The organism is Microbacterium sp. MDV22-iso44, from assembly GCF_058629135.1.
Genome location: NZ_JBZVWS010000001.1, coordinates 1125420 through 1183090, shown reverse-complemented (window position 1 = coordinate 1183090; position 57671 = coordinate 1125420). Strand labels below are relative to the sequence as shown.

Annotated in this window: 48 protein-coding genes and 1 pseudogene (1 of these 49 only partly in view); 35 read left to right on the top strand and 14 right to left on the bottom strand. The window is 70.4% G+C overall.

Features of this window, described 5'->3' with window-relative positions:
* The 4 genes in view from AC4NN1_RS05830 to AC4NN1_RS05815 are tightly spaced (at most 16 nt apart) and all read left to right on the top strand, a layout consistent with a single transcriptional unit that may run on beyond the window.
* Positions 1-254, top strand: partial view of a class I SAM-dependent RNA methyltransferase gene (locus AC4NN1_RS05830; protein ID WP_491954784.1) — the end only. The gene continues 1027 nt to the left of window position 1, outside the view; only the last 254 of its 1281 coding nucleotides appear in the window; the start codon falls outside the window, past its left edge; the stop codon is at positions 252-254.
* Positions 255-270: 16 nt separating this feature from the next.
* The gene (locus AC4NN1_RS05825; RefSeq protein WP_491954783.1) at positions 271-927 is read left to right on the top strand and encodes a response regulator; all 657 of its coding nucleotides are present in this window, start codon (positions 271-273) and stop codon (positions 925-927) included.
* Positions 917-2131 (top strand): ATP-binding protein, encoded by a 1215-nt coding sequence (locus AC4NN1_RS05820; protein WP_018188758.1) that lies wholly within the window; start codon positions 917-919, stop codon positions 2129-2131. The genes AC4NN1_RS05825 and AC4NN1_RS05820 overlap by 11 nt, the downstream gene beginning before the upstream one ends.
* Positions 2128-3204: a hypothetical protein gene (locus AC4NN1_RS05815; RefSeq protein ID WP_018188757.1), complete on the top strand. Its 1077-nt coding sequence runs from the start codon at positions 2128-2130 to the stop codon at positions 3202-3204. Before AC4NN1_RS05820 ends, AC4NN1_RS05815 begins: the two co-directional genes overlap by 4 nt.
* Before the next feature lie 241 nt (positions 3205-3445).
* Here the strand turns inward: AC4NN1_RS05815 and AC4NN1_RS05810 are convergent, their stop codons facing one another.
* Positions 3446-3673, bottom strand: a complete 228-nt coding sequence (locus tag AC4NN1_RS05810) for an acyl-CoA carboxylase subunit epsilon (protein WP_020096736.1) — start codon at positions 3671-3673, stop codon at positions 3446-3448.
* Positions 3670-5268: an acyl-CoA carboxylase subunit beta gene (locus tag AC4NN1_RS05805; protein WP_116228596.1), complete on the bottom strand. Its 1599-nt coding sequence runs from the start codon at positions 5266-5268 to the stop codon at positions 3670-3672. The genes AC4NN1_RS05810 and AC4NN1_RS05805 overlap by 4 nt, the downstream gene beginning before the upstream one ends.
* Before the next feature lie 129 nt (positions 5269-5397).
* Here AC4NN1_RS05805 and AC4NN1_RS05800 point away from each other — a divergent pair, with 129 nt between their 5' ends.
* The 9 genes from AC4NN1_RS05800 (at position 5398) to AC4NN1_RS05760 (ending at position 15688) form a co-directional block, all read left to right on the top strand.
* Positions 5398-6180, top strand: coding sequence for a biotin--[acetyl-CoA-carboxylase] ligase (locus tag AC4NN1_RS05800; RefSeq protein ID WP_491954782.1), 783 nt, complete (start codon positions 5398-5400; stop codon positions 6178-6180).
* A 66-nt stretch (positions 6181-6246) separates the two neighbouring features.
* Positions 6247-6801 (top strand): PH domain-containing protein, encoded by a 555-nt coding sequence (locus AC4NN1_RS05795; protein ID WP_116228597.1) that lies wholly within the window; start codon positions 6247-6249, stop codon positions 6799-6801.
* A 55-nt stretch (positions 6802-6856) separates the two neighbouring features.
* On the top strand, positions 6857-7984 hold the full coding sequence (locus tag AC4NN1_RS05790) for a 5-(carboxyamino)imidazole ribonucleotide synthase (RefSeq protein ID WP_018188752.1): 1128 nt from the start codon (positions 6857-6859) through the stop codon (positions 7982-7984).
* 96 nt (positions 7985-8080) lie between these two features.
* Entirely contained in the window at positions 8081-8548 is a 468-nt protein-coding gene (purE, locus tag AC4NN1_RS05785) for a 5-(carboxyamino)imidazole ribonucleotide mutase (protein WP_018188751.1), read from the top strand.
* 25 nt (positions 8549-8573) lie between these two features.
* Positions 8574-10034 (top strand): LCP family protein, encoded by a 1461-nt coding sequence (locus tag AC4NN1_RS05780; RefSeq protein ID WP_018188750.1) that lies wholly within the window; start codon positions 8574-8576, stop codon positions 10032-10034.
* A gap of 19 nt (positions 10035-10053) precedes the next feature.
* Positions 10054-11163: a glycosyltransferase gene (locus tag AC4NN1_RS05775; RefSeq protein WP_491954781.1), complete on the top strand. Its 1110-nt coding sequence runs from the start codon at positions 10054-10056 to the stop codon at positions 11161-11163.
* 92 nt (positions 11164-11255) lie between these two features.
* Positions 11256-13955, top strand: a complete 2700-nt coding sequence (locus tag AC4NN1_RS05770) for an SH3 domain-containing protein (protein ID WP_491954780.1) — start codon at positions 11256-11258, stop codon at positions 13953-13955.
* 93 nt (positions 13956-14048) lie between these two features.
* A complete protein-coding gene (locus AC4NN1_RS05765) occupies positions 14049-14939 on the top strand; it encodes an ABC transporter permease (protein WP_026303043.1) in 891 nt (296 codons plus the stop codon).
* Positions 14939-15688, top strand: coding sequence for an ABC transporter ATP-binding protein (locus AC4NN1_RS05760; protein WP_018188746.1), 750 nt, complete (start codon positions 14939-14941; stop codon positions 15686-15688). Before AC4NN1_RS05765 ends, AC4NN1_RS05760 begins: the two co-directional genes overlap by 1 nt.
* 21 nt (positions 15689-15709) lie before the next feature.
* Here the strand turns inward: AC4NN1_RS05760 and AC4NN1_RS05755 are convergent, their stop codons facing one another.
* Genes AC4NN1_RS05755 through rfbA form a run of 3 tightly spaced genes read right to left on the bottom strand, consistent with a single transcriptional unit; the run spans position 15710 to position 18980 of the window.
* Positions 15710-17113: a sugar nucleotide-binding protein gene (locus AC4NN1_RS05755; protein WP_491954779.1), complete on the bottom strand. Its 1404-nt coding sequence runs from the start codon at positions 17111-17113 to the stop codon at positions 15710-15712.
* On the bottom strand, positions 17110-18108 hold the full coding sequence (gene rfbB, locus AC4NN1_RS05750) for a dTDP-glucose 4,6-dehydratase (RefSeq protein ID WP_018188744.1): 999 nt from the start codon (positions 18106-18108) through the stop codon (positions 17110-17112). Before rfbB ends, AC4NN1_RS05755 begins: the two co-directional genes overlap by 4 nt.
* A gap of 2 nt (positions 18109-18110) precedes the next feature.
* Positions 18111-18980, bottom strand: coding sequence for a glucose-1-phosphate thymidylyltransferase RfbA (rfbA, locus tag AC4NN1_RS05745; protein ID WP_018188743.1), 870 nt, complete (start codon positions 18978-18980; stop codon positions 18111-18113).
* A gap of 81 nt (positions 18981-19061) precedes the next feature.
* Here rfbA and AC4NN1_RS05740 point away from each other — a divergent pair, with 81 nt between their 5' ends.
* Genes AC4NN1_RS05740 through AC4NN1_RS05725 form a run of 4 tightly spaced genes read left to right on the top strand, consistent with a single transcriptional unit; the run spans position 19062 to position 24690 of the window.
* The gene (locus AC4NN1_RS05740; protein WP_491954778.1) at positions 19062-20999 is read left to right on the top strand and encodes a glycosyltransferase family 2 protein; all 1938 of its coding nucleotides are present in this window, start codon (positions 19062-19064) and stop codon (positions 20997-20999) included.
* Positions 21000-21050: 51 nt separating this feature from the next.
* On the top strand, positions 21051-22172 hold the full coding sequence (locus AC4NN1_RS05735; RefSeq protein ID WP_491954777.1) for an NAD-dependent epimerase/dehydratase family protein: 1122 nt from the start codon (positions 21051-21053) through the stop codon (positions 22170-22172).
* Entirely contained in the window at positions 22169-23980 is a 1812-nt protein-coding gene (locus tag AC4NN1_RS05730; protein ID WP_491954776.1) for a CDP-glycerol glycerophosphotransferase family protein, read from the top strand. Before AC4NN1_RS05735 ends, AC4NN1_RS05730 begins: the two co-directional genes overlap by 4 nt.
* Entirely contained in the window at positions 23977-24690 is a 714-nt protein-coding gene (locus tag AC4NN1_RS05725; RefSeq protein ID WP_018188739.1) for an IspD/TarI family cytidylyltransferase, read from the top strand. Before AC4NN1_RS05730 ends, AC4NN1_RS05725 begins: the two co-directional genes overlap by 4 nt.
* A gap of 21 nt (positions 24691-24711) precedes the next feature.
* On the opposite strand, the gene AC4NN1_RS05720 is transcribed toward AC4NN1_RS05725, so the two are convergent.
* The 4 genes from AC4NN1_RS05720 to AC4NN1_RS05705 form a co-directional block, all read right to left on the bottom strand.
* Positions 24712-26106, bottom strand: coding sequence for a bifunctional cytidylyltransferase/SDR family oxidoreductase (locus tag AC4NN1_RS05720; RefSeq protein ID WP_018188738.1), 1395 nt, complete (start codon positions 26104-26106; stop codon positions 24712-24714).
* 74 nt (positions 26107-26180) lie between these two features.
* Positions 26181-28565 carry a CDP-glycerol glycerophosphotransferase family protein gene (locus AC4NN1_RS05715; RefSeq protein ID WP_491954775.1) on the bottom strand — a complete coding sequence of 795 codons (2385 nt, stop codon included), beginning with the start codon at positions 28563-28565 and terminating at the stop codon, positions 26181-26183.
* 38 nt (positions 28566-28603) lie between these two features.
* Complete coding sequence (locus AC4NN1_RS05710) at positions 28604-29923, bottom strand: hypothetical protein (RefSeq protein ID WP_491954774.1); 1320 nt, start codon at positions 29921-29923, stop codon at positions 28604-28606.
* Positions 29920-31320 carry an O-antigen ligase family protein gene (locus AC4NN1_RS05705; RefSeq protein WP_491954773.1) on the bottom strand — a complete coding sequence of 467 codons (1401 nt, stop codon included), beginning with the start codon at positions 31318-31320 and terminating at the stop codon, positions 29920-29922. The genes AC4NN1_RS05710 and AC4NN1_RS05705 overlap by 4 nt, the downstream gene beginning before the upstream one ends.
* 59 nt (positions 31321-31379) lie before the next feature.
* Between AC4NN1_RS05705 and manA the strand changes: the two genes are divergently transcribed.
* From manA to AC4NN1_RS05685, 4 genes are all read left to right on the top strand, one after another.
* Complete coding sequence (gene manA / locus AC4NN1_RS05700; protein ID WP_491954772.1) at positions 31380-32522, top strand: mannose-6-phosphate isomerase, class I; 1143 nt, start codon at positions 31380-31382, stop codon at positions 32520-32522.
* A gap of 141 nt (positions 32523-32663) precedes the next feature.
* Positions 32664-32984: a WhiB family transcriptional regulator gene (locus tag AC4NN1_RS05695; RefSeq protein WP_018188733.1), complete on the top strand. Its 321-nt coding sequence runs from the start codon at positions 32664-32666 to the stop codon at positions 32982-32984.
* A gap of 66 nt (positions 32985-33050) precedes the next feature.
* Positions 33051-35909, top strand: coding sequence for a glycosyltransferase family 2 protein (locus AC4NN1_RS05690; RefSeq protein ID WP_491954771.1), 2859 nt, complete (start codon positions 33051-33053; stop codon positions 35907-35909).
* Positions 35906-37294 carry a DUF5719 family protein gene (locus AC4NN1_RS05685; RefSeq protein ID WP_491954770.1) on the top strand — a complete coding sequence of 463 codons (1389 nt, stop codon included), beginning with the start codon at positions 35906-35908 and terminating at the stop codon, positions 37292-37294. Before AC4NN1_RS05690 ends, AC4NN1_RS05685 begins: the two co-directional genes overlap by 4 nt.
* A gap of 50 nt (positions 37295-37344) precedes the next feature.
* Here the strand turns inward: AC4NN1_RS05685 and AC4NN1_RS05680 are convergent, their stop codons facing one another.
* Together AC4NN1_RS05680 and AC4NN1_RS05675 are read right to left on the bottom strand one after the other, a co-directional pair.
* Positions 37345-37767, bottom strand: a complete 423-nt coding sequence (locus AC4NN1_RS05680; RefSeq protein WP_491954769.1) for a metallopeptidase family protein — start codon at positions 37765-37767, stop codon at positions 37345-37347.
* A gap of 29 nt (positions 37768-37796) precedes the next feature.
* Complete coding sequence (locus AC4NN1_RS05675; protein WP_020096754.1) at positions 37797-38423, bottom strand: TetR/AcrR family transcriptional regulator; 627 nt, start codon at positions 38421-38423, stop codon at positions 37797-37799.
* A 52-nt stretch (positions 38424-38475) separates the two neighbouring features.
* Between AC4NN1_RS05675 and AC4NN1_RS05670 the strand changes: the two genes are divergently transcribed.
* The 12 genes and pseudogenes from AC4NN1_RS05670 to hpf all read left to right on the top strand — a co-directional run bounded on the left by AC4NN1_RS05670 (position 38476) and on the right by hpf (position 50723).
* On the top strand, positions 38476-39090 hold the full coding sequence (locus AC4NN1_RS05670) for a biotin transporter BioY (RefSeq protein ID WP_491954768.1): 615 nt from the start codon (positions 38476-38478) through the stop codon (positions 39088-39090).
* The gene (locus AC4NN1_RS05665) at positions 39087-39776 is read left to right on the top strand and encodes an energy-coupling factor ABC transporter ATP-binding protein (RefSeq protein ID WP_491954767.1); all 690 of its coding nucleotides are present in this window, start codon (positions 39087-39089) and stop codon (positions 39774-39776) included. Before AC4NN1_RS05670 ends, AC4NN1_RS05665 begins: the two co-directional genes overlap by 4 nt.
* Positions 39770-40363 (top strand): CbiQ family ECF transporter T component, encoded by a 594-nt coding sequence (locus AC4NN1_RS05660; protein ID WP_491954766.1) that lies wholly within the window; start codon positions 39770-39772, stop codon positions 40361-40363. The genes AC4NN1_RS05665 and AC4NN1_RS05660 overlap by 7 nt, the downstream gene beginning before the upstream one ends.
* A gap of 51 nt (positions 40364-40414) precedes the next feature.
* On the top strand, positions 40415-40621 hold the full coding sequence (locus tag AC4NN1_RS05655; RefSeq protein ID WP_026303039.1) for a DUF3499 family protein: 207 nt from the start codon (positions 40415-40417) through the stop codon (positions 40619-40621).
* 22 nt (positions 40622-40643) lie between these two features.
* Entirely contained in the window at positions 40644-42101 is a 1458-nt protein-coding gene (ahcY, locus tag AC4NN1_RS05650; protein ID WP_491954765.1) for an adenosylhomocysteinase, read from the top strand.
* Positions 42102-42162: 61 nt separating this feature from the next.
* Positions 42163-42597, top strand: coding sequence for a Fur family transcriptional regulator (locus AC4NN1_RS05645; protein WP_018188723.1), 435 nt, complete (start codon positions 42163-42165; stop codon positions 42595-42597).
* A gap of 42 nt (positions 42598-42639) precedes the next feature.
* A complete protein-coding gene (katG, locus tag AC4NN1_RS05640) occupies positions 42640-44979 on the top strand; it encodes a catalase/peroxidase HPI (protein ID WP_491954764.1) in 2340 nt (779 codons plus the stop codon).
* 147 nt (positions 44980-45126) lie between these two features.
* Positions 45127-45807, top strand: a complete 681-nt coding sequence (gene mtrA / locus AC4NN1_RS05635) for an MtrAB system response regulator MtrA (RefSeq protein ID WP_018188721.1) — start codon at positions 45127-45129, stop codon at positions 45805-45807.
* A gap of 19 nt (positions 45808-45826) precedes the next feature.
* Positions 45827-47507 (top strand): annotated as a pseudogene (gene mtrB, locus AC4NN1_RS05630) (MtrAB system histidine kinase MtrB).
* Positions 47504-49177: an LpqB family beta-propeller domain-containing protein gene (locus tag AC4NN1_RS05625; protein ID WP_491954763.1), complete on the top strand. Its 1674-nt coding sequence runs from the start codon at positions 47504-47506 to the stop codon at positions 49175-49177. The pseudogene mtrB and the gene AC4NN1_RS05625 overlap by 4 nt, the downstream one beginning before the upstream one ends.
* Positions 49178-49272: 95 nt before the next feature.
* Positions 49273-49947 (top strand): ComF family protein, encoded by a 675-nt coding sequence (locus AC4NN1_RS05620; protein WP_491954762.1) that lies wholly within the window; start codon positions 49273-49275, stop codon positions 49945-49947.
* A 116-nt stretch (positions 49948-50063) separates the two neighbouring features.
* A complete protein-coding gene (gene hpf / locus AC4NN1_RS05615; protein ID WP_026303037.1) occupies positions 50064-50723 on the top strand; it encodes a ribosome hibernation-promoting factor, HPF/YfiA family in 660 nt (219 codons plus the stop codon).
* Between the two features lie 74 nt (positions 50724-50797).
* Here hpf and AC4NN1_RS05610 read toward each other — a convergent pair whose 3' ends face one another.
* Both AC4NN1_RS05610 and AC4NN1_RS05605 read right to left on the bottom strand, forming a co-directional pair.
* Complete coding sequence (locus AC4NN1_RS05610) at positions 50798-51628, bottom strand: serine hydrolase domain-containing protein (RefSeq protein ID WP_491954761.1); 831 nt, start codon at positions 51626-51628, stop codon at positions 50798-50800.
* Complete coding sequence (locus tag AC4NN1_RS05605; RefSeq protein WP_491954760.1) at positions 51628-52956, bottom strand: hypothetical protein; 1329 nt, start codon at positions 52954-52956, stop codon at positions 51628-51630. The genes AC4NN1_RS05610 and AC4NN1_RS05605 overlap by 1 nt, the downstream gene beginning before the upstream one ends.
* Positions 52957-53132: 176 nt before the next feature.
* Here AC4NN1_RS05605 and secA point away from each other — a divergent pair, with 176 nt between their 5' ends.
* Positions 53133-55916 (top strand): preprotein translocase subunit SecA, encoded by a 2784-nt coding sequence (gene secA / locus AC4NN1_RS05600; protein ID WP_018188714.1) that lies wholly within the window; start codon positions 53133-53135, stop codon positions 55914-55916.
* A 72-nt stretch (positions 55917-55988) separates the two neighbouring features.
* Complete coding sequence (locus AC4NN1_RS05595) at positions 55989-57212, top strand: pyridoxal phosphate-dependent aminotransferase (RefSeq protein WP_491954759.1); 1224 nt, start codon at positions 55989-55991, stop codon at positions 57210-57212.
* A 6-nt stretch (positions 57213-57218) separates the two neighbouring features.
* Here the strand turns inward: AC4NN1_RS05595 and AC4NN1_RS05590 are convergent, their stop codons facing one another.
* Positions 57219-57656, bottom strand: coding sequence for an Rv3235 family protein (locus AC4NN1_RS05590; RefSeq protein ID WP_018188712.1), 438 nt, complete (start codon positions 57654-57656; stop codon positions 57219-57221).
* Positions 57657-57671: the final 15 nt, after the last annotated feature.

The window sequence follows — 57671 nt, the reverse complement described above, 5'->3', positions numbered from 1 at the left end:
CCGCTCAGCGCGCACGTCTCGCGCGCGGCACCGTCGTCCTCGACCCGCCGCGCGCCGGCGCGGGCAAGGACGTCGTCGAACGGCTCGTGGCCCTCTCGCCGGAGCGGATCGTCTATGTCGCCTGCGACCCGGTCGCGCTCGCCCGAGACCTCGGCACCTTCGCTGAGCACGGCTACACGACGCCGTCGGTGCGGGCCTTCGATCTGTTCCCGCACTCGCATCACGTCGAGGCGATCGTCGTGCTGACGCGCTGACGGATAGGGTGAGCGCATGATCCGCGTCGCCTTGATCGACGACCACGAATCCGTGCGACTCGGCCTCGAGGCCGCCTGCAGTCGTACGGAGACGACGCGCGTCGTCTTCTCCGGAGAGAGCGTCGCGGCATACCTCGACTGGCGGACCCTCACGCAGCAGCATCCCGCCGATGTCGTCGTGCTCGATCTCACCCTCGGCGACGGCGCCACCGTGACCGAGAACGTCAGGCGCCTCGTCCACGACGGGTCACCGGTCATCATCCACAGCGTGGCCGACCGCCCCGCCGCGGTGCGCGAGGCGCTGGTCGCCGGGGCAGCCGGCGTGGTGAGCAAGGCTTCGCGGATCGACGAGGTCATCTCCGCCGTCGACACGGTCGCCCGTGGCGAGTCGCTCGACAACGTCGAATGGGCGTCGGCGATCGACGGCGACCGGGCGTTCGCCGATGCGCAGCTGTCGTCACGCGAGCGCGACGTGTTGCGTCTCTACGCCGCAGGTCTGCCGCTGAAGTCCGTCGCGGAACGGCTCGGGGTCGCCTATTCGACGGCGAAGGAGAACATCACCCGCGTGCGGGTCAAGTACGTCGAGGTGGGCCGTCCCGCCCCGACGAAGGTGGATCTTCTCCGCCGAGCGATGGAGGACGGCCTGGTCGACGAGGACTCCGGTGGCAGCTGAGGTCGCGACGACCGGGATGCTGACGATCCCGCCCGATTCGACCTTCTTCTCCCGCGAGCGCGTCGAGCGCATCCTCGCGTTCGTCATCGCCGTCGGGTGCGCCGTGCTCGGGCTCCAGTCCCTGTTCCACGCGATCGGGTCGACCCAGGAGGACCACGGCTGGAACCTGGTCCTCACGTTCGTCACGTTCGGACCCCTCGTGCTCATGATCGCCGCCGGTGTCGCGGGGCGGTTCTACCGGCCGCTCGCCGCGGCGTTCGCGATCATCTTCCCCCTCGTGCTGATCTGCTGGCCGATCGCGACGGCGGGCCGCGAGGCATCCGCCACCGCCGAACCGTGGATCTGGTACCTGCTGAACGTGGCGACCGTGGCGACGGCCCTGGCGTTCCCGCTGCTGCTGCAGTACCTCTGGTGCGCGCTGGTGCCGGTGCTCTACGGCGTCGTGCGGCTGATCCAGATCGGCGCCGACGTCACGAGCGTCATCCAGGTGTCGCGTCAGGTCGTGTACGCCATCATCCTCGCCGTCGTCATGATCATGATCGGCTGGATGCTGCGGCTGCTGGCGGAGCGGTTGGATCGCACCCGCGAGGATGCCGTCCGCTCCTACGCCGCGGCGGCGGCGGCCGACGCCGTCGAGCAGGAACGGATCTCCGTCGCCGCTCTCATGCACGACAGCGTGCTGGCCGCCCTCATCGCCGCCGAGCGTGCCTCGACCCCCCGCGAGCGCGACCTGGCCGTCGGGATGGCGCGAGACGCCCTCACGAGGCTGGCGAACGCCGATCGCGAGGCCGAAGAGGGGCCCGACGAACCCGTCGAGCCGACGTTCATCGTCGATGGGATCCGCGCCGCCGCCGCCGAGCACGACGTCGACATCGACGTGCGGATCGCGGTCGACCAACGCGCGCAGCCGCTCCCCGGTCGTGTCGCGCGCGCCCTCGCTCTGGCCGCGGCGCAGGCCGTCGTCAACGCGATCGAGCACGCGGGCGGCGCCGGCCTCCACGCCGAAGTGACGGCGGACGACCGCCGCGTCGTCGTGCGGATCGTCGATGCCGGCGACGGGTTCGACGTGCAGGCGGTGCCTGAGGATCGCCTCGGGATCAGCGGGTCGATCGTCGCCCGCGTCGCCGCCGTCGGAGGGCAGGCGCGCGTGCGCAGCACCCGCCGCGGCACCGCGGTCGAGCTGCGATGGGAGTACACGCGATGAACGTGCGCGTCCAGACCGGATTGTCGATCGTGGCGGTCGTCTTCACCGCCTACCTGGCGGTGGGCGGGCTCGTCTGGACCGCCCCGGTGCCGCAGCCCGCCCTGTTCATCGCAGCCCTGTCGCTGTACCTCGTGACCACGTGGCTCTGCGTGTTCTGGGGGTTCACCCCACGGCCGGGCGGTGACGCGCCGCAGGTGGAGCCCGCCCCCGGCGGCGCCGCGCCGCGCGTGGGCGGGCTCCCGCTGTGGCTGTGTGCGCTTGTTCTCGCCACGACGATCCTCGTCCCGCTTGCGACGTGGTCCGCCGTCGCCGAGAGCGCACGCCAGGAGCCGTTCGCCACCTGGAGTCTCGGCGGCATCGGTGCGCTGCTCACGATCGTCACCGTGCGCCGGCGACCCCTCATCGCCTGGATCGGCGTCGTGCTCCTCGGCGTGTCCTCGTCCCTGTGGATCGGCGTCCTCGCCTCGCTCGCGCTGGGCCTCGTGGGGGCGGCCGTCTGGGTCGTCGCCGCGCAGCTGCTGACGGCACTCGTCGATCGGGCGGCGGTCGACACCGCCGAACTCACCGGCATCCAACGCCGTTCCTTCGAGTGGCTCGCGAGCCAGGAGGGCAGGCGCCGTGAGCGCCGTGTCCGGGTGCAGCAGGCCCTCGCCGTCGCGGGGCCGCTCCTCATCCGCACGATCGAATCCGAAGGCGACCTCGAGCCGGAGGAGCGCGAACGCGCGCGCCTGGCCGAGGGATCGCTCCGAGACGAACTCCGCGGTCCCCGCCTTCTCGACGAGGCGGTCCGGGGGCGGCTCCAGGAGGCGCGTCTGCGCGGCAGCACCGTGACGGTGCTCGACGAGGGCGGGCTGGATGCCGTGTCCCCGGGCGCGCTCGACCGCATCCGCGCCGACCTGGCCGAGGCGCTCAAGGGGGCGTCGTCGGAGCGCATCTACATCCGCACGTCACCGCACCCGCGCGTGGCGGTCACGGTCGTCGGCCGCTCGCGTCGTCGCGACGATCCCGACGGGGACGAGGTCGTCGATCTCTGGCACGAGATCGCCCACCCGCGTTCGCCCATCGAGCGCTGACGCCCGACGCGGCGTCATGCGCTGACGCGCCGATATCCCGGTGAGGGAAGAGGCGAGGGGCGGCGAAGCCGCCCGCCCCTCGCCATGCAGGTGGTTACCCGAAAACCGACCTGCACATGCCGATCCGCGCTCTGAGGGATACGGATCGACAGAACGCAGAAGCGTTCCAGCGGTATTAGTCTTCCTGGTCGCGAAAAGCGTGTCTGTAGGTACTTTGGGGGACAAAGCCGGCCGCAGCCGCTCAGCCCGCCCAGCGACCCCAGGGCACGTCGCGGCGGAGGCCGCTTCGCACGCCGCGAGCCGACACCTGCCATGCCGAGACGGTCGGTTCGTCCACGACGGCCGTCTGCTCCTCGCGGGCGAGCGACTCGCTGACGACGGCGATCACCGCGGCGAGTTCCTCAGGGCTCGCGTCGCCGCGCCGCACCTGCAGGGGCGCGGCGGTCGCGGCGTCGTCCGGCAGGCTCACAGCGGGATGTTCCCGTGCTTCTTGGCCGGCTGGCTCGCGCGCTTGCCGCGGAGGGCGCGGAGCGCCTTCGCGACGGCGACGCGGGTCTGCGCCGGCTCGATGATGCCGTCGAGTTCGCCGCGCTCGGCGGCGAGGAACGGCGAGGCGACGTTGTAGGTGTACTCGTTCGCGAGGCGGGTGCGGACGGCGGCGACGTCCTCGCCGGCCTCCTCCGCGCGCTTGATCTCGCCGCGGTAGAGGATGTTGACCGCGCCCTGGCCGCCCATGACGGCGATCTCCGCCGTGGGCCAGGCGAGGTTGATGTCCGCACCGAGCTGCTTGGACCCCATGACGATGTAAGCGCCGCCGTAGGCCTTCCGGAGGATCACCGTCACGAGGGGGACGGTCGCCTCGGCGTAGGCGTAGAGCAGCTTCGCCCCGCGGCGGATGACGCCGGTCCACTCCTGGTCGGTTCCGGGCAGGTAGCCGGGGACGTCGACGAGGGTGAGGATCGGGATCGAGAACGCGTCGCAGAAGCGCACGAACCGGCTGGCCTTCTCGCCCGCGTCGATGTTCAGCGTGCCGGCCATCTGCGACGGCTGGTTGGCGATGATGCCGACCGTCCGTCCCTCGATGCGACCGAAGCCGATGACGATGTTCGGGGCGAACAGGGGCTGCACCTCGAGGAAGTCGCCGGCGTCGACGATGTGCGAGATGACCTCGTGGATGTCGTACGGCTGGTTCGCCGAATCCGGGATGACCGTGTTCAGCACCCGGTCGGAGTCGGTGGTCTCGAACTCGAAGCCCGATTCGTAACCGGGGGCATCCGACATGTTGTTGTCGGGCAGGTAGCCGATGAGGGTGCGCGCGTAATCGATCGCGTCGTCCTCGTCCTCGGCGAGGTAGTGGGCGACTCCCGAGCGGGTGTTGTGCGTGTGCGCACCGCCGAGCTCCTCCATGCCGACGTCCTCGCCGGTGACCGTCTTGATGACGTCGGGGCCGGTGACGAACATCTGGCTGGTCTTGTCGACCATGATGACGAAGTCGGTGAGGGCGGGGGAGTAGACGGCGCCGCCCGCGGCCGGGCCCATGATGAGGGAGATCTGCGGGATGACGCCCGAGGCCGCGGTGTTCAGGCGGAAGATCTCGCCGTACTTGCCGAGGGCGACCACACCCTCCTGGATGCGGGCGCCGCCCGAGTCCAGGATGCCGATGATCGGGATGCCGCTGCGCAGCGCCAGCTCCATGACCTTGATGATCTTCTCGCCGGCGACCTCGCCGAGAGAGCCGCCGAAGGTCGTGAAGTCCTGCGAGTACACCGCGACGGTGCGACCGTGGATCGTGCCCGTGCCGGTCACGACGGAGTCGCCGTAGGGACGGGAGCGGTCCATGCCGAACGCGGTGGTGCGGTGCCGCACGTATTCGTCGAGCTCGACGAACGAACCGGGGTCGACGAGCAGCTCGATCCGCTGGCGGGCGGTGAGCTTCCCCTTCGCGCCCTGCTTGGTGCGGGCGGTCTCCTCGGCGGAGACGACGGCTTCTTCATAGCGTGCACGCAGGTCGGCGATCTTGCCGGCGGTCGTGAACAGGTCGGGCTGATCGGTCACGGGTTCCACCCTAGCGAGCGCGCCCGCGGCGGCGTTGGATACCGGCGACAACGGCACGGCGGATCCGCTGTGGCATCCCTCAGAGCCCCGCGTGTCAACCCGCGGGGCCTGACCGTCGCCGCACTCTAGGGTGGCGGCATGTCGATCCCCGAGAACGGTTACCCCCGCGCCGCCGCGGTCAGCCCGCGCCTCCACATCGCCCCGAGCGTCGACTCGACGAACAAGAAGCTCCTGACCGATGCGTTCGACGATCCCGAGGGGCATCCCCACCTCTCGGTCGTCCTCACCCGTGATCAGCGCGCGGGACGCGGTCGCCTCGACCGCACCTGGGTGACCCCGCCGGACTCCGCGCTCGCCGTCTCGGTGCTCGTCCGCGTCGAGGCGGTTCCGACGTCCGCCCGCGGATGGATCCCGCTCGTGGCGGGCGCGGCCATGACCTCCGCCGTCCGCGACCAGTTGGAGGGCCGCGATGTCGGACTGAAGTGGCCGAACGACGTCCTCGTCGGAGGGCTCAAGATCTGCGGCATCCTCGCCGAGGTCATGCCCGGAGACCCCCACACGGTCGTCGTGGGTGCGGGTGTCAACACGCGGATGACCGCCGCCGAGCTCCCCGTCCCCACCGCGACGTCCTTCGCCGCCCTCGCCCGCCCGGCCGACGAGGATCGCCTGCTGGCCGACTACCTGACGGGCCTCCGCGACGCCGTCGCGGCGCTCGCCGTCGGGGGGACGGTCGCGGATGCCGCGATGCAGGCGGTGCGCGAGGTGTGCACCACGCTCGGCTCGGACGTCTCGGTCTCGCTCCCGGACGGCTCGACCCTCATCGGCACGGCGCAGCGGATCGACGACGAGGGGCGCCTCGTCGTCGAGGCCGCCGGCGTGACGCACGTCGTCTCCGCAGGCGATGTCGTGCACGTCCGATGACCTCCGTCCGATGCGCTCCGGGCGCGTCGGCGCGGACCGGTGCGCCGGGCGCGTCATGATGGTGCCGTGAGCCAGCCGACCGCGTATCCGGGACGTCCCCGGACGCCTGCGCCCGGCACCGCCGCGCCCGAACTCGTCATCGCCCGGCTGCACCGCCACGCCCGTCGACTGGCCTGGTCCGCGCTCGTCCTCATCGCCACTGCCGGGGCGACCGGGTACTTGAGCGGGAACCTCCCCGAACCGTGGGAGGACTGGATGCTGTGGGGCGCCGCATCCGCCGTCATCCTCCTCTTCGTGGTCCTCCCGTACCTCCGCTGGCTCGCCCACACCTATACGGTCACGACCCGGCGCGTCATCGAGCGGGCCGGACTCCTCAACCGGCGTCGCACCGACATCCCCCACGCCCGGGGCTACACGATCTCGGAGCGCCGTGGTCCGTTGCAGCGGATGTGGGGGAGCGGCACGCTGACCCTCGCCAACGGCGTGGACGAGCCGCTCCGACTGATCGACATCCCCTCGGTCCGTCTCGTGCACGAGACGCTGTCGGACCAGGTCGAGGTCAGCCAGATCCTCGCCCACCGCGACTCCCACAGCATCCCGATCGCGGGTCTCGAAGACTGACCGTCTGCGACCGGGCACCGGTATGCGCGAGGATGGAGACGACAGGAGGAGCGGCATGGCACTGCAGGTCGGAATCGTCGGAGGCGGACAGCTCGCGCGGATGATGATCGCGCCCGCCGTGGAGATGGGCATCGACGTCCGGGTGCTCGCGGAGGAGCCCGGGATGTCGGCGGGACTCGCAGCCTCTGCCGTCGGCGACTACCGCGACCTCGAGACGGTCCTCGCCTTCGCGAAGGACGTCGACGTCATCACCTTCGATCACGAGCATGTGCCGCAGGACGTGCTCCGCGGTCTCGTCGCCGCCGGCGTCGCCGTGCACCCCGGCCCCGATGCGCTCGCCTTCGCGCAGGACAAGATCGACATGCGCACGAAGCTCGCCGAGCTGGGCATGCCGCAGCCCGAGTGGGCCGCGGTGGCGGATGCCGCATCCCTCGACGCCTTCATCGCCGAGCACGGCGGGCGCGCCGTCGTCAAGACCCCGCGCGGCGGGTACGACGGCAAGGGCGTGCGCGTCGTCGCCGACGCGGCCGACGCGGCCGATTGGCTGGATGCGCTGGAGGAGGGCGGGGCGCTCCTCGCCGAGGAGCTCGTCTCCTTCAGCCGTGAGCTCGCCCAGCAGGTCGCGCGGCGCCCGTCGGGCGACCTCATCGTCTACCCGGTCGTCGAGACCGTTCAGGAGGGCGGGGTGTGCGCCGAGGCGATCGCGCCGGCCCCCCACTCGGCGGGCCGACTCGCCGACGTCGCCGCCGAGATCGGCGAGGCGATTGCGACGGGCCTCGGGGTGACCGGGATGCTCGCGGTCGAGCTCTTCCAGACGGGCGACGAGCGGCTCCTCGTCAACGAACTCGCGATGCGTCCGCACAACAGCGGCCACTGGACGCAGGACGGATCCGTGACGAGCCAGTTCGAGCAGCACCTGCGCGCCGTCCTCGATCTGCCCCTGGGCGACACCGCGCTGCGCGCGCCGCACGCCGTGATGGTGAACATCCTCGGCGGGCCGGCCGAGGGGACGCTCGGTGAGCGCCTGCCCGCCGCCCTCGAGGCGCATCCTGCCGCCAAGATCCACACCTACGGCAAGGACCCCCGTCCGGGCCGCAAGGTGGGGCACGTCAACGTCGCCGGCGACGATCTCGACACCGTCGTCTACGAGGCCCGAGCGGCAGCGGCCTACTTCCTCGATTGACCCGTGCCGTTCCGGGCTTCTCCAAGCTCTCCCGCCTAGCCTGGTCGAGTGAATCGCCCCCTCCACTCATCCTCCGCCCCTCTGATCGGCGTCGTGATGGGGTCCGACTCGGACTGGCGCATCATGTCCGACGCCTCGCAGATCCTGACGGACTTCGGCATCGCGCACGAAGTCGAGGTCGTCTCCGCCCACCGCACCCCCGACAAGCTGCTCCGCTACGGGCGTGAGGCGCGCGAGCGGGGTCTGCGGGCCATCATCGCGGGTGCGGGCGGCGCCGCTCACCTGCCCGGCATGCTCGCCTCGGTCACGACGCTCCCGGTGATCGGCGTCCCGGTGCAGCTCTCGACACTCGACGGCCTGGACTCGCTTCTCAGCATCGTCCAGATGCCCGCGGGCATCCCGGTGGCCACCGTCTCCATCAACGGCGCGAAGAACGCCGGACTTCTCGCTGTGCGGCTGCTGGGCGCCACGGACGCGGAGGTCGGCGACCGCGTCGCCGCCTACGCCCGGGACCTGGAGTCGCAGGTCGAGGAGAAGAACCGACGACTCAAGGACTCCCTGTGAGCCGGACCGCGGCGGAGGTACTCCGATGAGTGTCATGAGCCCGCCGCGATCGACCTCGGGTCCGACGCGCGGACGCTCCGTCGTCGAGGAGCGGCCGCTCCGTCACCCCGACGACTCGGCGCCCGCGATGATGTCGCGGCGCGCGTGGTGGCTCGTGGCCTCCAATTTCCTGCTTCCCGGCTCGGCGCAGACCCTCGCCGGCAACCGACGCCTCGGTCGCGTCGGCCTCGTGGCGACGATCGTGATGTGGGGGCTGCTCGCGGCGGCCGTGCTGCTGGGGCTGATGTGGCGGTCGCTGCTGACGTCGATCGTGGCCTCGGCGTGGACGCTCACCGGAGCGCAGATCCTGCTCTGGATCTATGCGGCGCTGTGGGTCGTGCTCACGATCGACACGCTCCGCCTCGTCCGGCTGTCCCGTGTCCCCGGTCGGACCCGCGCTGCGGCGACGGTCGTGGCGCTCGTCCTGGCCCTCGTGCCCGCTTCCGCAGCCGCGTACACGGCGCAGTCGGTGATCGCGCCGCTGCGATCGGGCCTGTCGATCTTCGCGTCGGGCCCCAGCGTCCCCCCGTCGGACGGCTACTACAACTTCCTCCTCCTCGGCGCCGACAGCGGTCAGGGACGCGACTCCATGCGCTTCGACAGCATCTCGGTCGTCTCCGTGAACGCCGAATCGGGAGCCGTCACGATCTTCGGCATCCCGCGCGACCTGCGCCACGTGCCGTTCTCCGACGGCCCGATGCACGACCTCTACCCGAACGGGTTCGAGGGGCACGCGGGGCAGACCTGCGGATGGTCCTCGGGCATCAACCAGCTCATGAACGCCGTCGAGACATGCCGCGATGATCGCGGGAAGAGCCTCTACCCGGATGCCGCGGCGCAGAACTCCACCCCAGCCGTCGAGGCGACGAAGGACGCCGCCGAGGGGATCCTCGGCATCAAGATCCCGTACCACGTCTTCATCGACATGCACGGCTTCGCCGACCTGGTCGACGCGCTCGGCGGAGTGACGATCACGGTCAAGGAACGCCTTCCCGAGGGGCCGGGTCCCCGGTACCACGACCAGCCCGCCGAGGAGTGGGCGACGGGCTGGATCGAGAAGGGGAAGCAGCACATGGACGGGCAGACGGCGCAGTGGTACGCACGCTCCCGTTACACGACGAGCGACTGGGACCGCATGCGCCGTCAGCGCGAACTTCAGACCGCGATCCTCGCCCAGGCCACCCCGTCGACCGTCGTGACCCGGTTCAGTGAGATCGTCGCGGCGGGCAAGAACCTCGTGCAGACCGACATTCCCGACTCGTTGCTGCCGTTCCTCGTCGACCTCGGCGCGAAGGCGAAGGATCAGAAGGTCCAGGACCTCGAGCTCACCCCGAAGGGCGTCAACATCGACCCCGACAACCCCACCTCCGCGGACTGGCAGAAGATCCGGGGGATGGCCGACGGACTCCTGCACCCGCCGACACCGGCACCGAGCACCGCGCCGTGACGGCCGAGAGGGATCACCGATGACGACCACGCTCCGCGTCGTGTTCGACCCGTCCGCCCCGGCGACGGGGCCGGACCTCGTCGTCGCCTCCCGTGAGCTCGCGGGGGGGCTCGTCGCCACAGCCCCCAGCGGGTGCGAGGTGCGCGCCATCGTCCCGAGCGACGCCGGCGACGACACGCTGGCGGATCAGGGGGTCGCCGCCGCCGACCGACTGCCCGTCGGATCGGCCGCGGCATCCGCTCTCTGGCGCCGCGGACTCCGGGCGGGAGCCGGTGACGGGCTCATCCACTCGGCGACCCTCGCGGCCCCGCTCGTCCGACACGACCGCGTCCACGATCACGATCAGACCGTCGTGACCCTCTGGGACGTGCGGCCGTGGGACGAGCCCGACGAGCTTCCGCGAGCGGATGCCGCCTGGTCCCGGGCCATGCTGCGCCGAGCTGTCCGCCACGCGGACGCCGTCGTGGTCCCCACGCACGAGCTCGCCCGTCGAGTGGCCGAGCTCGCCCCGCTCGGTGATCGCCTGCGGGTGATCGCGGGCGCGCCCTCGGACGATCTACGCGTCCCCACGGATGAGGTCGGGCGTCGCCGCGAGCTGGACCTCCCCGACGGCTACGTCCTGCTCGCCGGCTCGGCAGCGGCATCCGATCGGCTCCGGACGGGGCTCGAGGCGGTCGTGCGGTCCGGACGGGACACCGCCGTCGTCGTCATCGACGCGCCCGAAGGGGCGGAGCCCGCGATCGTCGAGCTCGCCGCTGCGGCCGGATTGCCCGAACGACGCCTGCACGTGCGAGGTCACCTCGGAGCGCCCGACCGTGCCGCCGTGATGGCCGGCGCCGTCGCATACCTCGCCCCCGCGGATTCGCGCGCGTTCCCGTGGCGGACGCTCGACGCCCTCCGACTGGGTCTCCCGATCGTCGCGGCCGAGAGTGCGACCCACCGAGAGCTTCTGCTCGACGGGGCTACCTTCGCCGCCGGCGATCCGGGCTCGCTGGGGGACGAACTCGCCGCCACGCTGTCGTCCACGTCGACGGTCGAGCGGCTCGCCGTCCTGGCAGCCGATCGGGGTCGCGCGTTCAGCTGGGCGGGCGCGGCGGAACGCGTCTGGCAACTCCACGCCGAACTCTGACGTCGGCTGTGAACGCCGTGGCAGCGGCGTGTCGCACGAGGCATCTTCCGTCTCGACTGGTATCACGGCGTGACTTCAGTAACACTGTTCACATGCGCCTCACATCTTCCGTGCCCCGACACCCCCTTCGGCGCATGGCGATGGTGTTGGCGACCGTGCTGTCGCTCAGCGTCCTCATGGCCGTCGTCCCCACGACGGCGGCTCAGGCGGCCGATCCCCGCCTCCCCTCGTCGATCACCGACGGCGGCTTCATCATCAGCGACGGGGAGTTCTTCAACGGAGGATCGATGACCGCCGCGCAGGCGCAGTCGTTCCTCGAGAAGCGCGTCCCCTCGTGCAAGGCGACCTCAGGGCCGACCTGCCTGCGGAACTTCACCGCCGACCTGCAGCCGAAGTCGAAGGACGCCTACTGCAACGCGGTCGCGGCGAAGACGAAGGTCCGCGCCTCGGAGATCATCGCCACCATCGGCAAGGCGTGCAACATCAGCCCGAAGGTGATCCTGGTGATGCTCCAGAAGGAGCAGGGCCTCGTCACCTCCACCAAGCCCACCGAGTGGAGCTACCGCGCCGCGATGGGCATGAACTGCCCCGACACGGCGCCGTGCAGCGCGGCATCCGCCGGGTTCGTCAACCAGGTCTACCTCGGTGCCCGCCAGCAGCAGGTCTACGCGAAGAACCCCGGGTCGTACAGCTACCGCAAGGGGCAGGTGAACTCGATCAAGTGGCACCCCAACAGTGCGTGCGGCAGCTCCAAGGTGCTCATCAAGAACCAGGCCACGGCGAACCTGTACATCTACACGCCGTACCGCCCCAACATGGCGGCGCTCGCCGCCGGGTACGCGCAGGGCGACTCGTGCTCGAGCTACGGCAACCGCAACTTCTACAACTACTACGTGCAGTGGTTCGCCCCCGAGGTGTCGAAGAACCCCGGCGGAGCCGCGGCACTCGTCAAGGCGTGCACCGCGCCGGCGGCCGCCGACGTCCTCCCGGCATCGGGCCCCGCCACGGTCACGACCGCGACCACGGGGCGCACTGCCCCGGTCAGCGGCTGCACCACCGGCGCGACCTCGCTCAAGGCGTCAGCGAAGGTGACCCTCACGGGCACCTACGGCTCGTGGGCGCGGGTGACGAGCGGATCCACCTCCCTGTGGGTCGCGAAGTCCGCCCTGTCGACGCCGGCGCCCGCCGGAGGCGCGTGTGCGGTCCCCGCCGAGTCGAGCGTGACGAAGGCGACCGGCACGATCACGGTCGTCACCGACAGCCTCAATGCCCGTAAGGCCCCCTCGACGCAGTGCCAGACCGGCGTGCGTGCGATCACCCGGGGGCAGACTTACCAGCGCACCGGTGTGTACGGCGTCTGGTGGCGCATCCAGGTCTCGGGAGCCACCTACTGGTCCCACAGCGACTACATGACCGTCAAGAACGATGCCCCTCCGGCGTCGACGATGTATCTGGCGACGACGACGAACATGACGCCGTCGGTCTCGTCGACGGCGATCCAGGCGACGCTCCGCAAGGGCACGACCGTCAAGGCGCTGACGGTGTCGGGTGACCGTACCCAGGTCACCGTCGACGGCATGACGGGCTGGGTGTACTCGTCGAAGCTCTCGGTCGGGAACCCCGGCGGGGCGTCCGGCCAGGATCGGCAGAGCATCGCGGCGACGCCGCTTCGTGCGACGGCATCCGCCTCGGGGAAGGTCCTGACGACGCTGAAGGCGGGCACGAAGGTCACCGTCTACGACACCTTCGGTGCGTGGCGCGCGGTGACCGCCGGCACGGCGAAGGGCTGGATGCGGGACTCCGAGCTCGGCGCGGTCACGCCGGTCGTGACCACGAAGTACCTCTCGGCGCCCGACAATGTGGCCTCGACGGCCACGTCGACGGTGATCGTGGCGACACTCCGAAAGGGCGCGGCGGTCAAGGCTTCGTCGGTCTCGGGGAACCGCACGCGGGTGACGGTCGACGGGATCACGGGCTGGGTCACCTCGTCGAAGCTGGTGGCGAAGAACCCGGGCGCCGCGGCCGCTCAGAGCAAGCAGAGCATCGCGGCCACGCCGCTTCGTGCGACGGCATCCGCCTCGGGCAAGGTCCTGACGACGCTGAAGGCGGGCACGAAGGTCTCCGTCTACGACGCGTACGGGCAGTGGCGTGCCGTCACCGCAGGCACGACCAAGGGGTGGATGCGGGACTCCGAGCTCGGCGCGATCGCTCCGGCAGTGAAGACGATGTACCTGGCGACCACGACGAACATGACGCCGTCGGTGTCGTCGGCGACGATCCAGGCGACGCTCCGCAAGGGGACGACCGTCAAGGCGCTGTCTGCCTCGGGTGATCGCACGAAGATCACCGTCGACGGGTTGACGGGCTGGGTGTTCACGTCGAAGCTGTCGGCGAAAAACCCGGGGGCGGTCTCCGTTCAGAGCAAGCAGAGCATCGCGGCCACGCCGCTTCGGGCGACGGCGTCCGCCTCGGGCAAGGTCCTTACGACGCTGAAGGCGGGCACGAAGGTCACCGTCTACGACACCTTCGGTGCGTGGCGCGCGGTCACCGCCGGCACGACGAAGGGCTGGATGCGGGACTCCGAGCTGAAGGCGGTGTCGTCGACGCCGGCGGCGGTCGTGAAGACGACCACGGCCGCTCTCAACTTCCGGGCTACCCCGTCGGCGTCCGGAACCAAGATCAGCGTCATCCCGAAGGGGACGAAACTGACCGTGACCGGCACCTCGGGTGTCTGGCGCAAGGTCACCTACCAGGGCAGGACGGGCTGGGTGAGCGGCGACTTCCTGCGCTGATGATCCGAGGGTGCTCAGGAACCGTCGGATAGGATGATCGACGGCCTGAACGGCATCCGCCGCTCCGCGGTACCCGCCTTCGCAAGGAACCCCGTGACACAGATCGATTACAGCGCCTTCGACACGCCCGGACGTGGTCGCGGACTCCTCGACGTCTTCGAGTACCGCTACCTGCTTCGGCTGCTGATCGGGAAGAGCACGGCGCTCCGCTACCGCAACTCCGTCCTCGGATGGTTCTGGTCGTATGTCCGACCGACGGTGCAGTTCCTCGTCTACTACATCGTCATCGGCGAGATCCTCCAGGTCCACAAGAACGTCCCTGCCTTCCCGCTGTACCTGTTCAGCGGGCTCGTGCTCGTGAACCTGTTCAACGAGACCCTCGGGGCCGCGACGCAGTCGATCGTGAGCAATCGCGCCCTGGTGCGCAAGATCTACCTCCCGCGCGAGCTCTTCCCGCTGGCGGCGATCATCGGCGCCTTCACGCACTTCCTTCCGCAGCTGGCCGTGCTCATCATCGTGAGCCTCCTGTTCGGATGGCTGCCGAGCTTCGCCGCCGTCGGGCTGGTCCTGCTCGGCATGCTGCTCGTCCTCCTCTTCGTGACCGGTCTCGGCCTCTTCTTCGCGGCGGTGAACGTCCGCTTCCGCGATGCGAGCAACACGGTCGACATCATCCGGACGATCGCGACGTGGTCCGTGCCCGTCCTCTACACGTGGGCGATGGTCTACCACCGGACCGAGAACTTCCGCTGGCTCTTCCACGTCTGGCTGTCCAACCCGCTCGCCGTCGCGGTGGAGATGTTCCACCACGCGTTCTGGGGGGCGCTCCCCGTCGTGAACGCCGCATCGCCGGTGCCCGACAACCTCGGGTGGCCGCCGCAGTTCGAGTGGCATGTCGTGGCCTCCGTCGGTGTCATCCTCGTGACGCTGTTCGCCGGTCAGTTCGTCTTCCGTCGCGCCGAGCGCACTTTCGCCCAGGACCTGTGATGTCGACTCGTAACGCCACCGAAGCCCAGCCCCGCATCATCGTCGAGCACGTCTCGAAGTGGTTCAACAAGCGCTCCGCGCGGTCGCTGAAGGACGCTTTCATCGGCGTCGTCAAGCGGCAGTCGACGCGCTCGCGCCAGTTCCAGGCACTGAACGACATCTCCTTCCAGATCGGGGAGGGCGAGTCCGTCGCGATCATGGGCCTCAACGGCTCGGGCAAGTCCACGACTCTGAAGCTCGTCTCCGGAGTCCTCGAGCCCGACGAAGGCCGCGTGTTCACGCGCGGACGTGTCGCCGGTCTCATCGAGGTCGGCGCCGGCTTCCACCCCGACCTCACGGGCCGCGAGAACGTCTTCCTGAACGCCGCCATCCTCGGGATGACCGAGAAGGAGACGAAGGAGCGCTACGACGAGATCGTCGAGTTCAGCGGCATCGGCGACTTCATCGAGCAGGAGGTCAAGCACTACTCCTCCGGCATGTTCATGCGCCTGGCCTTCAGCGTCGCGATCCACGTGGAGCTCGACGTCCTCCTCGTCGATGAGGTGCTGTCCGTCGGTGACGCGCCCTTCCGGGCGAAGTGCGAGGCGAAGCTGCGCGAACTGGCCGACCAGGGCGTCACGATGATGATCGTCAGTCACAGCAAGAACATCGTGAAGAACCTGTGCTCGCGCGGCGTCGTCATCCGCAAGGGCAACGTCGTGTTCGACGGTCCCATCGACGACGCCTTCGCCGAACTCGAACGGGGCTGATCCGCCGCGCGACCGTCCGGCTCAGCCGAGGAGGTCGCGCAGCGAGTCGCGCCATTCGCGGGGCGCGAAACCGGTGGCCTCGATCTTGGCGAGATCGAGCACCGACCAGCGCGGCCGCGGCGCCACGGGCCCCGTCGCCGAGGCGAAGTACTCGTCGGTGCTGACACCGGTGACCCGGTCGCGGTCGTGTCCCGTGAGCTCGAACACCTCGCCCGCGATCTCGGCCCACGAGGCGGGGTCTCCCGCGCCCGTCAGGTTGTAGGTGCCGAACGGGGCGCCGGTCTCGACCAGGTGGCGGATGCCGCGGGCGATCTCGTCGGTGAAGGTCAGACGTCCGATCTGGTCGTCGACGACCGAGGGGGCGACGCCTCGCTCGGCGAGGGTCGCCATCGTGCGCACGAAGTTCTTGCCTTCGCCGATGACCCAGGACGTCCGGATGACGTAGTGGCGGGGGACGGTCGCGACGATGGCATCGGCTGCGGCCTTGGTCTGCCCGTACACGCCCAGGGGAGCGACCGGCGCGTCCTCGGCATAGGGGGCATCCGCTGCGCCGTCGAAGACGTAGTCGCTCGAGACGTGCATGAGCGTGATGCCGTTGTCGGTCGCGATCCGCGCGAGCTGCGAAACGGCGGAGACATTGCCCGCCCAGGCGCCGGCGCGATCGGTCTCGGCGGCGTCGACGGCCGTATAGGCGGCGGCGTTGACGATCGTGCCGTAGTCGCGCCACCGGCGTGCGTGGGAGAGGTCGCCCGTCAGGTCGAGCTCGGCTCGACCGGCGAAGTCGACGCTCGGGTCGCCGTCGTACGCGGCGCGCAGCGCGAGTCCGAGCTGGCCGTTGGCGCCGACGACGAGTGTCTTCTTCGGCGGGATCGGGACGACGTCGGACAGCCGCGGGTGGGCCAGGTCCTTCGCGGAGATCTCCACCTCGGCCAGGGGGATCGGCCAGTCGATCGCCGCGGTCTCGTCGGCGAGGTTGAGGAACGAGTAGGACGCCTCCGGAGACCAGTGGTCGTTCACGAGGTACGTGTAGGCGGTGTCGGGCTCGAGGGTCTGGTACGAGTTGCCGACGCCGCGGGGGACGAAGATCGCCCGCGAGGGGTCGAGCTCGGCCGTGAACACGGTGCCGAAGGTGGGTCCCTCGCGCAGATCGACCCATGCTCCGAAGACGCGGCCGGTCGCGACGGAGACCCACTTGTCCCACGGTTCGGCATGGATGCCGCGGGTCGTCCCCACGGCGTCGTTGAACGAGATGTTGTTCTGCACTGGACCGAAGTCGGCGAGGCCGGCGGCGGTCATCTTCTCGCGCTGCCAGTTCTCCTTGAACCACCCGCGGCTGTCGCCGTGCACGGGAAGATCCCACAGGACGAGCCCGGGGATGCCGGTCTCGACGGGCGCGAGCGCTTTACCGAAATCCGTCACGCTCACTGACCCTTGCTGGCGTAGAAGGCCTCGACGCCGTCCTTGGCGGGCGCCCACCACGCCTCGTTCGCCCGGTACCAGTCGATCGTGGCGGCAAGACCCGCCTCGAAGTCGCGGTAGGTGGGCGACCAGCCGAGCTCGGTGCGGAGCTTGGTGGAGTCGATCGCGTAGCGGAGGTCGTGGCCGGCGCGGTCGGTGACGTGGTCGTACGCGTCGGGGGAGTGCCCCATGAGCTGGAGGATGAGCTCCACGACCGTCTTGTTGTCCTTCTCACCGTCGGCGCCGATGAGGTAGGTCTCGCCGATCTCACCCTTGTCGAGGATGGTCAGCACGGCGGAGGAGTGATCGTCGGCATGGATCCAGTCGCGGACGTTCTCGCCCTTGCCGTAGAGCTTGGGACGGATGCCGCGCAGCACATTCGTGATCTGTCGCGGGATGAACTTCTCGACGTGCTGGTACGGCCCGTAGTTGTTCGAGCAGTTGCTGATCGTCGCCCGGACCCCGAACGAGCGGACCCAGGCGCGCACGAGAAGGTCGCTGCCGGCCTTTGTGGACGAGTACGGCGACGACGGGTTGTACGGGGTGTGCTCCGTGAACCGCGCCGGGTCGTCGAGCTCGAGGTCGCCGTAGACCTCGTCGGTGGAGATGTGGTGCAGCCGGGTGTCGTGGCGACGAGCGGCCTCGAGCAGCGTGTACGTGCCGATGATGTTGGTGTCCAGGAACGGACGGGGATCGTGCAGCGAATTGTCGTTGTGGGACTCCGCGGCGTAGTGGACGACGGCATCCGCCTTCTCGAACAGTCCGTCCACGAGCTCGGCGTCGGCGATGTCGCCGACGACCAGGTCGACCCGATCCTCGGGGAGCCCGGCCAGCGACGCCTCATTGCCGGCGTAGGTGAGCTTGTCGAGCACCGTCACGGTGTGATCGGTGTGCGCGACGACGTGGTGGACGAAGTTGGACCCGATGAAACCGGCGCCCCCGGTCACGAGAAGGTGTGCCATGGTCAGAAGCCCCTGTTCAGGATGTCGAGGAGATACGTGCCGTATCCGGATTTGACGAGTTTCTCGGCACGGGCGCGGAGCTCGTCGTCGGTGAGGAATCCCTGCCGCCACGCGACCTCTTCGGGCACCCCGATCTTCAGCCCCGTGCGGCGCTCCATCGTGCGGACGTACTCACCGGCATCCAGCATCTGATCGAACGTCCCCGTGTCGAGCCAGGCCGTGCCTCGCGGGAGCACCTGGACCTGCAGCTTGCCCGCGGCCAGGTAGGCGCTGTTGATGTCGGTGATCTCGTACTCGCCGCGCGGCGAGGGCTTCAGGTCCCTCGCGATCTGCACCACGTCGTTGTCGTAGAAGTAGAGCCCGGGCACCGCGTAGTTCGACTTCGGCTCCGCCGGCTTCTCCTCCAGTGAGATCGCGCGGCCGTCCTCGTCGAACTCGACCACGCCGTACGCCTGGGGCTCGCCCACGTAGTACGCGAACACCGCACCTCCGTCGACGTCGTCGAACCGGGCCAACTGCGATCCGAGGCCCGGACCGTAGAGCAGGTTGTCGCCCAGCACGAGCGCGACCTTGTCGTCGCCGATGTGGTCCGCGCCGATCGTGAACGCCTGGGCCAGCCCGTCCGGCGACGGTTGCTGAGCGAACGAGAGCCGCACCCCGAACTGCGACCCGTCCCCCAGGAGGCGCTCGAAATGCTCCGCGTCGTGCGGCGTCGTGATGATGAGGATGTCGCGGATGCCGGCCAGCATCAACGTCGACAGCGGGTAGTAGATCATCGGCTTGTCGTACACCGGGATCAGCTGCTTCGACACGCCCAATGTGATCGGGTGCAGTCGCGTCCCCGAGCCCCCCGCGAGAATGATGCCCTTCATGGCACCCATCGTCCCATAGGGACACGCAGAACCCGGACGGCGAATCCTGGTCGGCGGCGGACCCGCCCCTAAAATGAACGGGTGATCAAGGTCTCCGTCGTCGTGCCCACGTACAAGACGTCCGTCGAGGGCATCGCCCGACTCGTCGGCTCGCTCGAGCGGCAGACGATGCCGGCGTCGGAGTTCGAGGTGATCTTCGTCGACGACGGCTCCCCGGACGACACCCTGCAGCGCTTGCGGAAGCTCGCGGAGACGCACAGCAACGTCCGGGTCGAGGCGATCGAGAACTCCGGCTGGCCTTCCAAGCCCCGCAACGTCGGGATCGAGCTGGCCCAGGGCGAGTACATCGCGTTCATGGACCACGACGACGAGCTGTACCCGGACGCGCTCCGAGCGGCATACGAGTTCGGAGTCGCGAACAACGCCGACGCCGTCAACGGCAAAGAGGCGCGGACGACGTCGGCGTCGTGGGGGATGGGCACGTACGACGAGGACCGGCCGCAGTCCATCGGCCGGACGGACGTGCACCCGCTGATCCCGATGAACCCGCACAAGATGTACCGTCGCGCATTCCTCAACGAACACGGCATCCGGTTCATCGAGGGTGCCCGTGTGCTGTGGGAGGACATCTTCTTCAACGTCCTGGTCTCCCGCCACGCCCGCGTGATCTCGACGCTGACCTCCGTCCCCTACTACCACTGGGTGACGACCAAGGGGAGCGGGTCCTCGACCTTCGTCAAGCACGGCGAGGACTTCTGGCGGTGGCTGCCGCGGGTCTGCCAATCGATCATCGACGAGCTCCCCGGCGAGGAGAACCGCCTGCAGCGCGAGCAGCTCGAGCTGCACCAGTACGGCAACCGTCTCGTGGGCGTCTTCGATTCCAAGTACGTCACGCGCACGCCCAAGCAGCGGCGGTTCATGTTCGAGCAGGCGCAGAAGCTGCAGCGGGACTTCGACTTCGCGCGTCTCGAGGGACGCATGAACTCCTCCAAGCGGGTGCGCGCGGAGCTCCTCCGCGCCGATCGCCAGGACCTTCTCGAGGAGATCTGCGTCTCCGACGCCGCCGTTCCCGGGTGGGCGCGTGCGACCACGGTGGAATGGCGGGGCGGCATCCTGCACGTCTCGAGCGACGTGACCTGGGCGGACTCCAAGGGGACCGTCCCCGCTCTGGTGAGGGACGGCGACCGGATCCGCAAGGGACTCCCGGCCGAGGTCCGCGACCTCGTGAGCGCCGAGGCGACCGACATGACGGCCGACGTCGACGGGATCACCGTCTCGGGGCTCGTGCGCTCGCGTCGTTCGCGCATCGCCTGGGCGCTGCCGCTCGAGAGCGACGTGCGCGTCGAGGACCTTCCCGACGGCACCGTCCGCGTCTCGGCGACCGCGTCGTTCACCGTCGACCCCGCCGCGGCCGCCTCGGGCGCCCCGCTCGAGGAGGCCACGCACTGGGACCTCCACGTGCACGCTCGCTTCGGCAACAGCTCGACCGATCGTCCTCTGAAGTCGACGATCCCGGCCTCCGTCACGCTGACCGACGGCCGGCTGCACCTCGTCTACCCGAACGACAGCACGAACGCGACGATCATCCCCGGCGGCCAGCGTGAAGCGGTGCGGCGGTTGACGCCCGAGAGCGCCGCTCTCGTCGACGGCGACCTCGTGCTCGATCTCGCGGGTCGCCATGACGGCGCCGGCGAGGTGGAGACCGTCGTCGGCGTGTGGACCGCGGGGGCGTCCAAGCTCTCCGATCGCCCGGCTCGCCTGCGCATCGCCGACGGCGCGGCACAGCTCATCGTGCCCGGCGCCGGCGTCGGCACGATCGACGTCCGCGTCGGGGACCGCGCTCCGGGAGGGCCGGGCGCGTGGACCGTGCGTGCCGACAAGGACCGCCGCATCCTCGAGCGCAGCAGCCGACCGTCGACGGACTCGACCCCGGCGTCCAAGCCGGCGCCCGCCCCGACTCCGGCCCCGACCCTGCGCCGCACGGTGGGCCGCGTCCTCCGCCGGTTCGGACTCCGGTGAGGGCGTCCGTCGCTCAGGGCCTCGCAGGCCCGGTGACGTAGAATCGGCAAAATGCCTGAACAGACAGCCCGTGGCGGCGAACCGACACCCCACGCGCCGGTTCCTCACGTGACCGGGAGTGCGACCATCGACGGCGACGTCGCCGAGATCATCGGGCAGCCCCTCCCGTGGGACGATCTCGCGGGTAAGACGGTGCTCGTGACCGGCGCGGCCGGGATGATCCCCGCCTACGCCGTCTACACGCTCCTCGGTCTCAACGATGTGCGGGATGCCGGGATCACGGTCCTCGCCCTCGTCCGCGACGTCGACAAGGCCCGCCGTCAGTTCGCGGCCGCGGCCGACCGCGAAGATCTCCTCTTCGTCCGCGGTGACGTCCGCCACGCCATCGAGATCGACCGCCCCGTCGACCTCGTCATCCACGGCGCGTCGCCGGCTCGGCCGTCGCTGCACGCCGCGAGCCCCGTCGACACCATCCGCGCCAACGTCACCGGCGCATTCGGGCTCCTCGACCTCTGCGTCGCGTCGCCGGGAGCGCGCTTCGTGCTGATGTCGTCCGCGGAGGTCTACGGGCAGCGCGTGTCCGACGGTTCGCTCGTCGCCGAGGACGAGTACGGCTCAGTCGACATCCTCAACCCGCGCGCCTCGTACACCGAAGGCAAGCGGGCCGCCGAGACGATCGCGGTGAGCTACCACGCGCAGCACGGCGTCCCCATCACGATCGCGCGCTTCGGCCACATCTACGGGCCCGGGATGGCCCTCGACGACGGACGCGTCCAGGCCGACTTCACCGCCGACGTGCTCGCGGGTCGGGACATCACCCTCAACAGCGACGGCAGTGCGCGGCGCACGTACACGTACCTTGCCGACGCCGTCTCGGGGATGTTCGCTGCGATCCTCCAGGGCGAGGACACCGCGTACAACGTCTCCGACCGCGACGGCTTCATCAGCATCCGGGAACTCGCCGAGGCGTTCACCCGGGCGCGGCCCGAGAAGGACCTCACGGTGCGCTTCGCCGAGGGCGTCGACCACAGTCGCTACAACTCGGTGAAGGGTCAAGGGCTCGACGACACCCGCCTCCGCAGCCTCGGCTGGGCGCCGCACGTGGGACTCGGCCGCGGCCTCGACCGCACCATCGCATGGCACGAGGAGCGCGGAGAGGGGAACCGGTCGTGACCGACGCAGCTGTGCCCGCGGCATCCGTGGAACCCGTCGAGGCGGAGCAGGTCGTGCGACCGCGGCCGCCGTTCGACGTGACGGTCGACTCGCTGAGCTGGGAGCGCGCCAAGCTCACCATCCGCCTCAGCGTCGAGCAGGTCGGCCCGTGGACCCCCCTCGAGCCCGAGTGGGGCGAGATCCCGCCGCCCGCCGTCGACTTCCGCCTCATCGACGGCAAGCGCCGCATCCCCGTGCCGTTCACGGAGGTGGCCCCCGGCTCGTTCGAGCTGCACGTCGACGTCCCGACGTTCCGCGACCGGCAGGCGATCCCCAACGGCACCTGGCGCATCGTGATGTTCGCCCACGGTGAGCGCGTCGCGCCCGCCCGCTTCGACGGACGATCCCTGCGCGAACTCGACGAAGGCTCACGGGTCTTCCTCTACGACGGCAACCGCGCCGTCACGACCGTGTCGTTCGGCATAGCGGAGAACTCGGTCGACCTCGAGCGCCTCGATTTCCTCATGCGGAGCTACCACCTGTTCCGCTCCCGTCCGAAGCCGAAGAAATTCCGGCCGATCAAGCGGCTCAAGGCCCTGCTGCTCGGTGCGCCCTCGAAGCAGCGCTACGCCGGGCTGATCTACCAGATCATCACGCGCACCGTCGGGGTCAAGCCCGGCCGCATCCTCTTCGCCTCCGACCAGCGCGTCCGCATCGAGGGCAACCTCCGGCGCGTGCAGGAGCGCATCGTCGAGCGCGGGCTGCAGGACCGCTTCGACATGAAGTACTCGTTCCGGCTTCCCCGTTCGGGTGGGTGGGGGACGACCCTTCGGATCATCTACCTGCTGGCGACCAGCGAGATCGTCCTGCTCGACGACTACTTCGGCATCCTCAAGAGCCTGCGCATGGATCCGCGGACCAAGGTCATCCAGCTCTGGCACGCCGGCAGCGGGTTCAAATCCGTCGGCTACAGCCGTTTCGGCAATCTGGGATCGCCGAAACTGTGGCACCCGCACCGCCAGTACACCTTCGCCATCACGGGGTCGGAACACCTCCGACACGTGTACGCCGAGGCGTTCGGCATCGAAGAGGCCGCCGTCATCCCGACCGGCCTGCCGCGCGTGGACTGGTTCCTCGATCCGCAGCGCCGTGACCAGTTCCTCGAGGACTTCGCCGCCGAGTACCCGCAGATCGCCGGCAAGAAGGTCGTGCTGTTCGCGCCGACGTTCCGCGGCCGCTCGATCTACACCGCGTTCTACGACTACAGCCAGATCGACTTCGAGGCGCTCTACGACGCCTGCGGCGACGACACGGTCGTCCTCTTCCGCATGCACCACTTCGTCAAGAACCCGATCGAGATCCCCGAGCAGTACCGCGACCGGTTCTTCGACTTCACCCATTACCCCGATGGGCTGAACCTGCTGCACGCGACGGACGTGCTCATCACCGACTACTCGTCGATCATCTACGAGTTCTCGCTCCTCGACCGTCCCATGCTGTTCTTCGCTCCCGACCGGGTGAACTACGCCGCGACGCGAGGATTCCATCGGGACTACGGCGAGACCGCCCCCGGTCGCGTCGCGGACACCTTCGACGACGTGATCGACGCGCTCCGCACGGGGGAGTTCGAGCAGGAGAAGGTCGCCGAGTTCCGACGCCTCAACTTCGACCGGGTCGACACCGGTGCGGCCGATCGCGTCATCGACTGGCTGATCATCGGCAACCCCGACACCGAGAAGATCACCGAGAGCCCGGTGCCGACAGCGCAGTCCTCGTCCAACACCGCAGAGTCCAGTGAGAAGGACGTTCCAGAAGAGGAGATCGCGTGAACATCGCCATCATTTTCGCCGGCGGGATCGGTTCCCGCATGTCGTCGGCGACGTTGCCGAAGCAGTTCCTCGAGATCCACGGGACTCCGTTGATCGTGCACACGCTGCAGCACTTCCAGGACCACCCCGAGATCGACCGGATCGCGGTGTCGATCCTGCCCGAGTGGCGGGACCGGTTCGCGCGGCTGGTCGCACGGTACGAGCTCACGAAGGTGAACTGGATCGTCGACGGCGGCGCCACCGGCCAGGAGTCGCGCCACCGGGCGCTGCGGGCCGTGGCGAACGAGGCGCCCGCCGACACCGTCGTGCTGCTCCACGACGGCGTGCGTCCGCTCATCAACGCGGACGTCATCTCGGCGAACATCGAGACCGTCCGCGCCCACGGCCCCGCGATCACCAGCACGAAGTTCAACGAGACGATCATCACCTCCGCAGACGGCGCGGTCGACGAGGTCATCCCGCGCGACCACCTCTACGTCGCCCAGGCGCCGCAGAGCGGCCGGCTCGACACCGTCCTCGGCGTCTACGACCAGGCCGTCGCCGACGGGGAGAACGACTCCATCGACACCTGCAGCCTTCTCCGACGCTACGGGCACACCCTGTTCCGCGTGGACGGGCCCCGCTCGAACATCAAGATCACGACGGCGGAGGACTACTACATCTGCCGCGCGTTCTTCGACGTCATCGAGCGCAACCAGATCGGCGGCTGAGGCGGGCTGTGACGCGGCGGGTCAGCCCGCCGCGTTGCGCATCGCGGCGACGTTGACGGTCACGATCTGACCCGTCAGATCGGATGCCGCCACGTTCAGGGTGACCCGCGCCACATCGGCGGGGTCGAGCAGGCTGTCGAGGGGCTCCTCGCCGAAGGCCTGCGTCCGCATCGGCGTGCGCGTGCGCTGCGGGTTGATGCAGTTGATCCGCACCCGAGACAGCTCCCATTCCTCGGCCAGGGCCTGCGTGAGGTTCACGACGCCGGCCTTGGTCGCCGAGTAGGCGCTGTAGCCGGCCCGCCCGCGCGTGTACGAGCTCGACGTGAACAGGACGACCTGTCCGCCCGTCTCGGCGAGGTAGGGGTGGGCTTCGCGGGCCACGATGGCCGGCGCGATGAGGTTCACCTGGATCGTGTCCTTGAGGTCGCGCTTGCGGCTCTCGACGAGCGGCGCGATGCGCAGGACCCCGGCCGTGACGATGACGACGTCGATCCGGCCGCTGCGCTGATAGGCCTCTCCGAGCGCAGCGCGGACGGCCTTGCCGGAGCGGATGTCGGTCCCCGTCGAGGACCGACTGAACTCGTGGACGGTGGCCCCGGCATCCGTCGCCTGCTGGACGATGCTCTCGCCGATGCCGTAACTGCCGCCGAAGACCACGACCGTCTTGCCCGAGAGGTCGGGGACGGTCGTCATGCTCTCGAGGGACAGGCTCGCCGACTGCAGCTGGAAGAGCTTGTCGGCGATGTGCACGTCGATCGGCTCGGTGACCTTCATGTTCTCGGCGGTCCCGTCGACGACGTAGATGGGGACCTCGGGAAGGTAGGCGAAGACGACACCGCAGTCGTCCGTCGCCCGGAAGGACGGGTCGGTCGCCGCGATCTCGTACGCCTTGCGGATCGTGCCGAGCCGGAAGGCCTGCGGCGTCTGGCCGCGTCGCAGCAAGGAGCGGTCCGGGATGCCGGTGATGAGACGGTCGGCATCCACCTGGATGATCGTGTCGGCCGAGGGGATCGCGGTGTCGACGGCTTCGTACGTGTCGAGCGCGCGCACGCAGTCCTCGATGATCCGGTCGTCGATGAAGGGACGGACGGCGTCGTGGAAGAGGACCTTCGTGTCGTCGCCCTCGAGCGCGGCGATCGCCAGCTGGGTCGTGTCGTTGCGGGTCTCGCCGCCGGGGAGGATGCGGGTCAGCTTCGCGAAGCGCTCGCTGTCGAGCAGATGATCGAGCTCGCCGATGGCTGCCGCGTTCATCATGATGACGATCTCGTCGATGTGCGGACTGCCCTCGAGGGCTTCGAGGGTGTGCTCGACGATCGCCTTGCCCGCGATCTTGATGAGCTGCTTCGGGATGCCGAGGCCCACCCGGACTCCGATGCCACCGGCCAGGACGACGGCGACAGTGCGGGGTGTGGTCACGGCGAGAGCTCCTCGTGAGTCGGTGCGGACGTGTGCTGACACGCCCGCACCATCCTATGCGAGGGCCCCTGCTCCTATGAGAGGGCGCCGGCTCGGCCGGGTCCGTCGATCCGGTCGAGCACCAGGCGGGCGATCCGGTCGGCGCACGGACGGGCGGTGGTCCCCTCGGACTCGGCGACCCAGCGACGCGCGAAGGCTGCGGCATCCGTCGCCTTCGCGGCACCCGCTTCGACGGCTGTCGCGAGCTCGTCGACCGTCGTGCAGACGGGGCCGGGCAGGTCGCGCCGGTAGTCGAGGTAGAAGTCGCGGGTCGCGAGGTACTCGTCGAGGTCGGGGGCGAGGAAGTACGTGGGGACCCCCCGCACCGCCGCCTCGAACAGCGTCGAGGAGTAGTCCGTGATGAAGACGTCGGCGACGGTCAGCATCTCCTGGGTCGAGAAGCCTTCGGCGGTGTCGACGTCGCTGCCGCGCAGGGTCATGAGGGGGTGCAGCTTCACGACGACGTGCACACCGACCGCCTCGAGGGCGGCGACGACGTCGTCGGGCGCGGCCATCGCGGTGTCCTCGATCCGGAAGGTCGGTGCGAAGACCGCGATCTTCGCGCCGCGCAGGTGCGGATGCCGGCGGTAGATGCGCTCGCGGGTCTGCCGGGTCAGCTCGTCGTCGCGCAGCCGGTCGACCCGGGGGAGCGGGGCCACGACGATGCGGCTGTCGTCCGTTCCGAAGGCCTCGGCGTAGGGCGCACGGCACGCGTCGCCGCTGGCGAGCACGAGGTCGTAGCCCTCGTGCATCCGCATCGCGTCGGCCAGCCGCTCGTCGCGCCCCTCGCCCGTGCCGAGGATGCTCAGCCCGAACTTCTTGAACGCGCCGAGGGCGTGCCAGATCTGGATGACGACGAGGTCGTCCTTGTGGCGCAGCATGCTCGCCACCATCGAATAGGTGTCGACGATCAGGACCCGAGCGGTCGCTACGTGGAACAGCTGAACGAGCAGGTGTGCGGCGTAGCCGAGCTTCCTCACGAGTCCGGGTGGCACCATCCTGACGAGCGAGACGACCCTCACGGTGGGGTCCATCTCGGCGATCGCGGTGCGCAGATCGATGAAGTCGTCGGTCTCCTCGGGGTGCTCGCGGCTGATCATGACGACCTTGCGGCGCGTGGGCAGCAGCTTCAGCGGTGCGTAGCAGGCGCGCAGGGCGGTGCGCAGCACGTGCGCGGCGAGCAGGTGACGACCGACGGGACCGTCGATGCGCGTGGGCTGCACGGGCGGATCGTCGAGCAGCTTCGGGCGCTCGTCGACCTGACGCGGGGTGAGGATCATCTCGCGCACGATGCGCTCGGTGGAGTGGCCGTCGCAGGCGGACATGAAGCGCTCGCGGAACGCCTCGAGGTCGTCGCCGGCACGGGCGTCGCGGATCGCGGCCGCCAGATCGGCGCCGTCGGTCACGAGCGGGCCGGCGAGGTAGTCCTCGAACGGGTGGTAGAACGATCGTTCGGCGGCGTACACCTCGACGTCGGGGCAGAAGAACACCATGGGCCGACCGAGCAACGAGAATTCGAAGATGGCCGAGGAGTAGTCGGTGATGAGGACGTCGGCCGCCATCATCAGCTCGTTGAGCTCGCGCTCCGCGGAGACGTCGATGATCCGCTCGTGCGAGGGGATGTCCGCGCCCTTGCGAGCGACGAAGGGGTGCAGCTTGACGAGGACGACCCACTCCTCGCCGAGGTCGTCCGGAAGCTCCGACCACGGGACCGCGTCGATGTCGTAGTGGGCGCTGAGCTGCCCGTTGCCGCGGAAGGTGGGGGCGAAGACCGCGACGCGCTGGTCGGGACGGATGCCGAGCCGCGCCCGTACGTCCCGACGGCTGCGCTCGATCAGCTCGGTGTCGAAGAACACGTCCGTCCGGGGGACTCCGAGTGCGTGCACGCGGGCGACATCCATCGCGAACGCCTCGGCGTAGTCGGGGCGGATCGCCTCGGAGCTGACGGTCGCATCCGTGTAGTTGCGGTGCGCGACGGAGCCGGGCAGGGGTCCGCCCGGGAGGCCGGCCCGGCTCCATCCGACCTTCTTGTACGCGCCGGCGGCGTGCCAGACCTGCAGCAGGCGGGTCTCGGGCCTCAGGCGCAGGGGGTAGATCATCGGGTAGTAGTCGTCGAGCACGATCGTCTGCGCCCGGGCGAGCTCCCACGGCAGGCGCAGCGAGTCCTGCAGCGGACGGCGGTCGGCGAGGCCGGCTTTGAAGATCCCCATGATGCGGGCGTCCGGCCGCTGTCGGCGGATCTCGTCGCGCAGGAACGCGATGTTGCCGGAGAAGTCCGTGCGGGAATCCGACAGGAAGAGGGTGCGGCCCTCCCGCACGCGGACGAGCCGGGACGCGACCGCGTAGAGCGCGATCCACAGTCCGAACCGCCACCTCTGCAGGAAGGCGTTCCCTCGCAGACGCCTGCGAAGCAATCGCACGGATGAACCTCCTGGATCGTGGCGGGTATCGGTCGATTCTAAGCGGGTGCGCCTGGCCCGAATGCGTCCGGGGAGATGGAGGCGTCCGGGGCGAGCGGGCGTTCGCGTCGCCACCCCCGCACGAGCGATGCCCGCGTCGCGCAGAGCACCAGGAGGAACCACCCCGAGCCGCCGAGCAGCGAGCTGGTCACGATCGAGTCCGTCAGGAGGACGATGATGACGAGGGCGGGCCACACGTAGACGGTCGACCTGCGCTCGCTCGCCGACGTCCATGCGCGGGCGAGGGCGAGACCGACGAACACGACAAGGAGGACGACGCCGACCGTGCCCGCCTGGATCAGCACATCCATCCACGCGTTGAGCGCGGAGGCGTGCGAGCGGCCGGTGACGATGCGGATGTAGGTGTAGGGGGAGAGGTGGTCGGGCCAGGTGTCGACCCAGCCCCATCCCTGCACCGGCCGCAGTGCCGACATGTCGAGGATGACGTTCCACAGCCGTGACCGCGTGAAGAAGTCGGGTTCGGCGTTCAGCCAATACACGAGCGGGCGGCGGAAGAGGTAGACGAGGATCAGCCCGACCACGACGACGGCGGACAGGACCCCCTGCAGGACCGGTCTGACGCTCGGGCGGACGCGCCGGAGGATCGCGAGGGCGCCGGTGGCCGTCCCCGAGATGAGCACCATCCCGAGCACGATGGGCGACGCGGTGAACACGGCGAGGGTCGCGGCGAGGGCGACGGAGCCGATCGCCACGCCGGCGCTCACCGACCGGGTCCGCCATTCCACGAGGAAGGTGAGCAGGGCGATGATCGTCACGAGCCCGAGTGCCGTGCGGGTGCCGAAGATCCCCTGGATCGGGCCGCCGTAGGCGATGTTGCCCGCGATGCCGAGGAACGTGATGGGAAGGTTGAGGAGGATGCCGCTGAGGATCTCGAGTCCGAGCGAGACGGCGAGCAGCATCCGCAGCACGTCTCCGGTGGCGCGCACAGTCTGCAGGGTGTCGCGGAACTGCGCGACGACGACGGCGAGGAAGGTGGGCGCCGCGAGCTGCAGCCATCCGGAGAGGGTCGCCTCGGGTGAGCCCGACCACCCGACGGTGATCAGCAGCCAGGCCAGCAGGACCAGCAGCGTCGTGGGGATGAGATGGATGACCCGGAGCTCCGCCCGACGGGCGAGCATCATCCCCGCGCCGATCACGCACAGCCCGGTCAGGATCGCGCCGTAGCCCGCGTCGCCCATCAGCTGACGCAGGGCGTGCGTCGAGAAGAGCGCGCCGATGGTCACGAGGGAGTAGACGGCGGCGACCTCGGTGGATTGCAGGGCGGTCGACAGTCGCGGGAGTGCGCGGGGGGTGCTCATCGCTCGGACGGCCTGTCGCCCTGTTCGCCGATGAGGCGCTCCTCGGACGGGCCGCGTCCCACCAGGGGTGCCTGCTTGATCTTGAAGGCGAACAGGATGAGCAGGAACCACCCCCAGTTCAGGAGGGGTGTCGATTCCGCGAGGCCCTGCACGAGGAGGATGGCGCCGGTGAGGGTCGGCAGCAGGGTGACCGCCGTGTAGGGCCGGTCCGAGACGAGGTCCCATCGCGGGCGGTCGACGGCGAAGAACCAGGAACGCCAGATGAACGCGACGTACGCCGCCGCGATGAGGACGATCCCGACGACGCCCAGCTGCAGGAAGACGTCCACCCACATGTTGTGGGCCTGCATGACCGTCTGCCCGTGGTCGATGATCCAGCCGTCGAAGGCGGGGTCGGTCGGGATCCACGGCGTCGAGAAGCCCCATCCGATCACGGGGTGCTCGACGGCGCGTTCCAGGACCTTCTGCCAGATCGATTCGCGTCCGGTCAGGTCGCTCGAGCGGCCGAGTGCCGTGAACACCCGGTCGCGCAGTGCCCACGCCGCCACGAGGCCGCCGACCGCGACGACGCCGTAGAGGACGTAGTAGCGAGTCCTCTCACCGGCGCGCGTGGTCGTCCGCATGACGAGGACCGTGATGAGGACGACGACGACCGCGACGGCCGACACGGTGGCGGTCGCCGATCCGGCGCGGACGAAGAGGAACGCGGCCAGGAGCATCCAGAGGACCAGGACGGGGCGACGGGGGGCCGTGGACGCGATGCGGATGGCGAAGACGACGATCCCGAGGAGCGCCACGTACGCGAGCGCGTTGGAGTTGCCGAAGATCCCCTGGATGCGGCCGCCGTCGAACAGGTTGTCGCGCGACCACAGCACGATGGGGTCGGCGACCCGGCCCTCGGGGCGGACGAACTGCGGCAGGATCGGGCCGTCCCAGACGAGACTCACCCACAGTTCGAAGAGGATCGACAGCGAGAGGATCCACTTGAGGGCGGATGCCAGGGCCCGGACGATCTCGCGCCAGGTGAGGACCGCCCCGACGAAGAGGGCGCCCACCGTCGTGACGATCAGGAGGGCGACGGTCAGCAGGGTCGCGTTGATCCAGTGGGTCCAGATCGTCGAGGCGACGGCCCACAGGAGATAGGCGAGCGCGTACCAGGGGAGTCGGGGCCACTGCACCCGCGGCCGCGTCGTCAGCCAGAGGGTCACCGAGACGAGGAAGCTCGCGACGCCGATGGCGGCGGCGACGCCGACTCCGAAGGCGAGCGGCAGGGCCGTCCCCGACAGGGTGACGACCAGCAGGACGATGCACCAGCCGCGCAGCAGGATGTGGCTCGTCCGCTCACGCGGCGGGGCTGCCGGGGGCGCCGAGACCGGGTGCGAGGAGTGGACGGCCATGGTGACAGAAGGGTATCGCGCGGCCCCGTGCGTTCCGCCCCACGCCCTAGGCTGTTCGCGTGCTGGAGACGCTCTCGAACGAACCCCGTGACTACGCGTGGGGTTCCCCCACCGCCATCCCGTCCCTCCAGGGGCGGACCCCCAGCGGAGCGCCCGAGGCCGAGGTCTGGTTCGGCGACCACCCGGGCAGCCCCGCCGTCCTCGGCGACGGCCGCTCGCTGATGCAGGCGAGGACGGATGCCGGGGCGCCGCCGCTCCCGTTCCTCCTGAAGATCCTCGCGGCGTCGTCGTCGCTGTCGATCCAGGCGCACCCGGACCTCGAGCAGGCGCGGGCCGGCTTCGCCGCGGAGGAGGCGTCCGGCGCGCCCCGCGACGCCGCCGAACGCATCTACCGCGATGACAACCACAAGCCCGAGATCATCGTCGCCCTGAGCGAGCGGTTCCGAGCCCTCGTAGGGCTGCGGCCCGTCGAGGACACGCAGCGCCTGCTCGGCGGCCTCGGCGAGGCATCCGGTGTCCGACGTCTTCGCGCGGCACTGGACGCCGCCGCCCCTGCCGATGCACTGCGAGCCGTGATCGAGGAGGTGCTGAGCGGGCGCGCCGACGACATCGTCTCGGACGTCTCCGCGGCGCTCGCCGACGCCGTCGTGCCGGACTTCGCCGAAGAGGTCGATGTCCTCCGGGCCGTCGTGCGCGACTTCCCCGGGGATGCCGGCATCGTGGTCGCCCTGCTCATGAACCTCGTCGTGCTCCGCACCGGCGAGGCCGTGTTCGCCCCTGCCGGGGTGCTCCACGCGTATCAGGACGGTCTCGGCGTCGAACTCATGGCGGCCAGCGACAACGTCCTGCGCGGCGGGCTGACCCCGAAGCACATCGACGTCCCGGAGCTCATGCGCATCGTCGACACCGAGCCCGGCGCGGCGCCGCTGCTCGACCCCGTGTCCGCCGATGCGGGGGAGCTGTTCGACGCCGGAGTGGCGGACTTCCGCCTCGCCCGGTACGCACCGACCGGCACGCCGTTGCACGTCGGGCTCGACGGACCCGCCATCGTGCTGGCGACCGAAGGCCGCGTGATCGTGTCCGCCGGGGGACGGCGCATCGATCTCACGCCGGGGAACGCCGCCTACGCGCAGGACGAGTCGGAGCTCGTGCTGGACGGCTCCGGGGTCGCCTACCTGGCCCGGCCGGGTGTGCAGGGCTGAGGTCGCGACACGCCGGGGAGCCTCAAGAAGATTCAATATCGGGTTGAGGGTTTACGATCTGCGACTTGACCCGAGCGAATCACACGGGTGTAATTAGGCATCGGCCGCACCGCGGCGAGTGTCTACAGGTGGGAGAGCAAGATGACGGGTTACCGTTCCGGCGTTCCCGAGAATTGGTTCGTCGATCCGGTGAACCTCGGTGTCCCCGGAGTCCGTCGCCGGGTCGACACCGACGAGGACACCGCGCTGGCATGGCAGGCCGACGCCCTGTGCGCGCAGACGGATCCGGAGGCCTTCTTCCCGGAGAAGGGCGGATCGACGCGTGACGCGAAGCGCATCTGCACCTCGTGCGACGTCCGAGGCGAATGCCTCGAATACGCCCTCCAGAACGACGAGCGCTTCGGCATCTGGGGCGGTCTGAGCGAGCGCGAGCGACGCAAGCTCAAGCGGCGCGCTTCCTGACGCGATCCGCGCCACCCCGCCCGTCCTCCCCGCGTCGCCCGAGTCGCGACCTAGGCTGACCTGGCCATGCCCGCCCGAGTACACGCGATCCTCGTCGTCCGCCCCCACGGACGAGGCCCCACGGATCTCCACCTGAGCCGCACCCTGCGCGCGCTCGCCGCCCAGACGCGGCGTGCCGACGCGCTCACCGTCGTCCTCTGCGGACCCGACGAGACCCTCAAGAAGCTCGCGTCCGAGTCCGGAGCCGAAGCGGTCATCGTCGCAGGCCGGGGGACCGGCTTCGCCGAGGCCCTCCGCCTCGCGAGCCGGCGTATCACCGGCGACGCCGTCTGGTTGCTCGCGCAGGACACCGCGCCCGCTCCGGACGCGCTCGCACGCCTCGCCGGAGCGCTCGAGACCGCCCCCTCGGTGGCGCTCGCCGCGCCCAAGCTGGTCTCCTGGGACGACCCCAGTCGGATCGTCTCGCTCGGGGTCACGCTCACCCACACGGGGCGCACGGTCGGTCTCGCCGACGGCGAGCTCGACCAGGGGCAGCACGACGCCTCCGAGGACGTCCTCGGATCGGACATCCGCGGCGTCCTCGTCCGCTCGCAGGTCTGGAACGCCCTCGGGGGGATCGACCAGGGTCTGGCCGGCGCCGACGAGGGTCTCGACCTCGGCATCCGCGCCCGCCTCGCCGGCGGTCGCGTCGCTCTGACGCCCTCCGCGCTCGTCGCCGTCGCCGGTGACGGCGTCGCGGGAACCCCGGCGGGACGCTCGGCCGGCGCGCGCGGCCGCCGTCTCTACGCCGCGCGGAAGGCCGAGCTCCACCGTCGCCTGGCCTATGCCCCGGCTCCCGTGGTCCTGCTGCACTGGCTGACCCTCCTGCCCCTCGCCCTGTGGCGCACCCTCGGCCATCTGGTCGCGAAGACTCCGGGACGCATCGGACCCGAGTGGGCGGCGTCGTTCTCGGTGCTCGTGTCGTTCGCGGCCGTCGTGCGCGCGCGCCGCACCATCCGGCGGAACCGGACCGCCTCGTGGCTGTCCCTGGCGCAGCTGCGGATCGGCCGACGGGACCTGCGTGAGCGGCTCGAGGACGAAGCGGATGCCGCAGCGGCTCCGCGCGAGGACCTCCGCTTCTTCAGCGGCGGCGGCGCCTGGGTCGTCCTCGGCGCCCTCGCCACCTCCGCGCTGTCGTTCAGCGCGCTCCTGGCGTGGCCCGTGCTCGGCGGGGGAGGTCTCGCGCCGCTGCGCAGCGGCGTCGTGGCGCTGTGGACGGATGCCGCGTACGGCCCGCGTGCGCTGGGCTGGGACACCGTCGGGCCGGCCGACCCCTTCGCGTCGGTCGTCGCCCTCGTCGGTTCGCTGTCGCCCCTCGCGCCCTCGCGCGCGATCGTCATCCTCTGGCTCCTTGCACTGCCGCTCGCCGCGCTCGGCGGATGGTTCGCAGCGACCCGCGTCACCGAGAGGTCCGTGCTGCGCTGCGCCGCGGCCTTCGCATGGGCGGTGGCACCTCCCTTCCTCGCGGCACTGATCGAGGGGCGACCGACCGCGGTCATCCTGCACCTCGCGCTGCCGTGGCTCATCTACACGGCCGCGGCCGCGCGACGGTCGTGGAGCAGCGCCGGGCTCGCCTCGATCATCCTCGTCGTCGTGCTCGCCTGCGCGCCCTCGCTGGCACCCGCTCTGATCGTGCTGTGGCTCGTGGCCATCGTCCTGGCCATGTCGATGCGACGCGGGCGGGGAGCCGGGCGCATCGCCTGGCTGATGATCCCGTCCGTGGCGATCTTCCTGCCCCTCGGGTGGTACCACCTCACGACGGGGGACCCCCTCGCGATCCTCGCCGACCCGGGCCGGCCGCTCGCGCTGAGCGGAAACCCCGACGGGTTGTTGCCGAAGGTCCTGTTCGCGTTCGGCTACCCGTCGACCGACGGCGTCGGCTGGACGCAGTTCCTCGGTGAGGACGGGCGGGCCTGGTGGGTCGCCGCCTTCACGGCGCCGGTCGTGCTGCTCGCCCTGCTGGCGCCGGTCGTCGGGCGGCTGCTCCCGGCATCCGTGGCGCTCGTCGCCGCCGTCCTCGGCGTCGCCACGGCGGCCTTGGGATCGGGCGTGGCCCTCACCGCCGGCATGTCCGGGCCCGTCTCGATCTGGCCGGGAAGCGCGCTCTCGCTCGCGTGGGCGGGCCTCATCCTCGCCGCCGTCACCGGCCTCGACGGGTTCCGCCGGGTCGACGCCCTCGTCCCCGTCGCGGCATCCGTCGTGATCGCCTTCCTCGCCGTCGGCGCCGTTCCGGCCCTCACGGCCGTCGTCCGCGGTGATTCCGCCCTGCAGGACGGGCCGTCCAGCACACTCCCCGCTTACGTCCAGACCGCCGGCAGCGAGGGTGAGCGCGACGGTGAGCAGACGGCGACCCTCGTCCTGACCGTGCAGGCGGATGCCGCCTACTCGGCCTCCGTGGTCTGGGGCGCCAGCGAGACCCTCGGCGGGCAGACGACGCTGCAGTCCACGCGCCCCGAGCTGACCGCCGGTGACCGCGAGCTGGCCCACGTGACGGCCGACCTCGTCTCCACGGTGACCGGCGACGTCGTCGCCCAGCTCGGTCGGCACGGCATCGCGTACGTCCTCCTCGAACAGGCCCCCCGCGAGAGCGACCGCGCCCGTGCGGCGCGGCTCGGGGCGCAGAACCTCCTCAATCAGCGAGCCGATCTCGTGAGCGTCGGGCAGACGGCCCGCGGCGTCCTGTGGGGCGTCAAGGGGACCATCGCCGAGCGCACCGTCGACGACGCCTCGGGGCCCACTTCGGTCCGCGTCGCCCTGCTGCAGCTCGGCGTCATCGCCGTCGCGCTGCTGCTCGCGGTCCCGACGCGCGCCAGCCTCCGGGCCGGCAGGCGTCACCCCCGCATCATCGGGGAGCGGGACGGGCTCGCAGAAAGGTCGGCCTCGTGACCACCGCCCGCCGGATCCGCCGCGGCGTCGGCGCCGCCCTGAGCCTCGCCGTCGTGGCGGGGACCTTCCTCATCGCGACCGCTACCCTGCCGACCGTCGAGCGGTCGACGCTCTCGCTGACGACGCGGCCCGAAGCCGCGACCTCCCTCCTCTCGTGCGCGGGCCCGGTGCTCGCCGTCGGACGGGATACCGAGGACGTCGGCGCGCTGCAGGTCGCCGCCCCGCAGAACGTGGTGTCGGGAACCGTCGCCGGTGCGCCCGCACCCGTCGCGGGCGAGATCGCCTCCGCGGTCCCTGATGCCCCGCCGATCGCGTCGTTCTCGGCGGAGCCGGTCGATCGCATGCGCACCGACCTGGCCGCGGCGGGGTCGTCGCGTGTCGACGCCGACGATCTCGCCGGGTTCGCGGCATCCGCCTGCACCCCGCCCGCCATGGAGACCTGGCTCGCCGGGGGCAGCGGCCTCACGGGCGCGGCGGATCTCGTCATCCTCGCCAACCCCGGCGATGTCGCGGCCCGCGTGGATCTGACGGTCTTCGCCTCGGGCGGCCGCGTGGCCCCCGATGCGGGTGCGGACATCCTGATCCCCGCCGGCCAGCAGCGCGTCGTGCCCCTCGCCTCGCTCGCGCTCGGCGAAGCGAGCCCCGTCGTGCTCGTCTCGGCGACGCAGGCACCCGTGCAGGCCGTCCTGCAGTCGAGCCTCACCCGGACGCTCGTCCCGGTCGGCGTCGACCAGGGCGGCGCGACCGGGCTCCCGAGGGCTCAGCAGACGATCCCCGCGTTCTCGAGCGTCGCGGAAGGTGACGAGCCCACCGACACGGTGGTGCGGCTGCTCGCCCCTTCGGACGACACGACCGCGACCGTGACGGTGTCGCCCGTCGGGCGACGCACCACCGCTGCCTCCTTCCCCGATCTCACCCTCGCGGCCGGCGTGCCCGTCGACGTGGATCTGGACACGCTTCCCCAGGGTCGCTATCGCGTGGAGGTCGACGCGGGTGCACCGGTGGTCGCCTCGGTCCACACCTCGACGGGATCGGATGCCGGGTCCGACTTCGCCTGGTACGGCACCGCGGACGACATCCGCGTGCCCTCCCTCCTCGCGGTCGCCGACGGGCCGAGTCCGCAGCTCGCGCTCGTGAACCCCGGTGCCTCCGAGGTGGCCGCGGTCCTGACCGAGGATGCGGGCGCCGGCGAGCCGCGCGAGGTGCGCGTCCCCGCGGGCGGTTCGGTCTCGGTCGACCTGCGCGCCGGCGAGCTCTACCGGCTCGACCCCGCGGGGGGCACACTGCGCGCGGGCGTGACCTTCACGGCATCCGATGCGGTCGCCGGCTACGCCGTGGCCCCTGCCGACGCCGCCGCCGCACCCGTGGTCGTCCGTCCGCGCTGATCGCGCACGGAAGGGCGTCGCGCGAACAGAGGCTCAGAAGCGCACGCGCCTCAGAATCGGAACCGGTCGGGCCCGAGGTCCCACGGATCGCGGTCGAGGTATTCGGCGGCGGCGCGGAACACGCAGCTCTCGATCATCATCCGGCGGTGGAGTTCGTCGTTGCGGTGCAGTCTCGCGAGCCGTTCGATGGGGAGTCGGAACAGGACGATGCGCTTCTGCTCCGACTGCACCGCCCACCGGGGGATGCCGTCGTCGTCCGCGGCATCCGGCATCCAGCCGATGTCGAAACGGACCTCACGCAGCTCCGGCCATGCGCTCCGGAGGAACTCGACCGCCGTCGTGACCGTCAGATCGAACTTCTCGGCGCGCGTCTCGATCGCGGGAAGCGGGGGCCGGACGACGGAGCTCCGGTCGAGGCGGCCGTGTCGACCGTGCCGGTCGGGGCGGACACTCGTGCGCGCTCGTCGCCTCACGGGTCCACCTTGCTGAGCATGACGCCATCCTAGGCGTCGAGCGGGCGCCCGGCGCTCTCCTGCCATGCCGCGATCCCCGCCGCGATCAGTGCGAGCGCGGCGGCGAAGCCCCCGTCGTCGGTGGAGTCGACGGATGCCGCCGTCAGGGACACCTCGGACGCCGCGGTGCCCCAGGCATCCGCCGACCGCCGCTGCTGCTCGTGGAAGGTGACGCCGACGACGTAGTGGGTCACGGCGTCGGCGACGACGCGGGCGGCGGGGGAGTCCTCGACGGTGCGCAGCGCGTCGTGGACGGGTGAGTCGACGAGGCCGAGGGCGAGGGAGCTCGACACCACTTCGGCACCGTCGCGGTGGGCGAGGAGCCGGTCGTGCAGGCGGTGCCCCAGGGTGACGGCCGCCCGGCCGAGGTCGGTCGGGTCACCCGGGCGCAGCGCGACGGGGGCGAGGATGCGCGCGCTCACAGCCGCGAGAAGCTCCTGCTTGCTCGCGACGTGCCAGTACAGGGCGCTCGGCTGGACACCCAGGTCCTCCGCGAGGCGCCGCATCGACAGGTCGGGGAGGCCCACGCGATCGAGGACGGACAGAGCGGCGTCGACGACGTCGTCCTTGGTGCGCCGGAGACCCCGGGAGGGCGGGTTTGGATCGCGCGCAGTCATGGCGTTACCCTACCTGAACGGTGTTCACGTGAACGCTGTTCAGGAGGATGAGATGACCCGCTCGCGCCCGACACCCCGGCTCGACACGACCGACCTCTCCCGGGCGGCCGTCTTCGCCGGGGTGATCGCCGTCCTCGGCCTTCCCGGCTCCTTCTCCGTCTTCGGCGGCGTGCCGATCACCGCCCAGACGCTCGGGGTGATGCTGGCCGGCGCCGTGCTCGGCCCTCTCGTGGGTGCCGTCTCGGTCGGTGCCCTCCTCGCGCTCGTCGCGATCGGACTCCCGCTGCTGGCGGGCGGTCGCGGGGGAGCGGCGGTGTTCGTGGGGCCGACGGCGGGTTACCTCGTCGGATGGCTGGTGGGCGCCGTCGTGATCGGACTGATCGTGCACCTCGGCGGACGCCGGCCCGTGTGGTGGCGGACCTTCATCGGCGTGGTCGTCGGCGGCGTCCTCGTCGTCTACGCCTGCGGCATCCCGGTCCAGAGTCTCATCATGCGCATCGGAATGGATCAGGCGCTGATCGCGAACCTCGCCTTCGTCCCCGGCGACCTGGTCAAGGCCGTGATCGCGACGCTCGTCGTGGGCGCCTTGGTCCGGGGGTACCCGCGCGCCTTCCGTCGCACGTGGGCGCCGCGCGGCGCTGCGCGTGAGGCGGCACCGGTCCGGTGACGAGCGCCCTCCGGCTCGCCGACGTCTCGGTGCGCCTGGGCGACGTCGAGGTCCTCCGGGGGGTCGACCTCGCCCTCAACGCTCGGAGCATCGCCGTCGTGGGCGACAACGGCTCCGGCAAGTCGACGCTCGCGCGGCTGATCGGCGGACTCATCCGGCCCACGCAGGGCCGCGTCGAGGTGCTCGGCCTCGATGCCGAGAAGGATGCCGCCGCCCTCCGCCGCCGCGTCGCGATCGTCTTCAGCAATCCCGACGCCCAGATCATCATGCCGACCGTCGCCGAGGACGTCGCGTTCTCGCTCCGTGCGGATCGGCTGCCCCGCGCCGAGCGGGATGCCCGCGTCGCCGCCGCGCTCGAGAGGTTCGCCCTCGCCCCCCTCGCCGACCGGCCGGCGTACGAGCTGTCCGGCGGGCAGAAGCAGCTGCTCGCCCTGTGCGGCGCCTTCGTCCGCGAGCCGGACCTCGTGGTCGCCGACGAGCCGACCGCGTTCCTCGACGGACGGAACGCCCACCTGATCTCGGCGCACCTGCTCGCCGACTCCGGCCACCGGCTCGTGGTCGTGACGCACGACCTCGACCTCGCGGCGCGGTGCGACGTCGCGGTCCGGATGCACGAGGGAAAGGTCGCCCGGGTGGGGCCCGCGCCCGAGGTCGTGGCCGCCCACGCCGCGAGCTGGCGATGCTGACGCTGTACCGGCCCGGGAAGGGGCCGTGGCACCGGATACCCGCGGGCTCGAAGGCGGCGATCCTGCTCGCCCTCGTCCTCGCCGTCTCCCTCCTCCCCACGGCGTGGCCGACCGCCGCGATCACCGCGGCGGTGTGCGCGGTCTGCCATCTCGTGCCGGGAGTCGGACTCCGTGAACTCGCCCGCCAGGTCTGGTCGCTCCGGTGGCTCGTCGTGGTGGCCTTCGGCATCCCGTGCATCTTCCTCGGCGTCGAGGCGGCGACCGTCGGCACCGTCCGCATCGTGGCCGCGGTCGCCCTCGCTGGGCTCCTCGCGTCGACCACCCCGGTGACCGCCCTCCTCGACGTGGCGGAACGGGCGCTCGGCCCGCTGCGCGTGATCGGGGTGGATGCCGCCCGCGCGGCGCTCCTGCTCGTCGTCGCACTCGGCACGGTTCCCACCCTCGCGCGCCTCGCGGGCGAGGTCCGCGCGGCGCAGCGGGCGCGGGGAGCCCGCGGCATCCGTGTCTTCGCTGTGCCGTTCCTCGTCCTCGCGCTCCGCCATGCGGACGATCTCGGCGACGCCCTCACCGCCCGCGGGGTGCGCTGAGCCCGGCGCGGCTCCGTGTCGCGGCCCGCCTCCACGGCTAGCGTGGACGCGATGCGAGAGAGACTGTGTTCCAAGGTGGGCTGTGCCCGCGAGGCCGTGACGACGCTGACCTACGACTACGGCGACCAGATGGCCGTCCTCGGTCCGCTCGGCGGCGGGAACGACCCGCACGCCCACGATCTCTGCGCCATCCACACCGGTCGGATGTCGGTCCCGAAGGGCTGGGTCGTCGTCCGTCACGAGACCCTCCGCGTCTGACCCTGCGTGGCAGGATGGGCGCGTGCCCACTCCCGTGAAGACCATCGAACACGTCGTCGCCGATCTTTCGCTCGCGGAAGCCGGTCGTCACCAGATCCGCCTCGCCGAGAACGAGATGCCGGGTCTGATGGCCCTCCGCGAGGAGTACGGCGACTCCCGGCCCCTCGCCGGAGCGCGGATCGCCGGTTCGCTGCACATGACGGTGCAGACGGCGGTCCTCATCGAGACGCTCGTCGCCCTCGGCGCGCAGGTGCGGTGGGCGAGCTGCAACATCTTCTCCACCCAGGATGAGGCGGCGGCAGCGGTCGTCGTCGGTCCTGGCGGCACCGTCGCCGAGCCCGCCGGCGTGCCGGTGTTCGCGTTCAAGGGCGAGACCCTCGAACAGTACTGGGAGCTCGCCGATCGCATCTTCGACTGGTCGGACGAGGGCTTCGACGGGCCGAACCTGATCCTCGACGACGGCGGCGACGCCACCCTCCTCGTTCACAAGGGCGTCGAGTTCGAAGCCGCCGGTGCTGTTCCGGACGCCACGACGGGCGATTCGGGCGAGTACCGCATCGTCCTCGACACGCTCCGGAAGAGCCTCGCCCGCGATCCGCAGCGCTTCACCCGCCTGGCCAGGGGCCTGCTCGGTGTGACCGAGGAGACGACGACCGGTGTCCACCGCCTCTACGAGCTCCACGCCGCCGGGAAGCTGCTCTTCCCCGGCATCAACGTGAACGACTCGGTCACGAAGTCGAAGTTCGACAACAAGTACGGCATCCGCCACTCGCTGCCCGACGGCATCAACCGGGCCACGGACGTCCTCATCGGCGGCAAGGTCGCGTTCGTCGTCGGCTACGGCGACGTCGGCAAGGGTGCCGCCGAGGCGCTCCGCGGCCAAGGCGCCCGCGTCATCGTGAGCGAGGTGGATCCGATCTGCGCGCTGCAGGCGGCGATGGACGGCTACCAGGTCGCACGCCTCGAGGACGTCGCCGACCAGGTCGACATCGTCATCACGGGCACCGGCAACACCCGTGTCGTCACGGTGGACCACCTCCTCTCGCTCAAGCACCTCGCGATCGTCGGCAACGTGGGCCACTTCGACGACGAGATCGACATGGCCGCCCTCGAGGCTCTGCCCGGCGTCGAGAAGATCGAGATCAAGCCGCAGGTGCACGAGTTCCGGCTGCCGACCGGGCGCAGCATCCTCGTCCTGTCGGAGGGGCGCCTGCTGAACCTCGGCAACGCGACGGGGCACCCGTCCTTCGTCATGAGTGCGTCGTTCACGAACCAGGTCCTCGCTCAGATCGAGCTCTTCACGAAGACCGACGCGTACCCGACCGGTGTGTACGTCCTGCCCAAGGCGCTCGACGAGAAGGTCGCCCGCCTGCACCTGTCGGCTCTCGGCGTGCGGCTGACGCAGCTCACCGACGAGCAGGCCGCCTACATCGGCGTACCCGTCGACGGCCCCTACAAGCTCGACCACTACCGATACTGACGCCGACACGCCCGAGCGCATTTTCTTTTGAATGGATCAAAAGAGCGCGTAGGCTGATCGCATGACCGACCTCGCCGCAGACCCTGCCGTCGCGCTCCGCGATGCCGGGCTCAGGGTGACGGAATCGCGGCTCGCGGTGTTCGCCGCCCTCGCCGCCCATCCGCACGCGAGCGCCGACGCGGTGTTCGCCGACGTGGCGGGCGAACTCCCCAAGGCGAGCCGTCAGTCGGTCTACAACGCGCTGAACGACTTCGCGGATGCCGCGCTCGTCCGCCGCATCGAGCCCGCCGGTCAGCCCATGCTGTTCGAGCTGCGCGTCGACGACAACCACCACCACCTCGTGTGCACGTCCTGCGGCCGCGTCCAGGACGTCGACTGCGCCGTCGGCGCCGCGCCCTGCCTGCATCCGTCGGACGATCACGGCTTCCGGATCGCCTCCGCCGAGGTCACCTACTGGGGTCTCTGCGGCGCGTGCGCCGCCGAGGCCGCCGCCTGAACCCATCCGCCCTCTTTCACCACCCCGAACGGAAGGATCACCATGAGCGACCGTGACCCCCAGGCCGAGCCCCTCGGCGCCGAGGCCACCGACGTCGACCACGCCGTCACCCCCATCGACACCCCGGTCGATGAGCGCGGCGACGGCGAGACGCGGCCGCGGGAGAACACCGCCGACGCCTGCCCGGTCATCCACCCGGCACCCGGCGCCGATCGTGCGAACCACGGCGGCCAGCCGCATCCCACCGTCGGCACCGCCAACCAGGTGTGGTGGCCGAACCAGCTGAACCTCCGCATCCTCAAGAAGAACCCGTCCGTCGGCAACCCCGTCGGCGAGGACTTCGACTACAAGGCCGCCTTCGAGAGCCTCGACCTCGCCGCCGTGAAGGCCGACATCGCCGCCGTCCTCACCACGTCGCAGGACTGGTGGCCCGCCGACTTCGGCAACTACGGCCCGCTCATGATCCGCATGGCCTGGCACTCCGCCGGCACCTACCGTGCGACCGACGGTCGCGGCGGCGGCGGCACCGGCCAGCAGCGTTTCGCGCCCCTCAACAGCTGGCCCGACAACGTCAACCTCGACAAGGCGCGGCGCCTGCTGTGGCCCGTCAAGAAGACCTACGGCCAGGCACTCTCGTGGGGCGACCTCATGATCCTCGCCGGTAACGTCGCGCTCGAGACCATGGGCTTCGAGACCTTCGGCTTCGGCGGCGGACGCCCCGACGTCTGGGAGCCGGACGACGACGTGTACTGGGGCCCCGAGACCACATGGCTCGCCGACGAGCGCTACAGCGGCGACCGCAACCTCGAGAAGCCCCTCGCGGCGGTCCAGATGGGTCTCATCTACGTGAACCCCGAGGGTCCCAACGGCGAGCCCGACCCGCTGAAGTCCGCTCGCGACATCCGCGAGACCTTCGGCCGCATGGGCATGGACGACGAGGAGACCGTCGCCCTCATCGCCGGTGGCCACACCTTCGGCAAGACCCACGGCGCCGCCCCCGACACGAACGTCGAAAACAACCCCGAGGCCGCCGGCCTCGAGCAGCAGGGTCTCGGCTGGAAGAACAACCACGGCACGGGCAAGGGCGACGACACCATCACGTCGGGACTCGAGGTCACGTGGACCTACCACCCGACCCGCTGGGACAACGAGTTCTTCCACATCCTGTACGCCTACGACTGGGAGCTCATGACGAGCCCCGGCGGCGGTCACCAGTGGCGCCCGAAGAACGGCGCCGGTGCCGACATGGTGCCGCTGGCGCACTCCGACGGTCGTCGCGAGCCGCGCATGCTGACGAGCGATCTGGCCCTGCGGATGGACCCGGCCTACGACGCGGTCTCGCGCCGTTTCAAGGACGACCCCGTCGCCTTCGGTGACGCGTTCGCCCGCGCCTGGTTCAAGCTGACGCACCGCGACATGGGCCCCGTCGCGCGGTACCTCGGGCCCGAGGTTCCGCAGGAGGAGCTCATCTGGCAGGACCCGGTGCCCGCCGTGGACCACGAGCTGATCGACGACGCGGATGCCGCCGCGCTCAAGGAGCGCATCCTCGCCACCGGTCTCACGGTCGCCCAGCTCGTCTCGACGACGTGGGCCGCGGCATCCACCTTCCGTGGCAGCGACAAGCGCGGCGGCGTCAACGGAGCCCGCATCCGCCTCGCGCCGCAGAAGGACTGGGAGGTCAACAACCCCGAGCAGCTGCAGCACGTCCTCGCCGCGCTCGAGGGTGTGAAGGCCGCCTTCGACGCCGAGCAGACCGGCGGCACCACGGTCTCGTTGGCCGACCTCATCGTGCTCGCGGGCAACGCGGGCGTCGAGAAGGCCGCGAAGGATGCCGGGGTCGACGTCACCGTGCCGTTCCGTCCGGGCCGCACCGACGCGTCGCAGGAGCAGACCGACGAGCTGTCGTTCGGCTACCTCGAGCCGGTCGCCGACGGATTCCGCAACTACTACGGACCGAACGCGTTCCTCCCGGCGGAGCACCACCTCATCGACAAGGCGAACCTGCTGACCCTCAGCGCCCCCGAGATGACGGTGCTCGTGGGCGGCCTGCGCGCACTGGGCGCGAACTGGGACGGTTCGTCCCACGGCGTGTTCACCGGCCGACCGGGCGTGCTCACGAACGACGTGTTCGTGAACCTGCTGGACCTCGGCTCGACCTGGACGCCGCTCGACCCCGGCTCGCACGCCTTCCGCGGCACCACGGCGGACGGCTCGCAGATCGGCGTCGGCACCCGCGCCGACCTCGTGTTCAGCTCGAACTCGGAGCTCCGCGCGATCGCCGAGGTCTACGCCTCGGACGACGCCGGCGAGAAGTTCGTCCGCGACTTCGTGGCCGCCTGGACGAAGGTCACCGAGCTCGACCGGTTCGACCTGCACGCCTGACCGGCGTTGCCGTCAGGACGCACGGCCCCTCCTTCACGGGAGGGGCCGTGCGTCGTCCGGGCGGGACCGGCCGCCCGTCGGTTACTGTGGACTCACCCGTGGGCGGAGCACCGGCATCCGCCACCCTTGAAGGACGACATCCGCTCTATGACATCGCGCATCCTGGTGGTCGACGACGACACCGCCCTGGCAGAGATGATCGGCATCGTGCTGCGCACCGAAGGCTTCGACGTGGCCTTCTGCGCGGACGGTGCGGCTGCCGTCGACGCGTGGCGCGACGAACGCCCCGATCTGATCCTGCTCGACCTCATGCTGCCGGGGATGGATGGCATCGAGGTGTGCACGCGGGTACGCGCCGAATCCGGCGTGCCCATCATCATGCTGACCGCTCGCACCGACACCGCCGACGTGGTGCGAGGGCTCGAATCGGGCGCCGACGACTACATCGTCAAGCCGTTCAACCCGAAGGAACTCGTCGCCCGCATCCGCACCCGGCTGCGACCGACCGCAGAGGCCCAGTCCGAGAATCTGCGGATCGGCGACCTCACGGTCGACGTCGCCGCTCACGAGGTGCGCCGCGCCGACGGGGTCATCGCCCTCACCCCGCTCGAGTTCGAGTTGCTCGTCGCCCTCGCCTCGAAGCCGCAGCAGGTCTTCACCCGCGAGATGCTGCTCGAGCAGGTCTGGGGATACCACTACAAGGCCGACACGCGTCTCGTGAACGTCCACGTCCAGCGCTTGCGGGCGAAGGTCGAACGCGACCCCGACAACCCGCAGATCGTGACGACGGTGCGCGGCGTGGGGTATCGCGCCGGCGCGGCCGTGTGACCGGGCGGAGCATCCGATCGTGTCGGTGACGGCGCGCACCGGCACCCACACGGTCGTCCCGCCCTGGCGGGACTGGAAGTCGTGGCAACGCCGCATCCGCTTCCTGTGGCGCCGATCCCTGCGCTTCCGCACCCTGTCGGTCACCCTGACGCTCACGGCCCTGACGATCCTCGTCGCGCTCGTGTGGATGTCGCTCGCCATCCTCACCGATCTGTACGAGTCCCGCGCCGAGCAGGTGCAGGATGCCGCGCAGCGCGCCACGCAGGCCGCGCAGAGCACGTTCGACGCGGCCGTCGTCGACAGCGACGAGGTGGCGCTCCAGGTGCTCATGGACGAGGTGCGCCGCGAGATCCTGTCTCGCCAGGCGGGGACGTCGATGCTCGCGGTCTTCCGCATCGACGACGAACCTTCGGCGATCGCGCCGCAGAACTTCGAGTCCGGCGGGCTCGAGGAGTCGATGATCTCCCCCGAGCTGCGCGACGAGCGTGCGGCTGTCGGCCGACCGGCAGTGGTGGCAGTCGATCGGCATCCCCGAATCCGACGGCGGCGAGACGCCCGGCATCATCGTCGGGCAGCAGCTCATCGTTCCCGAAGCCGGCGCGTACGAGGTCTACTTCGCGTACGACCTCGGCTCGGAGGCGCAGACCCTGCAGTTCGTCCAGGTCACCCTCTGGGTGGTCGGGCTCGCGCTCCTCGTCCTGATCGGCGGCATCTCGCTCTTCGTCCTCCGGTCGGTGACGGTCCCCATCGCGCAGGCGGCGGAGACGAGCGCGAAGCTCGCGGCGGGCGATCTCGCCGTGCGACTCCCCGTCCGGGGCGAGGACGAGTTCGCGACGCTCGGCCGCTCCTTCAACGCGATGGCCGACAGCATCGAGGGCCAGATCAAGGAGCTCGCCGAGCTCTCCCTCGTCCAGCAGCGGTTCGTGTCCGACGTCTCGCACGAGCTGCGGACGCCGCTGACGACCATCCGTCTCGCGGCCGACATGATCAACGACCAGCGCGACGACTTCGACGCGTCGACGGCGCGGGCAGCGGAACTCCTCCACGCCCAGGTTCAGCGGTTCGAGGTCCTCCTCGCAGACCTCCTCGAGATCAGCCGCTACGACGCGGGGTCGGTGCAGCTCGAGGTCGAGCCGACGAGCCTCGCCCACCTGGCCGAGGACACGATCGAGTCGATGGCCCAGCTCGCCGAGCAGCACGGCAGCGACGTCCGACTCGTCGCCCCCGGCGGCTACTCGCCGGTCGAGATGGACCCGCGCCGCATCCGCCGGATCGTCCGCAACCTTCTCGGCAACGCCATCGAGCACGGTGAGGGCAGGCCGATCGTGGTGACCGTCGACAGCGATCAGCGCGCCGTGGCGCTGGGGGTGCGCGACTTCGGACTCGGCATGAGCGAGGCCGACACCGAGCGCGTCTTCGACCGCTTCTGGCGTGCGGATCCCTCGCGACGCCGCACGATCGGCGGAACCGGACTCGGCCTGTCGATCGCTCTCGGCGATGCCCGCCTGCACGGCGGCACCCTCGAGGTGTGGTCGGAGCTCGGCGGCGGGAGCCACTTCGTCCTCACCCTGCCGCGCCGCGTGGGGGAGCATCTCTCCGGCGGCTCACCGATCGAGCTCGACCCGCGCGACGACGCAGCGCTCGGGAACCTCGGACTGACCCAGCCGATCACCCTGCCCCCGCGGGAGGAGACCCCATGACCCTTCGTCGCGGACTCGCCACTGCGGTCGCGGTGATCCTCGCCTTCGCCCTGTCGGCCTGCGCCGGTCTGCCCGTCGGCGGCCCCGTCCACGTGGGCAAGGCGATCGACGAGGTCGAGGGCCCGCCGGACTTCTCCTACGTCCCCGACGGGCCCGGGCGCGACGCGACGCCCCAGCAGATCGTCGAGGGGTTCATCGCGGCAGGCTCGGGACCTCGGGGCAATTGGGAGGTCGCCCAGGAGTTCCTCACGAGCTCGTTCAAGCAGAAGTGGCAGCCGCAGGCGGGCGTCACCGTGTACACCCCCGGGGAGAGCTCGATCTCCTCGTCGGCCGACGACGAGATCGTCTTCACGGTGCAGCCCGTCGCCAACGTCGACGCCACCGGCTCCTACCAGCCCGCCGAGGCGGGGCGCATCCCGTTCACCTTCTCGCTCGAGAAGGAGCGGGGGCAGTGGCGCATCTCGCAGGCGCCCGACGGCATCGTCCTCGACGCGAACCGCTTCGGGTCGGTGTTCCAGAGCTACGACCTGTCGTACTTCGATCCGTCCTGGCGGGTGCTGATCCCCGACGTGCGGTGGTTCCCCTCGACCAATCCGGCCACGCGCATCACCGCGGCGCTCGTCTCCGGCACGCAGAGTCCCTGGCTCGGCGAGTCCGTGCGCTCGGCGTTCACGGGCGAGGTGACACTCACCCAGCCGTCCGTCCCCGTCGAGTCCGGCATTGCGCAGATCTCGTTCGATCCGTCCATCCGCGACCTCTCCCGCGAGACCCTGGCTCGCATGAAGGCTCAGCTCGACGCGAGTCTGGCGGGGGCCGGCATCCTCGATGTGCAGATGCTCGTCGGCGACGAACCCCTCGACGTGACCGCACGCACGACCCGGTCGACCGCGGTCGACACCCGCCCCCTCGTCCTGAAGAACGGCACGTTCGGGTTCCTCTCCGGCAGTGACATCGACGAGGTGGCCGGCTTCGGCGAGGCGTTCTCCGAGGTCGAGGCCGAGGCGGTCGAGACGGATGCCGCGCGCACGACGGCGGCGGTGCGGACCCGTTCGGGGGCGATCCTCCGCGTGGACTCCGACGGCACCCGGACCGAACTCGACACGCGCGCGGGGATGACCGCGCCCTCGATCGACCCCTACGGATACATCTGGACCGTCCCGGGTGATCAGCCGACCGAGGTCGTCGCGTACGGCCGGGACGGCAGTGCGCAGAAGATCCCCGCCGGCTGGGTCGGCGCCGCCGGGGTGACGGCGATGCGGGTCTCGCGCGACGGCGCCCGCGTGGCGGCATTGGTCCGCGCCGGAGGGCGGTGGTCGGTCTGGGTCGCTGGGATCATCCGCGACAAGGACGGCGCCCCCACGTCCATCGGCGACCCCCTCGTCGTCGCGAACATCGGCGGTCGGGGGATCGACCTCACCTGGATCGACGGTTCCACGGTGGCTCTCGTGTTCGCGGACGGTCAACAGCGCGTCGTGCGCGAGCAGACGGTCGGCGGGCTGGGCACCGAGGTGCGTGCGCCCGACGGCGTCGTGGCGATCGCCGGCGGCAACCAGAGCGGCAGCGTCCGGCTGCTCACGAAGGACGGCAGCCTGTACGTGCAGCGTGGATCGTGGCAGGTGCTCGCCGCCGACGTGAGCGTGCTGGCGGTGCAGCAGGGTCAGCCCGGCTGACGCCTCCTCCTCCCCAGGCGCCCGCAGTGCCACCCGTGTCCGCGGGCGGCAGCGGGCGGACCCTCGTGCCCCGGCACCGGAAGCACGATGGCGGGATGCCGCATCCCGCCGTCCCCGGTTCGCCGTCTCGCCTGCGTCTCGCCCTCGACGAGGCGCTCTCCGTGGTCTTCCCGGTTTCGTGCGCAGGGTGCGACCTGCCCGATCAGACCCTCTGCGAGGGATGCCGGGAGGAGGTGAACCCCGTCCCGCGTGCGCGACGGCTCCCGAGCGGACTCGAGGTGCGGAGCGCCCTCGTGTTCGAGGGGGTCCCTGCCCGCGTCATCCGGGCGTTCAAGGAGGACGGCAGGACCGGGCTCGCCCGGCCGCTCGGTGCGGCGTTGCGGAGCGCGTGGCCGGCGGGTGTCGACGCGGTGCCGGTGGCGGTCCCCGCGAGCCGGGCGTCGCTCCGCCGGCGGGGGTACGCGCCGGTGGACCTCCTGTGCCGCCGGGCCGGTTGGCGGCCGTTCCCGCTGCTGTCGGTTGCGCGGGCGACGGCGGATCAACGCGTGCTCAGCCGCGCCGAGCGCGCGGCCAACCTGGCGGGCGCGATGAGCGTGCGCGCGGGTGCGCCGCGTCGACTGGAGGGCCGGTCCGTCGTGCTGATCGACGACGTGGTGACGACGGGGGCGACCCTGGACGAGGCGGCTCGGGCCCTCAGGGTGCGGGGGATCACGGTGGCGGGGGCGGTGACGGTCGCCGCGACGCCCCTCCGCCGCGCCATAGGCGGCTGAGTGGCGATTCATCGTGATCAGGTCGTGACACGCGGCGGGTGCGGCACTACGGTGGGGGGACACAAGGCGAACCGAGGTCCGCCCTTGACCGGGTGGACCGGAACAAGGAGGTCACGATGGAGATCAGTATCGTCGGCGTGGGAGTGAGCGTCAGCGACCGATTCCGCTCCGTTGTCGAGGAGAAGTCCGCCCGCATCGAGCACCTTTCCCCCCGGGCCCAGCGGCTCGACATCAAGGTGACGCATCGCAGTTATCACAACGGTGGTCGTGAGGACGAGACCGTCGAGGTCACCCTCACCGGCAAGGGTCCCGTCGTCCGCGCCGAGGCGGTGGACGGCGACAAGTTCGCCGCTCTCGATCTCGCCATGACCAAGCTCGGCGAGCAGATCCGCCGGGCGAAGGAGAAGCGCGTCGACCTCCGCAACCACCCCCGCGGCGCCAAGCTCGAGAAGGGCACCGGGACGCTCCAGGGCATCGACGTGCAGCCCGCCTCGGTCGACGTCATCCGCGCCGTGGCGACCGGTGAAGTGCCGATCATCACGGGCGCCGAGGACGAAGAGGAGTACACACCCGTCGTCATCCGCACCAAGCGGTTCGACCCCGAGTGGATGACGGTGGAAGACGCCGTCGACCGGATGGAACTCGTCGGCCACGACTTCTTCCTCTTCATCGACGCCCGCACCGACCAACCGAGCGTCGTCTACCGCCGCAAGGGCTGGGACTACGGCGTCATCTCCCTGACCACCACGGCCGCACCGGCGGAGCTCGCCTCCTGACCTGACACGACCTGACGAGAGAGGGTGGATGCCGCGCGGCATCCACCCTCTCTTCGTTCCGTGCGGAGGGAGTCTCAGTCGGCCGCGAGCGCAGCCAGCACGCCGTCGCTGAACGGCGGCCACGCGTCGGCCGCCCAGGGGCCGAACGGGCGATCGGTGAGCGCCACGAGCGCCGCGCCGGCGCTGGGGTCGACCCACAGGAACGTCCCGGCCTGACCGAAATGCCCGAACGTCTCGGGGGAGTTGTGCGATCCCGTCCAGTGCGGGCTCTTGGTCCCGCGGATCTCGAGCCCCAGGCCCCAGTCGTTCTCCGCCTGCTGTCCGAAGCCCGGCAGCACGCCGCGTCGGCCGGGGAACGACACCCCCGTCGCGCGGTCGAGCGTCGCGGGATCGAGGAGGCGTGGCCGCTGCAGCTCCGCCGCGAAGAGGGCGAGGTCCGCGCTCGTCGAGGAACCGCCCGCCGCGGCGGAATCGCCGATCGTCGTGTGCGACATCCCGAGCGGCGCGAACACCGCCTCGTGCGCATAGGCGTCGAAGGCGATGCCGGTCTCGGATTCGAGCAGGTCGGCAAGCACCTCGAAGCCCGTGTTCGAGTAGAGGCGTCGTTCGCCGGGCGCGGCGCGGAGTTCCGACGACGAGAAGTCGTACCCGGCCGTGTGGGCCAGAAGGTGCTCGACGGTCGCTCCAGGGGGCCCCGCGGGCTGGTCGAGCGCCAGGGCGCCCTCTTCGACGGCGACCAGCGCCGCGTAGGCGCTCAGCAGTTTCGTGACGGAGGCGAGTCGGTAGACGCGATCCTGATCGCCGGCGGATGCCGCGACGGCACCGTCCGCGGTGACGACCGCGACCGAGGCGTGGGGGACGTCCCAGTCCTGCGAGGCGGCGACCGCCTCGTCGAGCGCCGTCATCAGTCGAACATGCCGTCGAGCAGGCCGCCGATCACGAGCCCGCCGAGCAGGCCGCCGGCGAGGCTGCCCCCGCCCATGCCACCGCCCATGCCGCGGCCGCCGTACCCGCCGCCGGAGCCCCAGTCGTCCGGTCGCGAGGAGTCGATGTCGCGCTGGGCGAGCTGCAGGGCCTCGCCGGCGAGGTGAGCGGCGCGGCGGGCGAGCGACATCGCCTCGTCGCGGTCGTCCTCGTCGATCGGCCCCGCGTAGCGCACGAGATCGCCTCGGACGCGTTCGGCTTCGGCGAGGCGCGTGCGCGCGTCCGCGCCGATCCAGCCGCGGTGGCCCGAGATGACGCTGCGTGCGACGCCGATCTGCCGGTCGGCGTCGTCGATGGCGTGGTGCACGTGGGCTTCGGAGGGCACGGGACGCGCCGCGCGCTCGCGCGCCTTGTCGACGGCGGCGTCGAGCGCCGCATTGGCCGTGCGCAGCCGGGTGAGTTCGGCGAACGGGTCGGGCTTGCTGCCGGCGGGCGTCAGTGACCGGAGCGCCGTCTCGAGGTCGGCGGCAGCCGCAGCCACAGCCGGTGTCGACAGCAGCGGCTGCGCCACGATCAGGTCGTCCCGGGAGTCGTCGACGATCGCGGCGAGCGTCGACTCCGCACGCAGCGCCTCGATCTCAAAGGTGTCGACGGCCTCGACGAGGGTGCCGGCACGGCGTGACGCCTCGATCGCGGTCTCGAGCGCGAGGTTGGCCTGTTCGCGCTGGCCGGCGTCGCGGCGACGCTCCGACACCTCCGAGCTGTGCTCGGCGAAGTCGAGGAGCTGGGCTGCTTCCGCGGCGTTGCCGAGGACCGTCCGCATCGCGGCATCCGAGTAGCGCGTCGACAGGCGCTCGAGGCTCGCCGTGAGGGCCGGGAGGCGCTCGCGCAGTCGAGCCACGTCACTGCGGATCCCGGCGATGATCTCGGGTGCGCGACGGGCGCGGGCGATGGCTTCGGCGAGGGATTCGGTGCGGTCGTCCAGCAGGTCCTCGGCCCACTCGCACAGCTGCACGATGCGGGCGTTGCGGGTGCGGAGCTCCTCGGGGGTGTCGGGGATCTCGTCGTGGTTGAGCTGATGCAGCTGGAACGCCTCACCCATGTGCTGACGCACGGCGGCCAGCGCGTCTCGGAGGTCCTTGGTGGCGTCGCGACCCAGCTCGATCTCGGCGTACGCGAGTTCGTCGTCCGTCACGCGGATGCGCTCGTCGGCGGCGACGAGGGCAGCGCCGGCCTTCCGACTGAGTTCGGCATCCTGTGCCTCGATCTCCGCGTCTTCGCGCTTGCGTCTTCCCCAGAATCCCGCCATGCGCCCGATCTTACGGGCCGAGGCCGACTGCGGCGGCGTTCGGCGGGGGATGCCGCGACCTCCAGCAACCTCGTAGGTCACGGGCGGATAACATGGCGGTGTATGTCTGCGCGTCCCGCGCACCGGCATCCCGACATCGCTCGTCGGAATGCCGAATCGACAGATGGAGATCCTCCGTGGCGAACCCCCTCGAGAAACTGCTTCGTGCCGGTGAAGGCCGCGTTCTGCGCAGGCTGCAGCAGGTCGTGAAGGCCGTGTCGGCCCTCGAAGAGGACTACGCGCACCTCACCGATGAGGAGCTCCGCGGCGAGACCGCCGAGCTGCGCGCCCGCTACGAAGCGGGGGAGAGCCTCGACAAGCTCATGCCCGAAGCCTTCGCCGCCGTCCGCGAGGCCGCGAGCCGCACCCTCGGCCAGCGTCCCTACGACGTTCAGGTCATGGGCGGCGCGGCCCTCCACCTCGGCAACATCGCCGAGATGAAGACGGGTGAAGGCAAGACGCTGACCGCGGCGCTGCCCGCCTACCTCAACGCCATCGCCGGCAAGGGCGTGCACGTCATCACGGTGAACGACTTCCTCGCCTCGTACCAGTCCGAGCTGATGGGGCGCGTGTACCGAGCCCTCGGCATGACCACCGGCACGGTCGTGTCGGGTCAGGACCCCGAGGTGCGCCGGCAGCAGTACGAGGCCGACATCACGTACGGCACGAACAACGAGTTCGGCTTCGACTACCTGCGTGACAACATGGCGTGGCGGAGCGAAGACCTCGTCCAGCGCGGCCACTTCTACTGCATCGTCGACGAGGTCGACTCGATCCTCATCGACGAGGCGCGTACGCCGCTCATCATCTCGGGCCCTTCGTCGGGTGAGGCGAACCGCTGGTTCACCGAGTTCGCGAAGATCGCGCGCACCCTCGAGGCGGGCGTCGACTTCGAAGTCGATGAGAAGAAGCGCACCATCGGCGTGCTCGAGCCCGGCATCGAGAAGGTCGAGGACTACCTCGGCATCGACAACCTGTACGAGTCGGCGAACACGCCCCTCATCTCCTTCCTCAACAACTCGATCAAGGCGCTCGCCCTGTTCAAGCGCGACACCGACTACGTCGTGATGAACGGCGAGGTCATGATCGTCGACGAGCACACCGGCCGCATCCTGGTCGGTCGTCGCTACAACGAGGGCATCCACCAGGCCATCGAGGCGAAGGAGGGCGTCGCGGTCAAGGCCGAGAACCAGACCCTCGCGACCGTCACCCTGCAGAACTACTTCCGTCTGTACGAGAAGCTCTCGGGCATGACCGGTACCGCCGAGACCGAGGCCGCCGAGTTCATGTCGACGTACAAGCTCGGCGTCGTTCCGATCCCCACCAACAAGCCGATGATCCGCAAGGACCAGTCCGACCTCGTCTATAAGAACGAGCAGGCGAAGTTCGCGCAGGTCGTCGAGGACATCGCCGAGCGGCACGCGTCGGGCCAGCCGGTGCTCGTGGGAACCGTCAGCGTCGAGAAGAGCGAGTACCTGTCGCGCCTCCTCGCGAAGAAGGGGATCAAGCACGAGGTCCTCAACGCGAAGAACCACGCGCGCGAAGCCGAGATCGTCGCTCGTGCCGGCCGGTACGGCGCCGTCACCGTCGCGACCAACATGGCCGGTCGTGGAACCGACATCATGCTCGGCGGCAACGCCGAGTTCCTCGCCGTGTCGGAGATGAAGGCGAAGGGCCTCGACCCCGTCGAGACGCCGGACGAGTACCAGTCGGCCTGGGAGGACGTCTACGGCGCCGTCAAGGAGAAGGTCCAGGAAGAGGCCGACCGCGTCGTCGAGGCCGGTGGACTCTACGTGCTCGGCACCGAGCGCCACGAGTCCCGGCGTATCGACAACCAGCTGCGCGGTCGCTCGGGACGTCAGGGCGACCCGGGCGAGAGCCGCTTCTACCTGTCGCTGACCGACGACCTCATGCGCCTGTTCCAGTCCGGCGCGGCAGAGGCCATCCTCGCCCGCACGAACTTCCCCGACGACGTGGCCATCGAGTCGACGATGGTCTCGCGGGCGATCAAGAGCGCGCAGTCGCAGGTCGAGGCCCGCAATGCCGAGATCCGCAAGAACGTCCTCAAGTACGACGACGTCCTCAACCGTCAGCGCGAGGCGATCTACGCCGACCGTCGCCAGATGCTCGAAGGCGACGACCTCTCGTCCCGCGTCGAGCACTTCATCGAGGACGCCATCGCGGCGATCATCGACGAGCACACCGGCTCGGGGCACAACGAGAGCTGGGACTTCGACGCCATGTGGGCCGAGCTCAAGACGCTCTACCCCGTGGGGGTGACGATCGACGAGGTCGTCGCCGAGAGCGGCAGCAAGGGCAAGGTGACGCCCGAGCTCCTCAAGCGCGAACTGCTCTCGGATGCGAAGATCGCCTACCGCTCGCGCGAGGAGACGCTCGGCGAGCCGGCCATGCGCGAGCTCGAGCGTCGCGTCGTGCTGCAGGTGCTCGACCGCCGCTGGCGCGACCACCTCTATGAGATGGACTACCTGAAGGACGGCATCGGCCTGCGTGCCATGGCCCAGCGCGACCCCCTCATCGAGTACCAGCGCGAGGGGTACCAGATGTTCCAGTCGATGATGGCGCAGATCAAGGAGGAGTCCGTCGGCTTCCTCTTCAACCTCGAGGTCGAGGTGCGCCAGACCGAGGGCGGCGACATCGAGGCCAAGGGTCTCGCCTCGCCCGACATCGACGCGCAGAAGCTCCAGTACACGGCGCCCAACGACGCCGGCGAGGTCGAGGTGCGCAACGAGCGCGGTCAGGTGCAGCAAGCCGCGACCAGCAAGGCCCGTCAGCGCGAGGCCGAGCAGGAAGCTCCGGCCGACGCGCCGCGGGGGGCTTTCGGGCAGCAGATGGATGCCGGTTCCGCACCGACGGACGCGGGCAACCGCGCGCAGCGACGGGCGTCCGGCAAGAAGAAGTGACGGCGGGCCGACGGGCGTCGGGCGGTCCACGGACTCGTCATTGGCCCCGTCGGCCTTCGCTATCCTGAACCGATGACCCCGCGCACCCTCGACCAGTCATCCAAGCTCAAGGACGTCCTGTACGAGATCCGCGGTGCCGCCCTGGTCGAGGCCGACCGGCTGCAGGACGAGGGTCACACGATCCTCAAGCTGAACACCGGGAACCCGGCCGTCTTCGGCTTCGAGGCGCCGTTCCAGATCGTGCGCGACATGATCGAGGCGGTGCCGCAGGCGCACGGCTACTCGGATTCCCGCGGCATCATGTCCGCGCGCCGCGCCATCGTCTCGCGGTACGAGGAGGAGCCGGGCTTCCCCAAATTCGATCCCGACGACGTCTACCTCGGCAACGGGGTCTCCGAACTCATCACGATGACGATGCAGGCCCTCCTCGACGAGGGCGACGAGGTCCTCATCCCGGCTCCGGACTACCCGCTCTGGACGGCGATGACGAGCCTGGCCGGCGGCACTCCCGTGCACTACCTCGCCGACAGCGAAAACGGCTGGCAGCCCGACCTCGACGACATCCGGGCGAAGGTCACCCCGCGCACCAAGGCGATCGTCGTCATCAACCCGAACAACCCGACCGGCGCCGTCTACACGCGAGAGACCCTGCAGGGGATCGTCGAGATCGCCCGTGAACACGAGCTCCTGCTGCTCTCGGACGAGATCTACGATCGCATCCTGTTCGACGATGCGACCCATATCCCGCTCGCCACACTGGCTCCCGGCCTGCTGTGCCTCACCTACAACGGCCTGTCGAAGACCTACCGCGTCGCGGGCTACCGCTCGGGCTGGATGGTCATCACCGGGCCCAAGAAGCACGCCTCCGGCTTCCTCGAGGGCATCCAGCTCCTCGCCTCCACCCGCCTCTGCCCCAACGTCCCCGCGCAGTTCGCCGTGCAGGCGGCGCTGTCGGGCGTGCAGTCGATCGACGCCCTCATCGCCCCCACCGGTCGGCTCCATGAGCAGCGGGACGCGGCCTGGGAGGGCCTGACCGCGATCCCCGGCATCACCTGCGTCAAGCCGCACGGCGCCCTGTACGCCTTCCCCCGTCTCGACCCCGAAGTCCACGAGATCCACGACGACGCCAAGTTCGTCTACGACTTCCTCGTCGCCGAGCACGTCCTGCTGGTGCAGGGAACCGGCTTCAACTGGCCGACGCCCGACCACTTCCGCATCGTCACGTTGCCCGAAGCGCGGGTGCTCACCGAAGCGATCGAGCGACTCGGCAACTTCCTCGCCTCATACCGCCAGTAACGCGTCTCACAGGAGCGCGAGCGACGTCGCGCGCCAGCGCCCGTCCCAGCCCTCGAGTCGCATCGCCACGGCGCGGGTGCGGACCGGCCCGCTCACCACGACCACCGCCTCGATGACGCCGTCTGCGGGGACGCAGGTGCGTTCGGTGAGGATGCGGTGGGCGGGGCGGACGGCGGCGATCCCGCGTGCGCTTCGTGCCCGGGCCGACAGGTTCGCTCGCGTCACGAGCGCCCGATAGGCGTCCTCACCCAGCCACCGGGCGAGTTGGTCGACGTCGCGGACGCCGGCGAGGACTTCCAGGACCCCGATCGTGAGGTTCTTCACGAGCGGGAGGGGATCGGGGAGGTCGTCCGACGACGTGCGTTGCGGCGCGAAGTACTCGGCTACCTCGAGGGAGCTTCCCGACCGCGGGATGCGGTGGTCTTCAGAGACGGCGAGGGCCATGTCGATTCCTCTCGG

Excerpts from the sequence above, each read along its gene's own strand:
- AC4NN1_RS05595 (WP_491954759.1), top strand. The coding sequence starts at position 55,989 with ATGACCCCGCGCACCCTCGACCAGTCATCCAAGCTCAAGGACGTCCTG.
- purE (WP_018188751.1), top strand. The coding sequence starts at position 8,081 with ATGGGGTCCGACTCGGACTGGCGCATCATGTCCGACGCCTCGCAGATC.
- AC4NN1_RS05695 (WP_018188733.1), top strand. The coding sequence starts at position 32,664 with ATGACGGGTTACCGTTCCGGCGTTCCCGAGAATTGGTTCGTCGATCCG.
- AC4NN1_RS05760 (WP_018188746.1), top strand. The coding sequence starts at position 14,939 with ATGTCGACTCGTAACGCCACCGAAGCCCAGCCCCGCATCATCGTCGAG.
- rfbA (WP_018188743.1), bottom strand. The coding sequence starts at position 18,980 with ATGAAGGGCATCATTCTCGCGGGGGGCTCGGGGACGCGACTGCACCCG.
- AC4NN1_RS05610 (WP_491954761.1), bottom strand. The coding sequence starts at position 51,628 with ATGACGGCGCTCGACGAGGCGGTCGCCGCCTCGCAGGACTGGGACGTC.
- AC4NN1_RS05790 (WP_018188752.1), top strand. The coding sequence starts at position 6,857 with ATGGCACTGCAGGTCGGAATCGTCGGAGGCGGACAGCTCGCGCGGATG.
- AC4NN1_RS05825 (WP_491954783.1), top strand. The coding sequence starts at position 271 with ATGATCCGCGTCGCCTTGATCGACGACCACGAATCCGTGCGACTCGGC.
- AC4NN1_RS05670 (WP_491954768.1), top strand. The coding sequence starts at position 38,476 with ATGACCCGCTCGCGCCCGACACCCCGGCTCGACACGACCGACCTCTCC.
- mtrA (WP_018188721.1), top strand. The coding sequence starts at position 45,127 with ATGACATCGCGCATCCTGGTGGTCGACGACGACACCGCCCTGGCAGAG.
- AC4NN1_RS05780 (WP_018188750.1), top strand. The coding sequence starts at position 8,574 with ATGAGTGTCATGAGCCCGCCGCGATCGACCTCGGGTCCGACGCGCGGA.
- AC4NN1_RS05735 (WP_491954777.1), top strand. The coding sequence starts at position 21,051 with ATGCCTGAACAGACAGCCCGTGGCGGCGAACCGACACCCCACGCGCCG.
- AC4NN1_RS05800 (WP_491954782.1), top strand. The coding sequence starts at position 5,398 with ATGTCGATCCCCGAGAACGGTTACCCCCGCGCCGCCGCGGTCAGCCCG.
- AC4NN1_RS05710 (WP_491954774.1), bottom strand. The coding sequence starts at position 29,923 with ATGAGCACCCCCCGCGCACTCCCGCGACTGTCGACCGCCCTGCAATCC.
- AC4NN1_RS05660 (WP_491954766.1), top strand. The coding sequence starts at position 39,770 with ATGCTGACGCTGTACCGGCCCGGGAAGGGGCCGTGGCACCGGATACCC.
- katG (WP_491954764.1), top strand. The coding sequence starts at position 42,640 with ATGAGCGACCGTGACCCCCAGGCCGAGCCCCTCGGCGCCGAGGCCACC.
- AC4NN1_RS05620 (WP_491954762.1), top strand. The coding sequence starts at position 49,273 with ATGCCGCATCCCGCCGTCCCCGGTTCGCCGTCTCGCCTGCGTCTCGCC.
- AC4NN1_RS05655 (WP_026303039.1), top strand. The coding sequence starts at position 40,415 with ATGCGAGAGAGACTGTGTTCCAAGGTGGGCTGTGCCCGCGAGGCCGTG.
- AC4NN1_RS05645 (WP_018188723.1), top strand. The coding sequence starts at position 42,163 with ATGACCGACCTCGCCGCAGACCCTGCCGTCGCGCTCCGCGATGCCGGG.
- AC4NN1_RS05770 (WP_491954780.1), top strand. The coding sequence starts at position 11,256 with ATGCGCCTCACATCTTCCGTGCCCCGACACCCCCTTCGGCGCATGGCG.
- AC4NN1_RS05690 (WP_491954771.1), top strand. The coding sequence starts at position 33,051 with ATGCCCGCCCGAGTACACGCGATCCTCGTCGTCCGCCCCCACGGACGA.
- hpf (WP_026303037.1), top strand. The coding sequence starts at position 50,064 with ATGGAGATCAGTATCGTCGGCGTGGGAGTGAGCGTCAGCGACCGATTC.
- AC4NN1_RS05775 (WP_491954781.1), top strand. The coding sequence starts at position 10,054 with ATGACGACCACGCTCCGCGTCGTGTTCGACCCGTCCGCCCCGGCGACG.
- AC4NN1_RS05590 (WP_018188712.1), bottom strand. The coding sequence starts at position 57,656 with ATGGCCCTCGCCGTCTCTGAAGACCACCGCATCCCGCGGTCGGGAAGC.
- AC4NN1_RS05625 (WP_491954763.1), top strand. The coding sequence starts at position 47,504 with ATGACCCTTCGTCGCGGACTCGCCACTGCGGTCGCGGTGATCCTCGCC.
- AC4NN1_RS05815 (WP_018188757.1), top strand. The coding sequence starts at position 2,128 with ATGAACGTGCGCGTCCAGACCGGATTGTCGATCGTGGCGGTCGTCTTC.
- AC4NN1_RS05675 (WP_020096754.1), bottom strand. The coding sequence starts at position 38,423 with ATGACTGCGCGCGATCCAAACCCGCCCTCCCGGGGTCTCCGGCGCACC.
- rfbB (WP_018188744.1), bottom strand. The coding sequence starts at position 18,108 with ATGGCACACCTTCTCGTGACCGGGGGCGCCGGTTTCATCGGGTCCAAC.
- AC4NN1_RS05705 (WP_491954773.1), bottom strand. The coding sequence starts at position 31,320 with ATGGCCGTCCACTCCTCGCACCCGGTCTCGGCGCCCCCGGCAGCCCCG.
- AC4NN1_RS05605 (WP_491954760.1), bottom strand. The coding sequence starts at position 52,956 with ATGGCGGGATTCTGGGGAAGACGCAAGCGCGAAGACGCGGAGATCGAG.